This is a genomic window from Spirillospora sp. NPDC048823, from assembly GCF_043198445.1.
GTDB lineage: Bacteria > Actinomycetota > Actinomycetes > Streptosporangiales > Streptosporangiaceae > Spirillospora.
On sequence record NZ_JBICUT010000006.1, the window covers coordinates 373,584 to 425,736 of the forward strand.

Consider the following 52,153-nt stretch of genomic DNA (forward strand, 5'->3'; position numbering starts at 1 on the left):
GGCCGCCTCCGGCATCGGCGGCCTGATCGGCGCGTTCTCGGCCCGGTGGCTGATCACCGTCGACCGGAAACTCAGCGTCCTTGTGGCCTGCTCCGGAGCGTGGCTAGTCCTGACCGCCGTCATCGCCTTCACCCATCAACCCGTCGCCATGGTCACCGCCTGGGGCGGCATCGGCTTCGTCGGCGCAAACGTGAACGTCGCGCTGAACCTCTACCAGGCGAGTGAGATCGAGCAGCACCTTCTCGCCAGGGTCGCAAGCGCCAGCAATCTCATCAGCCGCAGCTCTGCCGCCGCCGGCGCCCTCTGCGCCGGATACATCGTCTCCGCCTGCGGCCCGACGCGGTCCGCCGAAGTCGTCTTCTGGCTGATGCTCGGGCTCACGGTCGGCGTATTCGCCTTGGCGATCGGCATCACCTGCCAGCGCCGAACCACCGCCCCTCACCCGGAGCCGACCATCGACGACCGAGCCCCCGAGCCGGCCTACGCCACAGACCGGCATGGCAGGGACAACGGGCAGGATGCCGCGATTGACCCCGAGCAGGATCGGCAATACGCGTTTCCAGGAGTACCGGCCTGAACTGAACGCGAGCGAGCCGGCCCCGAATGTTCCCGCCTGGTACCGCGGGTCCGACTGTGGCCATCGCCGACCTTGTCGGCCTGTTCCATGGCGGTGTCTTTGACCTCGCCTGATGCTGGGTCCATGTGGCGTTGGTCGAGGAGTCCGTGGACGTGGGTGGTGCCGGCGAGTGTGGGCGCGGGGGTGATCCCCTTGCTGGTGACGTCGGGACCGTTGGCCTCCGGTCAGGTGAGGGAGGTGTCGCCGAGCGACTGCAGCAGGGTGCGCAGCGCGTCGGCTAGACCGTCCGCCTGGTCGCGATCGAGGGCCTGGAGCAGGCGTGTCTCGTTAGCGATGTGCAGGGCGAACAGGTCGTCGATGGTCTGGCGGCCGTGGGGGGTGAGTCGGATCCGCACCGTGCGGCGGTCGACGGCGTCGGGGACCCGTTCGACGAGGTTCTTGGTCACCATGCGGTCGATGCGCTTGGTGATGGCGCCCGAGGTGACCATGGACGCCTTGACGAGCTGGCCGGGGGTCAGCTCGTAGGGTTCGCCCGAACGCCGGAGCGTGGTCAGAACGTCGGCCTCGCTGTTGTCCAGGCCGTGCCGGCGGAAGAAGCCCTGGATCTCCGCCTCCAGCAGCCGGGCAAGCCGTTGGATTCGGCCCACCACCCCGACCGGCCAGATGTCCACGTCGGGACGCTCCCGGCGCCAGGCGTCCATCACCGCGTCTACGGCGTCACCCATCTCACGCCCCCTCTTGCTAGTCTCTTATCGGTATCTTACCAAGAAGAGATATGAGGGAAGGTGTTCATGTCCCGCAACATGGAAGCGGCCCGGGCCGCTTACCAGACGTTCGCTGACGGCGACCTCGACCGGTTCGTCGAGTCACTCGACCCCGGCTTCGTCTCCCGGCAGTCGGCGGCAGTCCCCTGGCGCGGCACCTACCGGGGACATGAAGGCGTGCGGGAGATGTTCGGCAAGGTCGCCGAACATGCCGATGCCACCTACGAACCGGCCCAGTTCATCGAAGGCCGGGAGCACATCGTCGTCGTCGGCAACGCCCGCATCACCCCCCGCGGCACCGGGACGGCGACCACCGTCCGGGAACTGCACGTCTGGCACGTCAAGGAAGGCCGACTGCTCGGCCTGGACGTCTTCCTCAACGCCCCCGCACCGCTCCTGGCCGGGCTCGGGGCCTGAGCCGGTTTTGAACGCTCCAACGATCACCCCCGGGCACAAAGGAGATGACATTGTCCTGGCTGGACGGCGACTACCCACCCCCTCGCTATCACCAAGACCACGGTGAGATCAGCGGCCTTTCCGCTCCGCCGGCACACCGGCCGCCCCCATCACACCGTCCGGCGGACGGACCGACTATCTCGCCACCAAGGCATCGACCAGCGGCGAGTTCGGCCTCTACCGGGTCCGCATGAGCCCCGAAGCCGCCGACACGAGCACCCACTTCCACAAAACGATGACCGAATCGTTCTACGTCATAGCCGGCACCCTGCGGGTCTACGACGGCCGACGATGGGTCGACGCATCGGCGGGAGACTTCTTCCACGTGCCGCCGGGCGGCCTGCCCTCCTTTGGGAACCAGTCCGGCAAGCCGGTCGACTTCCTGAGGCTGTTCGCCCCCGGTGCGGCCCGGGAAGGCTACTTCGAAGGGGTCGGCCACCTCGCCGGCATGAGCGACGAGGAACGGATCGCCTTCTTCGTCCACCACGACAGCTACTTCACCGACATGGTCAAGGGCCCGGCGGCGCAGTCATGGCAGGCCCGCAGCGCACCGTGACACGAACCCGGTCCTGAGATGGGGCGGAGGCCGCTGCTGACACCGAGAAACCGGTGGCTGCTGCGGACGTGTTCGCACGCGTCATGGACGAGGTCGCCCAGACCCTGCTGTTAGCAAGCCTGGCAGCAAAGAAGCCCCTTCCAAGATCGGAAGGGGCTTCTGACGTGGGAGCCGCCTAACGGAATCGAACCGTTGACCTATTCATTACGAGTGAATCGCTCTGCCGACTGAGCTAAGGCGGCGTGCCGTGCGGGCACGGCGGGAAGCAGTCTACCGGGTCCGCGGGAGTGGGTGCGCACCGGTTATTCAGGGGCAGGTGGTGCCGTCCTTGGGTGGGTCGGTGGTGATCAGGTAGTTGTCGGTGGCCTTGGTGATGCAGGGGTTGCCTTGCAAGTAGGCGGTGTGGCCGTCGCCGTCGTAGGTGAGGAGGACGCCGCTGGAGAGCTGGTCTGCGAGGCTTTCGGCCCACTTGTAGGGCGTGGCCGGGTCGCGGGTGGTTCCGATGACGACGATGGGGGCGGCGCCCTTGGCGGCGATGGGTTTCGGCTCCTCCTTGGTCTGGACGGGCCAGTAGACGCATGGGAGGCCGCCCCAGACGACGAAGGGGCCGAAGAGGGGGGCGGCCTTCTCGGCTTCGGCGGCGGCCTTGCCGTAGGTGGCGAGGTCCGGGGGGTTGGGTTTGTCAACGCAGTTGACGGCCATGTTGGCGTCGGTCTGGTTGCTGTAGGTGCCGTTGGGTTCGCGCTCGACCATCTCGTCCGCGAGGGTGAGGAGGGTCGTGCCGTCGGCGTCCTGGATGGCCTGGGTGAGGGCTTGGCGGAGGACGGGCCAGTACTCCTTGACGTAGAGGGATCTGGCTATGCCCATCACGGCCAGGGACTCGGTGACCTTGCGGGAGTCCCGGGTGCTGCTGAGCGGCTTCTTGTCCGTCGCCGCAAGGAAGGAGGCGATTTTGGCTATGACCGCGTCGGCGGAATCGCCGAAGGGGCAGCCGCCTGTCTTGACGCAGTCGTCGGCGAACGCGCGCAGGGCCGTCTCGAAGCCCTTGGCCTGCTCGGTCAGTAGTTCGGTTGAGGACAGCTTGGGGTCGACGGCGCCGTCCAGAGCGAGGGCCCGGACGTTCTTGGGGAACTGTTCGGCGTAGAAGGCGCCCAGGTAGGTGCCGTAGGAGGCGCCGTAGTAGGTGAGCTTCCGGTCTCCCAGGGCGGCACGGAGGACGTCCATGTCGCGGGCGGCGTTGACGGTGCCCACGTGGGGGAGTTCGGCCGCGGCCTTGGTCTCGCAGTTCTGGGCGAACTCCTTGCCTTCGGCGCCTAGAGCGCTGGTCTCGCTCTCGCTGTCCGGGGAGGCGTCGGTGGCGAAGAAGTCGTCCAACTGGGGGCCTGTGTTGCAGCGGACGGGGGCGCTGTCGGCCACGCCGCGGGGGTCGAAGCCGACGATGTCGAAGCGGCCGCGCAGGTCGTCGCCGAAGGCGCGGGCCGCCTGGCGGACGAAGTCGACCCCGGAACCGCCGGGGCCACCGGGATTGGTGAACAGTGAGCCGATCCGGTTCGATCCGTCCTCGGCCGGGAGCCTGATGACGGCGATGCCGACCTTGTCACCGGACGGCTTGGCGTAGTCCAGAGGCACCTGGACGGTCGTGCATTCGAAACCGTCCTCGCAGCCCTTCCAGGACGGTTTCTGGCTGTAGAACGGTTCGAGCCCTGCGGGGGCGGCGGGCGGGGCCGTCTCCTCTTTCTCTGGGCTGTCGCTGCATCCGGTGGCCGTCGCGAACGCCAGCACGGTGGCCACGCTGATGAACCTTGCTGCCCGCACCTGGACCCCGTCTCGTCGTAGCGGCACGTACGCCGCCGCCTACGCTACGTCGGTGCGGTGGCCCGGGGCTACTTCCCTCCGTATTCGTGTTCGATGCCGTCGAGCAGCCAGTCGAGGCCCTGCTCGAAGTTCGGTCGGCGTGGCCGGATCTGGGCGTGTGCATCGAAATAGGGGTGGTGGCCGGGTGGTTGCCCAGGCATGAGCACATCGCGGAAGACCGGCGTCAGGATCGAGGAGAGCGGCAAGCGCGTCAGGGCCTATCTCGGCGGCCATCTGGTGGCCGATACGACGGGGGCGTCCCTCGTCTGGGAGATCCCCTACTACCCGACCTATTACTTCCCCGCCGCGGACGTGCGGGCCGAACTCGTCGAGGACGGGCCGGGCAAGCGTTCGCCGAGCCGGGGCGACGCGACCGCGTACACGGTGAAGGTGGACGGCGCCCAGGCCGAGGGCGCCGCGCTCCGGTACGTCGAGTCGCCCATCGAGGAGTTGCGCGGCCTGGTGCGTCTGGAGTGGGACGCGATGGACGGCTGGTTCGAGGAGGACGAGGAGGTCTTCGTCCATCCGCGCAGCCCGTACACGCGCGTCGACGTCCTGGCGTCGTCGCGGCATGTGCGGGTGGAGGTGGACGGGGTGACGGTCGCGGAGTCGTCCAGCCCGCGGCTGCTGTTCGAGACGGGCCTGCCGGTGCGGTACTACCTGCCGAAGACGCATGTCCGGATGGACCTGCTCGAACACACCGACACGGCGACGCACTGCCCGTACAAGGGCACCGCGGAGTACTGGTCGGTGCGTGCGGGGGGCGACGTTCACCGGGATCTCGCCTGGTCGTATCCGGTTCCGCTGGATGAGAGCCGCAAGGTCGCGGGGCTGGTCTGCTTCTACAGCGAGAAGGTCGACATCTACGTCGACGGCGTCCGGCAGGAGCGGCCGAAGACCCACTTCTAAGGACGGGCGTTCATCACCCGGGCGTGGAAGAACTAGCCGTATCCGACAATCCTCGTTCGCGTTCTTGTCAGCCAGGCATCACATCATCGAATGGAACATCACTCGATGGTGTGATGCCTGTCGCTTTGCCACCCGAAGTCTTGAAACAGCTCCCTACGCATCCGTAGCTTACGGAACCGTAAGTTAGCGCGTCTTCAGGGAGGCAACATGACCACCGCACCGCGCGCCGGGGAGACGACGCGGACCACCGCGCCGCAGGCCCGCCCCGCACCGGGCCGGGCACGCAAAGCGGCACGGATCGCCGGGGGTGTCCGGTACCTCACCACACCGCTGCTGCCGGAGGACTACCTCGGTCTGCTGAACCCGCTGTGGTCCACGGCCGAGCTCCGGGGCCGGGTCGAGGCCGTCCGGCATGAGGCTCCGGCCGCGGCGACCCTGGTGATCAAGCCGGGGCGGGCGTGGCAGGGGCATCGGCCGGGCCAGTGGGTCAAGGTCGGCGTGGACATCGGCGGTGTCCGGCACTGGCGGACGTTCTCCCTGTCGTCCCCGCCGCGACCGGACGGGCGCATCACCGTGACCGTCAAGGCCGCACCGGACGGGTTCGTGTCCGCGCATCTCGTCAACGAGATCCGGCCCGGCGCGATCGTGCGGCTGGCGCAGGCGGAGGGTGACTTCGTGCTGCCGTCGCCCGTTCCCGGCAAGCTGCTGTTCGTGACGGCGGGCAGCGGGATCACGCCGGTCATGGCCATGCTGCGGCACCTGGGCGGCGTGTCCGACGTCGTGCTCGTCCATTCGGACCGGACGGCGGGGGACGTCATCTTCGGCGCCGAACTCCGCGCGATGTCGGGTCTGCGCCTGCATGAACGCCACACGGCGTCGGACGGCAGGTTCGGGCCGTCGGAGCTGTCCGAGGTCTGTCCCGACTGGGCGGAGCGCGAGGCGTGGGCGTGCGGTCCCGGAGCGATGCTGGACGATCTCGGGGAGCACTGGCGCGCCTCCGGGGCCGGGGAGCGGCTGCGCGTCGAGCGTTTCCGGACCGTGCTGCAGGGGCCCGCGGGCGAAGGCGGGCACGTGACGTTCACCAGAAGCGGTGTCGAGGCCGACGCGGACGGGGCCACGCCGCTTCTGGTGGCCGGGGAGGACGCGGGGGCGCTGCTGCCGAGCGGCTGCCGGATGGGCATCTGCTACAGCTGCGTCGGCCGCCTGTGCTCCGGCAAGGTCCGTGACCTGCGCACCGGCGAGGTGCACGGCGAGGAGGGCGAGATCGTCCAGACCTGTGTCTCGGCCGCCGCCGGCCCCGTGGAAATCGAACTCTGAGGGGAGCACGACGATGACGATCACGATGACGACCGAGGGCCTGACGGCCGACGACCACGAGGCCATCGCCCGCGAGCTGGATGCGCTCCGCGACGAGATCACCGCCGGGCTCGGCGAACACGACGCGTCCTACATCCACCGGGTGATCCGCTGGCAGCGCGGCCTGGAGATCGGTGGCCGGGCACTGCTGATGGCGTCGTCGCTGCCGCCCGCCTGGGTCGCCGGGACAGCGACGCTCGCCGTCGCGAAGATCCTGGAGAACATGGAGATCGGGCACAACGTCATGCACGGCCAGTGGGACTGGATGCGCGACCCGAAGATCCACTCGACGACGTGGGAGTGGGACAACGTGTCCCCGGCCGAGCAGTGGAAACACTCGCACAACTTTATCCACCACACGTTCACCAACGTGATCGGCAAGGACAACGACGTCGGGTACGGCATCCTGCGCGTCGCGCCCGAGCAGCCTTGGAGCCCCGCCCAGATCGGGCAGCCGCTCTACAACCTGCTGCTCGCGATGTTCTTCGAGTACGGCGTCGCGGTGCACGACCTTGAGATCGACAAGATCCGGGCGGGCGAGCACGACGAGGAGGTGACCAAGGAGAAGCTGCGCGCGATCGGACGCAAGATCCGCCGCCAGTGGGGCAAGGACTACCTGGCGTTCCCGCTGCTCACCGGCCCGCAGTTCTTCTCCACGCTGACCGCGAACTTCACCGCGAACGTCGTCCGCAACATCTGGGCCCACATGATCATCTTCTGCGGGCACTTCCCCGGGGACGTCGAGGTGTTCGAGGAGGAGCTCCTGGACGGTGAGACGAGGGGCGAGTGGTACGTCCGGCAGCTCCGCGGTTCGGCCAACATCTCCGGCGGGGGCCTGTTCCACCTGATGACCGGCAACCTCAGCCACCAGATCGAACACCATCTCTTCCCGGACCTGCCGAGCAACCGCTACGCCGAGATCGCCCCGCGCATCCGGGCGCTGTGCGAGAAGTACGACCTGCCGTACCACACTGGTTCACTGTCCAGGCAGGTCACCGGCACCTGGAAGAAGATCTTCCGGTACGCGCTGCCCGGCGGGACGCCCGGTTCGAAGACCGCCTGAGCGGCCCGGACACCGGTCAGCCGAGGGCCTGGGCCACGGGGAGGAAGAGGCGCGACGGGTCGTTCGCGACGGGGTCGCCGTATTCCATGATCGTCGTGGTGAACGCGGGCCGGAGGCCGTGCTCCTCCGCCCAGGCGATCAGCTCGGGATGCCGGTGGTCGACGTCGAGCCGTACCGGTCCTTCTGGGACGACCTCCTCCACGAGCGTGAGCGCGGTCTCCGCGTCCTGCGCCATGACGGGGCCGACGATGACCCTGGCGTCGTTCCTCCATGCACCGCCGTAACCCAGGATGCCGGTCTCGCCTCGGACGACCCGTAGCGTCTCGCAGAACGAAGGCAGGCCGTCGACCAACTGCGAGCGGTCGGCACCGAACACCTCGGTATCGAGTGCGTGAACGGCGGCCATGTCGGCTGCCTCTACCGGCACGGTCACTCCACGCCCGGACGGGCCATCCGACACGCCCGTGTACGTGGTGCACAGGCCCACAGAACGGAAACCCAGGCGCTCATACAAGGGACGTCCGTACTCCGTGGCGGTGAGGCAGATGCTTGCCGTCCGGCAGTTGTCCATAGCGTGCCGCATCAGCCGCGCACCCAGGCCACGCCGTTCGAAACGCTTGGCGACCAGCACCATGCTGATGGCCGCGACGTCCTTCCCGTAGGACGTGCACACGACCGTCCCGGCGAGTTCACCGTCCCCGTCCTCGACGCCGTAGACGTCGCCGACCGAGAACAGGAACCGCCACTTGTGATCCTCCCGGCCCCACTCGCGGTCCTCGGCGAGCCGCTGGCAGGCGCCGAGGTCGTTGATGCCGAGCAACCGCACGTCCCCGTCCATGGGACGCGACGCTAGATCGCCCCCTGCCGCCCCACAAGCGGATTTCGCGCGGCGCAAGCGGACGCCCTCGGGGTCAGCCCGTCCAGCGGACGGTGGTGGCGGCCCAGGTGTAGCCGGTGCCGGCGGCCAGGAGGAGGGCGATGTCGCCGGGCTTGAGGCGGCCCGCGCGGGATGCCCGGTCCAGGGACAGGAGCGAGTCGACGCCGCTCATGTGGCCGGTGTCGTCCAGGTAGGGGGCGTGGTCCAGAGGGACGCCCAGAACCGAGAGCAGGCCCTCGTGCATGGAGCGCTTCATGTGCAGGACGCAGAGCTGGGCGATGTCGTGCAGCGCATACCCGGAGCGTTTGAGGGCACCCTCGGCGACCTGGAGGAAGTTGGGAAGGGAGACCCTGTCCAGGCCCTCCTTCATCGCCGCGGGGTCGGCGACGTCGAGCATGTGGCGGCCGGCGCGGACCGTCGCGTGGCTGGCGGGTTCGGCGCTGCCGCCGGCGGGGACGCGGACCTGCCCGGCGAACGAGCCGTCGGTGATCATCTCGGTCTCCAGGATGTCGGCGACGCCGCCGTCCCGGGTGAGCAGCACGGCGGCGGCGCCGTCGCCGAAGCCGAACGCGAAGCGGGAGCGTTCGTTGGCGTAGTCGAGCAGGGACGACTCGCGGGACGCGGCGACCGCCAGCACCTTCGCGAGGCGCGGCTCGGCGAGCATGAGGGCGCGGCAGACGCGCAGCGCGACCGGGGTACCGCAGGAGACGTAGTCCAGTTCCAGGGCGAACGCGCGGTTCGTCCCGAGGAGGTGGGCGATGCGGGGTGCGGCGTGCCAGACGGGATGGTCCTTCCAGGTGGAGCCGAAGTAGACGACCGCGTCGACGTCGGCGGGGTCGGTGCCGGTCTCCTCCAGGACGCGGGCGCCCACCGTGGCGGCCATGTCGCTGACATGCTCGCCGGGCGCCGCGATGTGCTTGCCGCGCAGCCCGAACCGTCCGGTGATCACCTCTTCCGGGATGGCGCTCGCGGCGGCGATCTCGGCCGCGGACATCCAGCGTTCGGGCAGGTAGCTCGCGGTGCCCGCGATGCCGATCGTCACGCTGCGCCCTTCTTACGGGTCAGGCGGGCCGGGACGGTGAGGGACGCCAGGCCGCCGGGGAGGAACAGGACCAGCACCACGAAGATGGTGCCGAGGACGAACATCGGTTCGCTCAGCGGCCCGCCGAGGCCCGTGGACAGTTCGCCGAGCCGGTGGTCGAGGTAGGTGTAGGCGAGGCCGCCGATGAGCGCGCCGTGCGGCCGTCCCGTGCCGCCCAGCACCACCATCACCAGCAGGCCGAGGGTGAAGGTGGCGTCGGTGACCTCGGCGTGGGCGCCACCGGAGATCAGCGCGTAGGCCATCCCGGCGAGGGTGGCGAAGAACGAGGCCAGCACGCACGCCATCAGCTTGTAGGTGTAGGGGCGCAGGCCCAGGACCGCCACCCGGTTCTCGTTGTCGCGGATCGCCTGCCAGACCTTCCCCGGACGGGACGCGAGCGCCCAGCGGAGGGCGGCGGCGGTCACGACGAGCAGGCCGAGGGCCATCCAGTACCGGTTGGGGGCGTTGACGACGCCGACGAGCGAGTCGGGGAGTGGGTCGTAGGCGAGGGCGAGACCCAGTTCGCCGCCGGTGACGTCCAGCGGGTCGCGTACGACGAAGATGGCGCCCGCCTGCGCGAACGCGAGTGTGGCCATCGCGAACGCGATTCCACCGACGCGCAGGCAGATCGCCGACAGGACGAGCGGCAGGACCAGGCCCGCGACGACCGTCCAGGCGAGGACGCCGGCGAGGCCCAGTTCGGTCTCGGCCAGCACGATCGCGGTGGTGTACATGCCGAGCGCGACGTACAGGCCGTGCCCGAAGGACAGCAGCCCGGTGTAGCCGAACAGCAGGTCGTAGGTGATCGCGACGGTGGCCATCACGAACATCAGCGAGAGCAGGTGCAGCACGCCGGGCGAGTTGAAGCCGCCGTCGAACAGGAAGGGGATCTCGATCCTGAGCCTCGGCAGGGAGGCCGCCAGCACGAGCACGGCGACGATGACCAGGGGCCGCCTGCCGCGGACGGGCCCGGGACCGGCCGTCGCCTGCGGGCGGACCCTGGTCATGAGTTCCTTCATACCTGTGTCGTTCATGCGGCGGCCCTCCCGAGCAGGCCCTGCGGGCGGATGAGGAGCACGCCGGCCAGCAGCAGCACCACGATCAGGTCGCCGGCGCCGACGAGGCCGTAGAAGTTGGCGTACTGCTGGAGCAGGCCCACCAGCACGGCGGCCAGCGCGCAGCCGCGGAACGAGCCGAGCCCGCCGATGATCACGACGATGAACGCGAAGATCAGCAGCTCGGTGCCCTGGCCCGGCGACACCACGTTGTTGATCGCGCCGGTGAACGCGCCCGCGAGCGCGGCGAGCGCGCCGCCGAACGCGAACACGAGGGTGAACGAGCGGCGGACGTCGATGCCGAGCGCGGTCACCATCGCGCGGTTCTCCACCCCGGCCCGGATCACCAGGCCGTAGCGGGTGCGGGCGAGGAACGCCGACATGCCGGCGTAGACGCCGACCGCGACGGCGATGATGAGGAACCGGTTGTTGGGGACGGGCGCGCCGAACACCTCGGTGACCTGGTTCATCCAGTGCGGCGTCGTCAGCTTGCGGGCGTCGGAGCCGAAGGCGGAGCGGACCAGTGCGGTGACGGCCAGCAGGATGCCGACGGTGAGCAGGACCTGCGGGACGTGCGAGCCGTACAGCCTGCGAAGCAGGGTGATCTCCATGACGGCGGCGAGCAGCGCGCAGAACACCATCGACACCAGCACACCGAGGGTGAAGCTTCCGGTGGCGTCCACGACGACCCAGGCCGCGTAGCCGCCGAGGGTGAGGAACGCGCCGTGCGCGAAGTTCAGCACGTCCATCAGGCCGAAGATCAGCGACAGCCCGGAGGCGACCAGGAAGTACAGCGCGGCCAGGCCGAGGCCGGTGATGGTCAGGAGCACGAACGTGGACATCAGTGGGCCACCCCCACACCCAGGTAGGCGCGCGTACGGTCGGGATCGCCCAGCAGTTCGGCCGCTTCCCCGGACCACACGACCCGGCCCTGGTCGAGGACGACGGCGTCGCGGGCGAGCCGCCGCACCAGCGTGAGGTTCTGCTCGACGAGCAGGATCGTGACCAGCTCGGCGGCCTTGGTGAGGGCCTCGGCCAGTTCGGTGACCAGGTGCGGGGCCAGCCCCTGGCTGGGCTCGTCGACCAGCAGCAGCCGGTTGTCGTTGAGCAGCGCGCGGGCCAGCGCGAGCATCTGCTGCTCGCCGCCCGACATCGTCCCGGCGCGCTGGGCGAGGCGTTCGCGCAGCCGCGGGAAGAGCTCGTACACCAGGTCGTAGTGGTGCGCGGAGCCGGATCGTGCGGCGAGGCGGAGGTTCTCGGCGACGGTGAGGCCGGCGAACACCTCGCGGTCCTCGGGGACGTAGCCGACGCCGCGCTGGACGACCTCGTGGGTCGGCAGCGCGACCGTCTCCACGCCTTCCAGCGACACCGAGCCCCGGCGCGGGACGAGGCCGAGGAGCCCGCGCATCGTGGTGGTCTTGCCGACGCCGTTGCGGCCCAGCAGCGCGGTGACGCCGCCTTCGCGGACGCCGAACGAGACGCCCTGCAGGACATGCGACTCGCCCAGGTGCACATCGAGGTCCTTCACCTGCAGCATCACAGCTCCTCCCCCAGGTAGGCGGACTGGACGAGGGGGTCGGCCATCACGGCGCCCGGCTCGTCGCAGGCCAGCAGGGTGCCGTGGTGCATCACGGCCATCCGGTCGGCGAGCCCGACGACGACGTCCATCCGGTGCTCGACCAGCACGATCGTGGTGCCGAGGGTGTCGCGGACCGAGCCGATGACGGCGGTCAGCTCGGGGACGTCCTCGGCGCTCATCCCGGCGGTCGGCTCGTCCAGCAGCAGCACCAGCGGCTTGCCGACGATGGCCAGCGCGACCTCCAGCTTGCGCTTGCCGCCGTGGGACAGGGACGCGGCGAGGTCACCGGCCCGGTCGGCGATGCCGACCAGCTCCAGCGCCTCGCGCGCCTCGTCCACCGCGGCGTCGGCGGCGGTGACGCGGCGCCACAGGGCGAGGCTGCCGCCGCGGTGCGCCTGGGCGGCGAGCCGCACGTTCTCCAGCACGGTCAGGGTGGGGAACAGGCTGGTGATCTGGAAGCTGCGGGCCAGGCCGAGCCGGGCCCGCCGGAAGACCGGGACGCCCGTGACGTCCCGGCCGTCCAGCTCGACCCGTCCCGCGGTGGGTTTGCGCAGGCCGGTGAGGAGGTTGAACAGGGTCGTCTTGCCGGCGCCGTTGGGCCCCAGGACGGCCATGATCTCCTTTGGCCTGACCTCCAGCGAGACGTCCCGCAGGATCTGGACGCCGCCGATCGCGACGCCCAGCCCATGAGTCCGCAGGACGCTCACTTGCCCTCCGAGACGGGCGGGGCCACCTTCTCCTGCGGCAGGACGCCGTTCAGCTTGGGCGTGGTGCCCTCCAGCCCCGCGAGGAACATCGGCTGGAGCAGTGCGTGGTCTTCGGGACGGACGGTCATCTCGCCCTTGGGCCCGGTGAACGACCAGCCCTCCAGACCCTTGATCATCTTCGCCGTGTCGCCGCCCTGCTCGACCGCGCGGACGACCATCTGCGCGGCGGTGAAGCCGTCGGTGTGGAAGATGTCGGGCGTGGTGCCGAGTTCCTTCGCCATCGCCTTGGCGGGCTCGTTGCCGGAGGCCTCGGCGAAGTAGTGCGCCAGGAAGTTGATCTTTCCGGCGGCGGGGCCGAAGGTGTCGAACGTGGCGCGGTCGGCCAGCCCGGTGACGACCTTGGTGGAGTCGAAGACCTTCTGCTGCGCGAGGGTGCGCCACATGTTGGCGGCGGTGTCACCGGCCCAGGCGACGAACAGCAGGTCCGGCTCGGCGTCGATGACCTGCCGGGCGAACGGGGTGAAGTCGGTGGTCTTCAGCGGCACCAGGACCGGCTTGACGGTCGCGCCGCCGGCCTTGCCGAGCACGGCCTCGACGGCGGCGACGTTGGCCTTGCCGAACGCGTAGTCCTGGGCGAAGACCATGACCGTCTTGCCCTTGACCGTGCCGAGGAAGGACTCGGCGGCCTTCACGTCCTGCCAGGTCTGCCGGCCGGACCGGAAGGTGTGGTCGTTGGCGCCGGTGATGGTGTCGGCGGCGGCCGCGCCGCTGATGAACAGGACCTTGTTCTGGTCGGCGAGCGGGGCGAGCTGGGTCGCGACACCGGACGACACCGACCCGGTGAGGATCTTGTATCCCTTGCCGATCAGGTCGGTGGCGGTGGCGGTCGCCTTCGCCGGGTCGCTCGCGTCGTCATGGTAGGTGACCTCGATCTTGGTGCCGCCGGCCTCGCCGGTGCCCTTCGTCGCGTAGCTCAGCCCGGCCTTGAAGCCCTCGGTGAACTGCTTGCCGTAGGCGGCGACCAGCCCGCTGGTGGAGGTCACCACCCCGACCTTGACCGCGCCGCCGGACTCGGCGGACGTACCGGAGGTGCCGCTCGCGCAGCCGGCCAGGGTTCCGGTCAACATCATCGCCGCCACGGCGGCAAGCGCTGTTCCACGCCTTCTCATGGGGGTGGGCTCCTTCGTGCCGGGATTCATTTCGGGGGGAATTGGCGGGCCATCACGAGCGCCTCGCCTTCGCACAGGACACGGCCGCCGGCGGTGGCGACGGTGCGGAGGTCGACCAGCGCCTTCTCAGGGCGGACGGCGCTGATCGTCACGGTGGCGCGGATCCGCTCGCCGGGCCTCGCCGGGGACGCGAAACGCAGATCCTGCTTGAGGTACATGGTTCCGTTGCCCGGCAGGTCGGTGCCGAGCAGCGTGGAGAACAGGCCCGCGATCAGCGGTTCGGGGACGGTGCCGGTCTCGGGCGTCCCGCCGGTCAGCTCGGTGTATCCGGCCAGGTCGGCCTCGGTGAAGACGCGGCTGATCTCGGCCCGGCGGCCGATGGCGGTGTCCCACCAGGTCGTCACGTCAGCTCTCCCTGGAACTTGCAGACGGTGGTGCCGTCGGTCCTGGTCACGCCGAGGGTGATCGCCCCGTCCAGCGCGGTGGCGGAGACGGTGACGCGCTCACCGGCCCGGGTGGGTGCGGGGAAGACGAGTGAGGTGGTGGCGAACGCGGCCTCCGGGTGGTGGCGCCGGATCGCCGTGCGGATCAGGGAGTACAGGTACATGCCGTGCGCGACCGTGCCGCCGAACGCGGTCGTCGCGGCGTAGACCGGGTCCACGTGGATCGGGTTGTCGTCGCCGCTCAGCTCGGCGAAGCGGGTGAAGTCGTCCTGGGTGACGGTGAACTCCTCGCGCCACGCCACCGGGCGCAGGCGGCTCTTGACGATCTTCCCGGTGGCGTTGCGCGGGAGTGCGGCCACGAACTCGACGTGCTTGGGGACCTTGTATCCGGCGAGGCGCTCACGGCAGTACGCGCGGATCTCGTCGGCGTCCGGGGCCGTTGCTCCGGCCGCGGCCACGTCACCGCCCGGGACGACGATGACGGCCTTGCCCACCTCGCCCCAGCGTTCGTCGGGGACGCCCACGACGGCTGCCTCGGAGACGGCCGGGTGCCCGTACAGGACCGCCTCGACCTCGGCCGGGTAGACGTTCTCGCCGCCGGAGATGTACATGTCCTTGACCCGGTCGACGATCGTGTAGTCGCCGTCGGCGTCGCGGCGGGCGACGTCGCCCGACCGCAGCCAGCCGTCCTCGGTGAAGGACCGGCGGGTCAGCTCCGGCTGGTTCCAGTAGCCGGGGGTGACGCCCGGGCCGCGAATCAGCAGCTCCCCCTCGTCCGCGCCGGCTCCGCGGTCCCCGCCGTCGAGAGCGACCTCGACGAACGCCTGCGGGCGGCCGACCGTCCCCGCCTTGCTGAGCGCGTTGCGTTCGTCGACCAGGAACACGGTCGGGCCCGTCTCCGTCATGCCCATGCCCTGCCGGACCGTGATGCCGCGTTCGGCGAGGGCGGTGAGCAGCGGCACCGGCATCGCGGCGCCGCCGCAGGCCCACGAGCGGACCCCGGACAGGTCGGTGCGTCCGAAGTCCTCGTGCTGATGAAGGAGCTGGTACATGGTGGGGACGCCGAAGAACGCCGTCACCCGTGTGGAGAGGGTCCGCAGCACCTGCCCGGGGTCGAACTCGTGCTGGATCATCGCGGTACCGCCGGCCAGCAGGGTGGGCAGGGTGTGGAGGTTGATGCCGCCGGTGTGGAAGAACGGCAGCGCGTTGAGCGTCGTGTCGGCGCCGGTGAGGCCGATCGCGGTGCCGATGTTGAGGTGGTTGACGACCGCCATCCCGAAGGTCTGGATCACGCCCTTGGGCCGTCCGGTGGTCCCGGACGTGTAGAGCAGGTACCAGGGGTCGGTCTCGTCGCGGAAGCCCTCGGGCCCTACCTCGCCGGGCGCGTCGGCGAAGGTGTCGATCGCGACCGCCCTGGGGTCGAGCTCCCGCGCGGCGGGCGCGTGCACATCGTCGCCGACGACGAGGGACGGCGAGCAGTCGGCGGCGATCCGGGCCAGTTCGGGAACCGGGAGCCGCCAGTTCAGCGGGACGAGCAGCGCACCGATCCGGCCGCACGCCAGCAGCAGCTCGATGATCTCGACCCGGTTGCCCGACAGCACCGCGACCCGGTCCCCGGCGCGCACACCGAGGTCGTCGCGCAACCGCCAGGCCGTCCGGGACACCCTGCCGGCCGCCTCGCCGTAGGAGAACTCGCGGGCGCTCAACGTGTCGACGAGGGCGATCGCGTCGGGGTCGAGACCGGCGCGGGCCGCGATCAGGTCGGGCACTCTCATGGTCGTTTCCGGTCCTCACTGGAGTCGCCTCCGCTGAGGAAGGCGATCATGCCTTCGCGGGCTTCGGGTGTGGTGACCTGGCGGACGAAGGCGCGGCGTTCGGCTTCCAGGCGGGCCGCCACCGTGTCCAGGTCGGGGGTGAGGAGGCGCTTGGCAACGGCGACGGCGCGGCGCCCGGTCAGTTCGGCGGCGGTGTCGCGGGCGGCCCGGCGGACGTCGTCGTGGAGGCCGTGGGCCAGGCCCCAGGCGACGGCGGTGGGGGCGTCGATCGTCTCGTTGAGGAGCTGGACGGCGGTGGCGCGGGCGCGTCCGATGCGTTCGGGAAGCAGGGCGGTCCAGCCGCCGTCCGGGCCGAAGCCGACCACCGTGTACCAGGGTGCGAAGGACGCCTCAGGGCCGGCCAGCACGATGTCGGCGGCCAGGACCAGGCCGAGGGAGCCGCCGGTCACGGGGCCGTGCACGGCCGCGACCGTGGGGACCTCCAGGCGCAGGAGCGCGAGGACGGCCCGGTTGAGGAGGCCGACGATCTCGTCGGCGTACTCGGCGAGGGCCTTGTCGCCCGCCTCATCGCCCGCGTTGTCGCCCGCCTCGTCGGAGCGAGGCGTTCCGAGGGGTGCGCGGGGACGCCCCTCCACGGGCAGCCCGGCGCGTTCGGCGAAGGCGCGGACGTCGCCGCCGGTGGAGAATGAGCGGCCCTCGGCCGCCAGCACCACCGCGCGCGTCTCGTCCGGGAGGCCCTCGACCGCCGTGAGGAGATCGGTCAGCAGCCGCGGGACGAGGCTGTTGTGGCGCCGCGGGCGGTCCAGGGTGAGGGTCGCCACGCCGGCGGCCGACTCCGTTCTGACCAGCATCGACCTGCCTTTCCGTGGCGAACATGAGACCTGAGTCACCTGGAAGGTACGCAGCCCCGGGTCAGCCCGTCAAGGGTGGAATGAGAGGTGATTCACCTGTTATCTTGACGTCATGAGCGCCGTCGAGACACCCACCAGCGCCCGGGGCACGCCGCTGTCCAGCCGGGGCGAGCGCACCCGCCGCAAGTTGCTCGACGCCGCCGAGCGGGTCTTCGCCGAGCTGGGCTACTACGACGCCTCGATCGTCAAGCTCACCGAGGCCGCCCAGGTCTCGCAGGGCACCTTCTACATCTACTTCGAGAGCAAGCAGGAGATCTTCGACGAGCTGGTCGGCGACCTGAACCGCCGGGTCCGGCACGCGATGCACGAGGCGTCCGCGCAGGGCACCACCCGGGCTGAGAGCGAACGGCTCGGCTTCGCGGCGTTCTTCCGGTTCACCGCCGAACATCCGGCCCTGTACCGGATCATCAGGCAGGCCGAGTTCGTCTCCCCCGCCGCGCTGCACGACCACTACGCCAAGATCGCCGAGGGCTACATCGCGGGGCTGCGCGAGGCCATGGACGCAGGCGACGTGGTCGAGGCCGATCCGGAGGTGCTCGCCTGGGCGCTGATGGGGGTCGGCGAGCTGATCGGGATGCGCTGGATCCTGTGGAACGGGCCGGAACCGCGCGAGGTCCCGCCCGAGGTGTTCGAGCAGATGTACGGGTTCATCACCCGGGGTCTGCTGCCTCGCTAGCTCCGCTCATTCCCCGCTCCTTCTCGGCGGGGCATCGCCGCCGCGTGCGGCGTTCGCCGCGTGCGGCGGCCGCGGCGGTTCAGCCGTCGTCGTCCGGGCCGTCGTTGTACAGGGCGTCGTGCTGGCGGCGGGGAGAGCAGACCGATGCGGACGGGCAGGAGCACCGGCCGCCGCCGTTGAGGCGGACGGTGACCTTGTCCGAGGGGACGTTGCGTCCCACGACCTGGCCGGGGCCGTTCGGGGTGTCCACGCGGGAGCCCAGGGCCGGCATCCTCTCGTGCGCCTTGACGTAGAGCGGGTGCTCGTACTTGAGGCAGCACATCAGGCGGCCGCAGGCGCCGGCGATGCGGAGCGGGTTGACGGGGAGGTCCTGGTCCTTCGCCATGCGGACGGAGACGGGCTCGAAGTCCTTGAGGAACGTGGCGCAGCACAGGTCGCGGCCGCACGGGCCGATGCCGCCCTGGAGGCGGGCCTCGTCGCGGGGCCCGACCTGGCGCAGTTCGACGCGCGCCTTGATGCCGCGGGCGAGGTCGCGGACGAGGGCACGGAAGTCGACCCGGTGCGGAGCCGTGAAGTAGATCTTGAAGACGTTGTCGGTGTCGAGGTAGTCGACGCCGATGACCTTCATCGGGAGTTCGTGCTTGCGGATGAGGCGCTTGGCGATCGAGCGGCCCTCGGCGCGGCGGCGGCGGTTGGCCTCGTCGCGGGCGAGGTGCTCGTCGGTGGCGGGGCCGGCGCATTCGGGAAGTCCGCCGATGTCGTCGGACACCCACTGGGGCGCCCACACGCACTCGGCGACTTCGGGCTCGGTGTCGGTGGGGACGAGGACCTTGTCGCCGACCTGCGGCGTGTGCGGACCTGGGTCGAGATAGTAGAGGCGGCCGTACCGGGTGAAGCTGACTGCCATCACCATGCCCACGGTTTCGCTCCGTTCGCCCGGTTTTGTACGGTCCACTCTAGGCCGTCCGGGTGGGGTGGCTCACCAGGCGGCGTCGGCGAGATCCTCTCCGGGGACGGTGGGACCGTCCTTCGCGTAGAGGTCGCCGGCGGTCGCCAGGAGTCCCTTGCCCGTGTGGGCGGCGTCGAGGCCGGTCAGTTCGCCCTTCACCTTCTGCCGCCACAGGACCTTGGTGGGCTTGCCCGCCAGGGTGTACGCCTGGAGGGACAGCTGGGAGTCCTTCACGACTCCGGCGACGATCGTCCTGCCGGTGAGGATCGCGGTGGTACTGCCCTTGGGAAGGGCCAGGACGGCCTTGCTCAGCTTCAGGTCGCCTGCGGCGCCGCCGGTGTCGAGCGTCCGGACCTGGTGACCGGTCTCCCTGACGTCGCCGCCCCCCGAGCGGACGGGGCTCCACACGAACCCGAGCGTGGCGCCGGACCACGAGAGGCTGCCGACACGGCCCGGCGACTTCGTCGTCCACACCTTGTGGGCCCCGGAGGCGGCGGAGACGACGTCCACGCGGCCGCGGTCGCCCTTGTAGGTGACGTAGGCGATCTGGTCGCCGTCCGGGCTCACGGCGAGCTCCGACCACGTGGTGGACACGCCCGGGACGGTGGCCTTCGGCAGGTCTTGAAGGTCCTTGGGACGTCCGTCGTCCTCCAGGAGGAGACGCTGGAACGTCACCTTGCGGTCGGCGTACGACGCGGCGATGTACGAGCCGTCCTTGACCGCCGCGACGCGGTGGAAGCGGCCGCCCTGCGGCGCGGCGACGGGAAGGCCGACGTCGGCGCCGGTCTCGATGTCGCGGACGATGAGCGCGCTGCCGGACGTGGTGACGCCCACGACGAACCGGGGCTCGGTCTTCTTCGCCTCCGCGGCGGCCTGGGCCTCGTGCGGCTTCTCGTCGGCGCGCTGCTGGCGGTGCACGACGTCCACGCCCCCGCCGATGAACAGCGCGGCGGCCGCGGCGACGCCGATGGGGACGAGGCCCCTCCAGGAGCCGAGACGTGTCCCGCGGGGTGGGTCATCGCGCCTGTCGTCCATGGGGTCGCCCTACACCTGCCTTCTGTTGTCCATGACCCGTGACCAGTCGTTTCTACCTCATCCACACCGCACAGACATCCCTGAATGCGAAGTTTCCGGCATCCGGCGGAGCCGCACGCGGCGAGCCGGGTCCGCGTCAGCCGAGCGCCGTCCGAGCGGCCTCCACCAGGGAAGCACGATACGACCCACCGAAGAGTGCCACATGGACGAGAAGCGGATGCAACTGGTGCAGGGCGACCCGCGTGCGCCACCCGTCCGCCAGCGGCGCGGCCTCGTCGTACGCGGCGAGGACACGTTCCAGAAGCGGCGTCCCGAACAGCGCCATCATCGCCAGGTCGGTCTCGCGGTGGCCGCCGTGCGCCGCCGGGTCGATGAGCATCGCCCGGCCGCCGGTCCACAGGACGTTGCCCGACCACAGGTCGCCGTGGATGCGGCTCGGCGGCTCCGGCGGGCCGGCGAGCGCCTCGGCGTCCGCCATCACCCGCTCGATCAGCCGGACGTCGCCGGACGACAGGTGGCGGGCGCCGAGGCGCAGGAACGGTTCGAGGCGGCGCTCGGCGTACCAGCGGGGCCAGTCCCGCTCGTCCGGCGTGTTGTCGAGCGGGAGGTCGGCGATGAAGCCGTCCCAGGACGCCCCGTAGGACGGCGGGCGGCCGCCGGTGTGCAGGGCGGCCAGCTCGCGTCCGAGACGTTCGGCGGCGGACGGGGTCGGCGACGCGGACGGCAGCCACGGCAGGACGAGCATGTCGTCGCCGGCCGCCACCACCTCGGGGACGGGCGTTCCGGGACCCGCCTCGGCCAGCCACCGCAGCCCCGCCGCCTCCGCCGCGAACACGCCCGCCTCGGCGGCGCTCACCCGGGGATCCGGGGCGCCGTCTCCCTGGGACGATCCGGCCGCCGCCTTCACGAACACCTCGCGGCCGTCGGCCAGAGACGCCCGGTGCAGCGTCCACGCATGGCTGGAACCGAGGTCGCTCACGCCGTCGACCCGCGTTCCGAGCAGCCGCTCAAGCCTGCCCCGCACGCGCTCAGCCGCCCTTGAGCGCGGTGCGGATCTCCTCCAGGAGGCCCGGCATGGCCGCCTCCACCTGCTCCAGGACGAAGTCGAAGCCGTCGAGGCCGCCGTAGTAGGGGTCGGGGACGTCCAGGTCGGGGCCCGCGTCCGGGTCGAACTCGCGCAGCAGCCTGATCTTGGCGTGGGCCTCCTCGTCCGGCGCCATCGACCGCAGCGCCCGCAGGTGCCCCCCGTCCAGCGCCAGGATCAGGTCGTAGCGGCCGAACCAGCCCTCCTCGAACTGCCGCGCGATGTGCGCGGACCGGTAGCCGGCCCGCCGCAGCGTCTCGACGGTCCGGGAGTCGGCGTCACCGCCCACATGCCAGCCTCCGGTACCCGAACTGTCCACCTCGACGTCCAGGCCCTCTTCCTCGACGTGGTGGCGCAGAACCCATTCGGCCATCGGTGAGCGGCAGATGTTGCCGGTGCAGACGAACGTGACTCGGTACGACATGCCTCCATGATGGCCGACCCCGCGACGGCACGGCCTTGATGGAAAGAACGCGGCCCCCGACCGTCGCCGGTCGGGAGCCGCGCCTGGGGTGGGTCAGCGCTGGACGGCGTTCAACGCGTCCACGATGCCGTTGCCGAAGAAGCCGTTCTGCCCCTTCGACCCTTCACAGGTCTGCGTCGAGGTCTGCTTCACCCACTCGCCGTCCACATTGCGGTACCAGACGTACTCGACGGTCCGGGGGCTCGGGCATTCCTTGGCGGTCGCGGTGCCGCGCAGGACGCCCTCCACGTGGCGCGGGCTCATGGTGAGGCCGCCGTGCCGCCGGTCCCGGTGCCCATACTTGCTGACGATGAGCGCGGCGACGCCGACGGCGTGCGGCGACGCCATCGAGGTGCCCTGGATCGACTGGTAGTAGGCGCAGTCGTCGCCCTCGCAGCTGCGGATGAGGTACGGCACCTTCGGCGTCCCATCGGCGTTCAGCTCGCCGCGGGCCTTCGCGAGACGCTCGGGGTAGGCGGCCCAGATGCCGGCGCGGTCGTCCGGACGCTGGTCCGGCGTGTCGACCTTGTCGCCGCCGGGCGCGGCCACCGCGACGTAACCGTCGCCGAAGCTGCTGTAGTACGACTTGCGGCCGCTCGGGCCCGTCGACGACACCGGGATGACGTGGTCGCCCTCGGACGGCATCGACACGCAGCTCGCCGGGATCGTCCGCTCGTACGGCTCCTCACCCGGCGTGGACGGGAAGTCGGGGCTGCCGGAGTCGGTGTTCGTCTTCGTGTAGTCGACGAAGTCGTTGCCCGCGGCGGAGATCAGCGTGACGCCCCGCTCGTGCGCGAAGTCCAGCGCGCGCTGCGTGGCCTTGATGATGGTGCGCTGCTCCAGCTGGGCCTCGGGGCTGTCGGCCGGGTTGTTGCCGCAGTTCCAGAGCCACGGGTCCACGTAGTACGACATGTTGACGACGTCGATGCCGTGCTTGGCCGCGTACGTGAGGCCGTCGACGGTCGGCTGCAGGAAGAAGTAGCCGGAGTCCTGCCCGACGCGCAGGTTGACGAGCGACACGTTCGGGGCGACGCCCGCCATGCCGATCCCGTTGCGGGGCGACGCGATCGTGGACGCGACGTGCGTGCCGTGGTCGTTGTCGTCCCAGTCGTTGGGGTCGACGCACGACGTGAACTCGCAGGGCCCGTCGACCTCGTTGCCGTTGGCGTCGGTCGGGATGTCCTTGGTGAAGTTGCGGCTGAGGCGTCGGTTGAAGTTCGCCTTGATGTCGGGGTGGTCGCCGTCCACGCCCGTGTCGAGGATGCCGACCAGCACGCGCTTGTCGCCGGGCTCCTTCTTGTACGAGCCGTCCGCCGTCGCGTGGATCTGCTTCATGTCCCACTGCAGGTCGGCGAGCGGCTCGGTGTCCTTGGACGGCTTCCCGGTGAGGGACACCTTCGCCTTGGTCCCGACGGTCTCCTCGACCTTCGCGGCCTTCTTCTTCGGCTTCTTCGGCGCCTTGCCGATGATCCGGTTGTGCGCGACGCCCTCCAGTGCCCTTTCGCGCATCGCGGCGCGGATGAACTCCGGATTGTCCGAACGGACGGTCGCGACGCCCACGTCACGGTTCTCGTGGACGACCTTGCCTCCGGCCTCTCTCACCGCGTGGTGAGCTCTGCCTGGTGAGACGCCCTCCTTGTAAAGGACGACGTACTCCGACACCTCACCCTTCGGTTGTTCGGGATTCGGTGCCGCTGACGCTGGGAACGCGAGGGCCGTCACTGTGGTGACGGCGCACGCGGCGGAAATCAAGGCTCGCCGCAAAGCAGACCTCCTGGCCGTTGGGGGGATAGCCCGGGTCGGTTGTTGATCAGCCACGCGACGTTACTCGCGTTGTTGTTGAGAGTCGTGTACGAGAATGTAACGAATGAGCAGAGCTCCTGTAAGGCCCCTTATCACCCGGTGCGCAACGCGAGGGTGAGCGCCTCCACGGCCAGCAGGGGGTTGACGTTCGCGTCCAGCCGCTCCCGGCACGCCATGATCGCGTCCAGCCGCCTGAGGGTGTCCTCGGGACGCCCGCCGCCCGCCGCCGTCCGCAGCTCGGGGCCCAGTTCGGTGTTCACGAGGTCGCTGCCCGCCCCCAGCTGAAGCGTCAGCACGTCCCGGTAGTAGGACGCCAGATCGAGGAGCGTCCGGTCGAGCGCATCGCGTTTGACGCGCGTCGCGCGCGACTTCTGCCGGTCCTCCAGCTCCTTGAGCGCACCCGCCGTCCCCCGCGGCATCCGTCCCTTGGCGCTCTCACCGAGGGCCTGCCGCAGCGCGGACGTCTCCGTCTCGTTCAGCTCCTCCGCCTGCGTCTTCGCCTCCGCCTCGGCCGCCTTGACCAGCGCCTCCGCCGCCATGACCGCCGGGCCCACCGACGTCAGCCGGCGCGGGACCGCCAGCACCTCCGCGCGGCGCCGCCGCGCCTCCGGGTCGGTCGCGAGGCGCCGCGCCCGGCTGATGTGCCCCTGCGCCGCCCGCGCCGCCACGTCCGCGGTCTCCCGGTCGACGCCGTCCCGCAGGACGAGGACGTCCGAGACCGCGGCGATCGGCGGTGTCCGCAGCGTCACCAGCCGGCACCGCGACCTGATCGTCACCAGCAGGTCGTCCGGCGACGGCGTGCACAGCAGCCACACCGTCCGCGCCGGGGGCTCCTCGATCGCCTTCAGCAGCGCGTTCGCCGCCTGCTCCGTGGCACGGTCGGCGTCCTCGAACAACACGACCTGCCAGCGGCCCATGCTCGGCGACGACGCCGCGCGCAGCACCAGCGCGCGGGTCTCCTTCACCCCGTACGACAGGCCGGCCGGGCGGACGACCTCCACGTCGGCGTGCGTGCCCTGGAAAACCTGGTGGCAGGACGCGCAGTGCCCGCAGCCGCGCGGCGTCTCCTCGCACTGCAGCGCCGCCGCGAACGCCCGCGCCGCCGCGGACCGCCCCACCCCGGGCGGTCCCGTGAACAGCCACGCGTGCGCCAGGCCGCCGCCCGTCCCGCCGGCGGCCGACGACAGCTCGGCCACGACGGGTTCCTGCCCGACCAGGTCATCCCACACGCTCATGGGAAAGAGGCTAGCCGGGTCAGAAGTCCCGGATGGCCGGGAAGGTGCTCGTGGCGTCCTCGGTGCCGGCGGGCACGGGGTCGGGGAGGATCTCGCGGATGCGGTACTGGATCTCGCGGCTCAGCTCGCCCTGCGCGCGGCTCGCGTCCAGGATCAGGTAGCGGTCCGGGTCGGCCTCGGCGAGGGCGTGGAAACCGGCGCGGACACGCTCGTGGAAGTCCTGCGACTCCGACTCGATGCGGTCGGCGGGGGCCGACAGCCGGTTCAGGCCCGTCTGCGGCGGCACCTCCAGCAGGACCGTCAGGTCGGGGACGAGACCGCCCGTGGCCCACGCGTTGACGCGGGCGATGTCCTCGACGGCCTGCTGCCGCCCGAAACCCTGGTAGGCGAGGGACGAGTCGACGTACCGGTCGCTGACCACGATCGCGCCGCGCTCCATCGCCGGCTTGATCACGTTGGCGACGTGGTCGGCGCGGTCGGCGGCGTACAGGAGGGTCTCGGCGCGGTTGGACAGGCCGGTGGTGTCGCGGTCCAGCAGCATCGCGCGCAGCCGCATACCGATCTTGGTGGCGCCGGGCTCGTGCGTGGTGACGACGTCGTAGCCGTGGTCGCGCAGCCAGATCGCGGCCAGCCGCGCCTGGGTGGTCTTCCCGGCGCCCTCACCGCCCTCGAACGCGATGAACACGCCGCGCTCGCGGTGGGCGGGCTGCTGCGGAAGCGCCGCGGCCTGCTCCGGCAGCGTGTAGATCTCGCCGTGCAGGGCGGCGCGCAGGTCGGGGACGAGGGGGATGCCGCGCCGGTCGTCCAGCCGCCGGTACGCGACGAGGCTCGTCAGCAGGGCGAGGACGGCCGCGCCGAGCAGCGCGATGCCCGGCCCGTCGATGTCGTAGACGCCGCCGCCGAGTTCGAGGCGGTGCGAGCCGGCCGCACCGGCGATCAGCGGGACGGCGGCGACCGTGACCACCGAGGTGACGAGGACGACCGACCGCAGGTAGGCGGACGGGCGGGTGTCGTCCGGCGCGTCCGGGTCGGTGACCGCGGCGACGCCGTTCGACCAGGCGGCCCCGGCGAACATCCCGAGGAACGCCGTCATGAACACGACGACGACGAGGTTCTGCACGAGCGCGATGACGATCAGCGTGAGCGCGGCGGCGATCACCGCGAGGCCGAGCAGCCGGCGGCGGCTGAACGGGACGAGGGCGCGCGGCCCGAGGAACATCCCGAAGCCGAGCCCCAGCGTGAGCCCGGCGAGGACACTGCCGTAGCCGGCGTCCCCGCCGCCCAGCCCGCCGGTGTGCACCCGGGCGACGGCGACGACCGCGCCCGCCGTCAGGGACACCGCGGCGACGGCGATGCCGAGACCGCGCGCGGCGGCCGTCCCCGGCCCCTGGAAGATCGACTTCAGCGGCGCGGGGACGGGGTTCGGCCACGTCGCCGGGATCTCGGGGATCATCGCGACGGCGGCGGCGGAGACGAGGAACACGGCGCCGGTCACGTACAGGGCGAGGTCGGCGCGGGAGCCGCGGCCGAGCGTCCCGTCCGCGATCAGCGCGAGGACGGCGAACAGCAGCGCCGCGACCGGCGCCGGGCCGAACAGGACACGGGTCGCGGACCGGCGCGCGGCGGCGCGCTGGTCCTCGTCCGGCGCCATCGCGGGCAGTGCCGCACGCGCCGCCGGCGTCCACAGCAGGCTCAGGCAGGCGACGAGGAACGCGGCGGCGAACGTCCACGGCAGCAGGTCCACGAGCGGCACCGTCACGACGACCACCAGCCGCAGCACATCGGCGATGATCAGCATGAGCCGGCGGTCGGCGCGGGCGGCCAGCATGCCGCCGAGCGGTGCGAGCAGCACCGCCGGCAGCAGGAGCAGCGCCAGCACGCCGCCGACCGCCTGCGCGCGCGTCGCGGCGTCGTCGTCGCTGGTCAGAGATACGGCCGTCGCGGTCAGTGCCGGGACGGCGAGCCACAGGCCGAGGCCGGACAGCGACAGTGCGAACCGGAGCCGCCGCAACGGCCCGATCGACGAATGTGACGAAACGCCCGGCGGCGGTGACGCTGCGGGGTGCGGCCGGGGTGCGCCCGTTCTGGTCATGTCGGTCAGGGTATCGGCGTGGATGTCCCTATGAGCCGGACTTTGCGGAGGTTCGGCGGCGCGTTGTGGTCTTCTTCGCCGGCTTCTTCTTCCCGCCACCCGCGGCCACCTTCTCCCGCCGCTCAGCGAGCAGCTCCGCCGCGCGCTGGATGGTGATCGACTCGACCTCGTCGCCCTTGCGCAGGCTCGCGTTCGTCTCGCCGTCGGTGACGTACGGGCCGAACCGGCCCTCCTTCACCACGACCGGCTCCCCGCTCGCCGGGTCCTTGCCCAGCTCCCGCAGCGGCGCGGCCGCCGCGGCGCGGCGCCCGCGCTGCTTCGGCTGCGCGAACAGCTCCTTCGCCTGCTCCAGCGTGACGGTGAACAGATCCTCCTCCGAGGCGAGCGAACGGCTGTCGGTGCCCCTCTTGATGTACGGGCCGAACCGCCCGTTCTGCGCGGTCACCGGCTCGCCGTCCAGCTCACCGAGCGTGCGCGGCAGCGACAGCAGCTTCAGCGCGTCGTCCAGCGTGATCGTGTCGAGCGACATCGACTTGAGGAGCGAACCGGTCCGCGGCTTGGCGGCGGCGGCCTTCTTCGTCCGCTTCTTCTCCCCCTCGGCGGGTGGGGCCGCCTCGGGAAGGAGTTCGGTGACGTAGGGGCCGAACCGTCCCGACTTGGCCACGATCGTGTGCCCGGTCTCCGGGTCGGTGCCGAGTTCCCGGTCGCCGGACGGCTGCGCGATCAGCTCCTCGGCCTTCTCGGCGGTCAGTTCGTCCGGCGCGATGTCGTCGGGGATGTTGACGCGCTCGCCGTCCCGGTCGAGGTAGGACCCGTACCGGCCGACCCGGACCATGATGTCGGAGCCCTTGATCGGGAAGGAGCTGACGCCCTTGGCGTCGATGTCGCCGATGTCGCCGACCAGCTCCTTCAGGCCCTCCTCGCCGTTGTCGCCGAAGTAGAACCTGGACAGCCAGGGGATGCGCTCCGCCTCGCCGCGGGCGATCTCGTCGAGACCGTCCTCCATGTGGGCGGTGAAGTCGTAGTCGACCAGGTTGCCGAAGTGCAGCTCCATCAGGTTGACCACGGCGAACGCCAGGAACGACGGGACGAGCGCCGTGCCCTTCTTGAACACGTACTCGCGGGCCAGGATCGTCCCGATGATCGACGCGTACGTCGACGGGCGCCCGATCTCCCGCTCCTCCAGCTCCTTGACCAGGCTGGCCTCGGTGTAGCGGGCCGGCGGGCGGGTCGAGTGGCCCTCCGCGTCCACGGCGTTCGCGGTCAGCGGGTCGCCCTCCGCCAGGTTCGGCAGCCGCCGCTCCTGGTCGTCGCGGTCCGTGGACGGGTCGTCCGCGGACTCCACGTACGCCTTCAGGAACCCGTAGAACGTGATCGTCTTACCGGTCGCGTTGAACTCGGCCCGCTCGTTCCGTGTCGACAGGCCCGTCACGCGGATCGACACCGACTGGCCGACCGCGTCCTTCATCTGGGACGCGATCGTCCGCTTCCAGATCAGCTCGTACAACCGGAACTGGTCACCGGACAGGCCCGTCTCCCCCGGCGTGCGGAACGTGTCGCCCGCAGGGCGGATCGCCTCGTGCGCCTCCTGCGCGTTCTTCACCTTGGACGCGTAGACGCGCGGCTTGTCCGGGACGTACTCGCCGCCGAACAGCGCCGCCGCCTGCCGCCGCGCCGCCGTGATCGCCGTCTCCGACAGCGTGATCGAGTCGGTTCGCATGTAGGTGATGAAGCCGTTCTCGTACAGCTTCTGCGCCACCGACATCGTGTACTTCGCGGAGAAGCTCAGCTTCCGGCTCGCCTCCTGCTGGAGGGTCGTCGTCCGGAACGGGGGATACGGCTTGCGCGTATAGGGCTTGCGCTCGACGGACTTGACCTCGTACGGCCGTCCCCGCAGCCGCTCCGCCAGGCCCCGCGCCGCCTCCTCGTCCAGGTGCAGCACGTCCCGCGACTTCAGGGTGCCGTCCGACGCGAAGTCACGGCCCTGCGCCACCCGCTTGCCGTCCACGGACAGGAGCCCGGCCTTGAAGACCTTCGGCTCCTCCGCCTTGCCCGTGTCGAACTGCGCGGCGATGTCCCAGTAGTGGGCCGGGACGAACGCGATCCGCTCCCGCTCCCGCTCCACGACCAGCCGCGTCGCCACCGACTGCACCCGGCCCGCCGACAGCTTCGGCATGACCTTCTTCCACAGGACGGGGCTGACCTCGTACCCGTAGAGCCGGTCCAGGATGCGGCGCGTCTCCTGCGCGTCCACCAGCCGCATGTTCAGCTCACGCGGGTTCGCGGCGGCACGCTGGATCGCGTCCTTGGTGATCTCGTTGAAGACCATCCGGTGCACGGGGACCTTCGGCCTCAGGACGTCCTGGAGATGCCAGGCGATCGCCTCGCCCTCCCGGTCCTCGTCCGTCGCGAGGTAGAGCTCGTCGGCCTCGGCGAGCAGCTTCTTGAGCTTCTGGACCTGCTGCCGCTTGTCGGCGTTGACCACGTAGAGCGGCTCGAACCCGTGCTCGACGTTCACGCCGAGCTTGGCCCATGACTCGCCCTTGTACTTGGCCGGTACCTCCGAGGCGCTGCCCGGGAGGTCCCGGATATGGCCGATACTGGACTCCACGATGTACCCACGACCCAGGTACCCCGCGATCGTCTTCGCCTTCGCGGGCGACTCGACGATCACCAGGCGGGTACCGGCGCCGTTGCCCCGGCCACTGTTCGCGGTGCCGTTCTTGGCTGGCACAGTCGCTCCAACCTCGCTGTCTTGGTCCTGTTGCCTTACACGGGCTCTTTCATACCGGCTTGCTACAACGTCAGATGAGGGCGCGTTCATGCCCGCGGGTCATTTCCGCCGCCTCACCGCCGTCGTTCCGCCCCGGGGGCGGGATTCTCACCGCCGCGCGCCCCAGACAGGATGACATGCCGCCGGGCGCCGCGCGGACCGGGTCGCCACCGTACGGTGCCGCACCCCCGGTAGACCAAGTAATAATGGTCGCAATGGCGGAGTACACCTACCTCGTCCTGTCACTGCCCCGCGGCACCACCCGTGATACCGCCCGGCAGATCTTGACCGAGCACGCGGAGCGCGGCGGCTGGGAAATCGATCGGTTGCGCCTCTACCCAGACGGCCGCCGCCGTATTCAGCTCCGCCGTAAGGTCATCCGCGCGGTCCGCACGTTCTGAAACGTTCTGACGCCGTCCCCGCCGCCCGGAGCGTAGCACTACGTACGTTCCAAATGACGCAACGTGAACGTATTGCCTGGTGACAGGCCAGGTGACAGGGCCGAACAACCTGGCCTGGATGACAGGGCTTCGCCCGTCCCGGGGGACCGCGCCGTCCGGGACGGGCGAAGCGTCTCGCTCACCGCCGCGCCGCCGGCGCACCACGCCGCGGCGGCCTCAGCCCTTCAGCGGCGCCCGAACCTGATCCCGCGGGCCGGCCGCGACACCCCGGCAGCGAAGGCCAGCAACGCGGCCAGGCCGAACGTCCACGTCGTCCCGGCCGTGGGCTCAGGGCCGATCGTCTCCTCCGCCGCGACCTGCCGCACCGGCCCGATCACACCCGCACCCGGCGTCGATGGCCGGGCGTTCCTCGCGGGCAGGCCGGTCACCGTGAACAGGCCGTCGGCCACGTTCAGGCCGCCGACTACCGGGGCGCCATCGGTGGCGGGGAGGGGCTCGCCGGTCGCCCGGTAGTAGGGGTGGTAGCCGCCGTGGCCCGATCCGTCCTGACAGAGGGCGAACGCGAGGCCGACCGCGGCGGCGGCGTTGCCGCACACCTCCGCGGGTGCCGTGACCGGCGCGTTGCCCTGGTTGCCGGCGAGAATCCCGGCCGTCCCGGACGTGTGCTGGTCGCCGCCCGAGCTGCTGCGGACGTGGGCGCCGCCCTCGCAGAACGCCCCCGCCTGCCCGACGAGCGCCGCGGCGTTGCCGCACGCGGTCAGCGGGACGCTGATCGGGGCGTTGGCCTGGTCGCCCGCGAGGACGCCGAAGTCGCCGCCGGTCGCCTGCCCGCCCGTCCGGTGGCCGCCGTTGCGGACGGACGCGCCGCCCGCGCAGGCAGCCGCCGCCGCGCCGCCGACCGCGTTCCCGCAGATGTCGACGGGAATGGAGATCGGCAGGTTCGCCTGGTTGCCGCCGCCGGCGCCGAACACGCCGGACGTCTCCTGTCCGGCCCCGGTGCTGCCGCCGTTCTTGACGCCGGCGCCGCCCTCGCAGCCGGCCACCGCGTCACCGGCGATCGCCACCGCGTTCCCGCACACGTTGACGGGAGCGGAGACCGGCGCGTTGACCTGGTTGCCCGCGATGACGCCACCCGTCCCGTCGGTGACCTGGCCGCTCTTGCCGCCGCCCTTGACCTTCGCGCCGCCGTCGCAGCCCGCGTCCGCGTACCCGAGCACGCCGGCGCCGTTGCCGCAGACGTTCACCGGCAGGGAGACGGGGGCGTCGACCTGGTTTCCGGAGGCGACGCCGTGTTCACCGGACGTCTCCTGCCCGGCACCGTCGCGCTCGCGGATCTCGGTGCCGCCGCGGGACGTGGCATACGTGGTACCGAGCAGGGAGGCGCCGTTGCCGCTCACGTCGACGGGAGCGGAGACCGGTGCGTTGACCTGGTTGCCGCTCAGGATGCCGCCGGCGCCGCTCGTGACGTCGGCGAAGGCGTTGGAGGGGACGGCGGTGACACCGAGGGCGACAAAGCCCGCGGCGAACACCGCTGCACGTGATGTGCCTTTTGCGCGCGTTCGCATGATGCTCCGTTCATTAAAGGGGGAGACGCACGGTTTCTCCGGTGCGTCGTGAGATCTGCCGTGCGGAGGGCACGGCGAGTGACCGGACGGGCGCGCCCGAGCCGCACGGGCGCGCGTCCGGAGCCTGTGATCAGGTGTTAGTCAGGCGCGAAGGACGGCTCGTCGGCGGCGGTGCGGACGGCCGGGGGAACGCCATCGAAGACATGCGCATCTGATGCGCGGGGCAGGGTCGGTGCCCACGCGACGACGTTCGGGAATCCCGCCGTCGAACCGTGCGGGGAGGAAGCGCCGGACGCCGAATTGCCGTCCGGCCGGTCGTGCGCCTGGAACGGCTGATGCCGATCGACCCGCTGCGACACGTGGCCGACGGCCGGAGCCGACTGAGCGACCTTGGAAACCGCCCGCGCGCGCTCATGCGCCACGGGCACCGGATCGGTCGCGGAAACCGCCGGAACACGGGCCGTGTGACGGGCCTTGTGCGCGATTTCTCGAACGTCCGGGACCTCCGGAGGGGGCGACGCGTCCGGCGTCGCCTTCTCGTCCTCCGGCGTCTTCACGTCTTCCGGCGTCTTCGCCGCCACGGCCCGCACGACCCGGCGCACCGGTTCGTGCCGGTGGACGGTCTCGACCGCGTCCCCGAGCACGGGCGTCGTCGCGACGACCCCCGCGACGGGCCTCTCCTCGGCATGTGCGGACTGCGCCGCACACCCGAGGAGCCAGCCCGCGATCAGCAACCCGCCGAGGACGAGCAGCCGCCGGCAGGCCCGTCCGGCGACGACGCGGCGCAGCCGGACGGAATCCCCCCGAAGCCGCGCCGCGCCACCCACCACCGGACACCCTCCGCTGCCGCCACACCATCTTCAACGAACGGTGACGATACCACCACGGAGCGCATTGGCAATGGCAAATTCAGGAGCGGTCGAGGAATTTGTCGAGGACCCTGACGCCGAAACGCAGACCGTCTACGGGAACGCGCTCGTCGACCCCATGGAACATTCCGGAAAAGTCCAACTCTGGGGGCAATTTCAGCGGCGCGAAGCCGAAGCACCGCATGCCCAGCCGCGCGAACGACTTGGCGTCCGTCCCACCGCTCAGGCAGTACGGAACCGGCAGGGCACCTGCGTCCTCCGAGGTCAGCGCCGCCTCCATCGCGGCGACGAGCGCACCCTCATAGTCCGTTTCCATCGCCTGGTCATGGTGAACGAAATCCCGCTGAACGTCCGGCCCGAGAAGTTCGTCCACTACCGCGAAGAACTCCTCCTCATATCCGGGAAGGAACCGTCCATCTACCTGTGCGGTGGCACTCTGCGGAATGACATTCGTCTTGTATCCGGCGTCCAGCCGTGTCGGGTTGAGCGTGTTCCTGAGCGTCGCCCCGATCATCCGCGCCAGCGGCCCGATCTCCTCCAGGCACTTCTCCGGCCGCTCCGGATCGAACTCCACCCCGTACGCCGTGCACGCCCGCTCCAGAAAGGCCCGCACCGACTTCGTCAGCCGCACCGGAAACTCGTGCGACCCCAGTCTCGCGACCGCCGCCGCCACGGCCGTCACCGCGTTGTCCGGATGCACCATCGACCCGTGCCCCGCGGTCCCCCTGGCGGTCAGGTTCATCCAGGCGATGCCCTTCTCCGCCGTCTCGATGAGGTACATCCGCCGGTCCCCGGGCACCGTCAAACTGAACCCGCCGACCTCTCCCACGGCCTCGGTGCACCCCTCGAACAACTCCGGATGCTCCCTCACCAGCCACTGCGCCCCCCACTTGCCCCCGGCCTCCTCATCGGCCAGGAAGGCCAGTACCACGTCCCGCGGCGGCCTGCGCCCCTCCCTGAGCCGCTGCCGCACAACGGCCAGGATCATCGCGTCCATGTCCTTCATGTCCACGGCCCCGCGACCCCAGACGCACCCGTCCGCGATCTCTCCCCCGAACGGGTCGTGCGTCCAGTCCTCCGCCCGCGCCGGCACCACGTCGAGATGCCCGTGCAGCAGCAACGCGTCCCGCCCGCGGTCCTCCCCCTCGATCCGCGCCACGAGACTGGCCCGCCCCGGATGCGACTCGAAGATCCGCGACTCCACCCCGACCTCGTCGAGCTTTCCCGCGACATACTCGGCCGCCGCCCGCTCCCCCGGCCCCGAGTGATCACCCGGGTTGCTCGTGTCGATCCGGATCAGCTCCTGGCAGAGCCGGACGACCTCGTCCTCAGCGGTCGGCTGCTGGCCCACAGTGATCACCTTCGCGCCTCGCGTCCTCACCTGTCGGCCCCCATGGTGCCCCGTCGATCGACTTCGCCGCGACTCGTCTCCTTTGGTATGGTGAACCGGCCGCAGCCACGCTGCGGCCTGCAACCGGTCCGGGTGGCGGAATAGGCAGACGCGCTAGCTTGAGGTGCTAGTGCCCTTTACGGGGCATGGGGGTTCAAGTCCCCCCTCGGACACAAACCATTAGCACATGTGGAAGTCGGGACCACCCTGGCTTCCACTAGTTGTTTCTGCGGGTAGTACATCATCTTCAGCCCGAGCTTCGCGTAGAGATCCGCCTTGTCGTCCGGGCAGGCGTGGACGACCGCGCGGGCGAGTTCGCCGGTCTGCTGCAGCAACTCCGCGAGTCCCTCGCTGGAGACCGCCTGGTCGGCGGGGATTGCGTTCAGCTCCCCCTTCAGCCGGGCGCGTTCCTGCTCGGTCTCGTTGATCCATGCCGCGACCTGGACGGCGTCCGCGCCCGCGTTGAGTGCGGCGCGGTACTGATTGAGGCGCTGGTCACAGCTGCCGAGCTGCTTGCGGAGCTGAGTGACGGCCGTGTTCTCCGTGACGTTGGCCTGCGCGGTCATCGCCTCGATCGTGGCCTTGATGCGGGTCGGTGAGAAGGCCGTGACGAGCCAGGTGTCGATGTCCTCAATGATCTCGGCCTCGCGCAGGTAGACGACCTTGGGGTGGACGACCTTGTTGGCGAGCGCGTACTCGGCCGGGAACCGGCACCGGTAGTACGCCTGGTCGTTGTTCCAGTTGCCCTGCATCTTCCGTTCGCAGTATCCGCACTGCAGGCACCCTCGGAACGCGTAGGGGCGCCGGGTCCGGTGCGGCTTGTGCGTCGCGGGCCCGTGCCCACGTGAGGCCAGGATGGCTTGGGCACGTTCGAAGTCCTCAACCGAGACGAGCGGTTCGTGGGCTTGCTGCTCAGACCAGACCCACTGGTCCCGGTCGTTCCAGCGCAGCTTGGTGGTGTGGCCGAGCGCGACATCGTTGACGTCGAGCAGGACCTCGTCCTTGCGCTGCTTGTTCCAGACCTGGCGGCCGGTGTAGCGCGGGTTGGTGATGATGACCCGCACGGCCGACTTCGACCAGGCCACCTGGATCCGGTGCTGGTTACGGGTCGGGTCGGCCGCCGACGGGGACGGGACGCCCTCACGGGTGAGTTCCTCGGCGATGTCGAAGATGCCCCGCCCGCCGATGAACTGGGCGAAGATCCACTTCACCACCAGCGAGTAGGCCGGATGCGGGATCAGACGGCGGAGGCGTTTGCCGTCAGCTGCCTTGGCCGGGTTGGGGTGGGGTCCGGCGTCGATCAGCTCGTATCCGTAGGGCGGGCGTCCGCCGAGGTAGCGGCCCTCGGTCGCGGTGATCGCGGCCATGGCCGAACGGACTCGGATCTTGATCCGGTTGCGCTCGCCCTTGGACAGGCCACCGAAGACGCCCATGATCATGTCGTGGGCTTCGTTGGCCGGGTCGATCGTGCCGCCGACCTCCGGTACCCACAGTGGCACCCGGAAGTGCTCGAACAGCGGGAACGTGAGCGAGTACTGGTTGCCGTAGAAGGCCCGGTGCGGCTCGCCCACAACGACCGCGTCGAAGTCACGGACAGGGTTCTTGAGCGCCTCGATCAGCGCGGAGGCTTGCGGGCGGCGGGCCCATGGGATCGAGCGGGACTTGTCGACGTCGAAGTACTCGGCGACGATCATTCCGCCCTTGGGCTCGACGAGGCCCGTCGCGCGGCGGAGCTGCCAGGCGCGTGATGCGGCTGGGTCCTGGTTGTCCTCGGTCGAGACCCGCCCGTAGAAGGCGAACCTCAACCCCTGCTGCTGGACGGCCGCCTGCGGCAGCGGCACATTCGACACTGTCATTCGTCGTTCTCCTGTTGGCGCTTGGGATCCGGGTCTGGGCGGGAGCGCGCGTCGAGCACAATCCGCAGCAGGACGCGAGCCGCGTCCGGTGTGAGCCGTAGTGGCTCATCCGGCGTCGAGACCCGGATCTGTCGTTTTCTCTTGTCCGGGGTGCTCATCGAGTGACCGCCCCGCCCGTTCCGGTGGCGCGGCCGAACCGGAATCGGCCGGTCGATCCAGCCCGACCTCGTTGGGCAAGGTCAAGCCACGTCAAGCCCGCGGGACTGCGCGGCGACCACATGCTCGGCGAGCAGTCCGGCTCCTCACCGGAACCACGCTGGAGCTTCACCAACCGCCTCCGGGACGCAGTTCGGTGCGTACCTGGAACAGCAGTAGGTCCTCATGGGCGGTGGCCATGGCAGGGATGCCGTGTTCGCGGAGGCGACGGGATTCGATCATCTGGAAGAACGAAGCGCGGGTGACGATCTGCCCGTCGCGGAGTCCGCACAGCAGGGCCGCGAACCGGTCGGCCAGAACCAAGCCGCTGCTTTCGGCAACGGTGATGACCTGGCCCGGCAGGTCAACAAGTTCGCCGGCGAGGCGGAAGGGGCGGACGGTGACGGCGATGACTCCGCCGGGGCGCAGCAGCGCCGCGCACCCGTTGAGGATCTGCCCGAATCCGGCGACGAGTTCGGCGGTCGGGCGGTGGGCGAGGTTGCGGCGGTCGGTGGAGTAGCGGTTGTGGGACTTGTCGATCTTTCCGCCGCCGTTGTCTCGGCTGGTGCATACCTGCCCGTGGGTGGTCGCCCCGTAGGGAGGCGAGGTCAGCACCAGCGCGGCGGTGCCGGCCTGCTCGGCGAGCGCGGTGGCGATGTTGCGGGCGTCGCCGTGGACGACATGCCCGCTGCCGATGGCACCTTGGGCGCGGGCGTGGCAGAGGTTGCCGGCGGCCATCTCCGCGAAGTGCGCCTCGTACTCCATCCCGATGGCGTGGCGTCCCTGGTGGACGGCTTCGACCAAAGTGGTTCCGATGCCGCACATGGGGTCGATCACCAGGTCGCCGGGCTCGGTGTAGGCGGCGATGACCTGGGCGGCGATCGCGGGAAGCATCTTGGCCGGGTGCGTCATCGACTCGGGCGTGTAGCGGCCCTTGCGCTGGAGGCGTGAGGGCTGCTGCCCGGTGAGCAGCACGGACGCGAGCCTGCGGGTCTCGGTGTGGGAGCTGGTGTTCATCGGTCACCTTCCTGGCCGCTGTTGCCCGGTCGCGTGAGGATGCAGATGTCAGCGTGGACGCGGGCCGCCGGTGGCAGGGCCCGGGAGCGTATGTCGCGGAGTTGCCCGAGGCTGCTCGGGCTGGCCTGGATAAGCAGGGTGTCGCCCTCGACCGGGACGCGGACGGCGATGATGTGCTGGCTGTAGCGGAACCCGGCCTTGCGGGCCTCGCGGATGATCGCCGGTGCGGGGTCGATGAGGTGCCCGTTGTGGTGTCGGGCGGTGGTCACGACGGCGAGGTGGCCACCGGGCCGCAGCACCCTGTAGGCGGCTGGCAGGAACGATCGAGCGTGGAAGGCACTGTTGGTCAAGACGTCCGACAAGCACGCCGGGCACGCACCCCGGGCCCGTGTCGCTTTCGCGTCGGTGGTGCGGCTGCCGACGGTGGGTGGTGCCGCGATGACCAGCGCAACTTGCCCGGAGTAGTCGGCCAGGCCGAGATGCATCTGGTCGGCGCGACAGGGCCGCATCACAACACGTACAAGGTGTTCGTGCGGAAGGTGGGCGCGTAGCTGCGCGCCGATGTGCTGGGCGAGCGGGAAGTGCGGGACGCAGGCGACGGCGCGCCGGTCGAGTTCGGCCGCCGCGCGCAGGGTGGCGGAGTTCGTGGTGAACGCCTCGGCGATGACGTCGCCTTCGCCGGTGGCGGTGGTGATGAGGTGGCGCGCGAGCCCGGAGCTGATGGTGCCCTGGTGCCGTTCGCAGGCGCGGGTGCGTGGTGCCCGGTGGGCGGGGCCCTGGCAGGGCTGCGCGTCGTGGGCGGGCTGGTCGGTGGTGTCGTCCGGGCAGAGCCAGACGGACAGCGGCAGAAGCTGCCGCGCGCTGCTGGCGGGTGTCGGGTTCGGCTTGTTGGTGCTGGTCATGTCGGGTGACCCGTGATGGTCGCCCGGTCCCCTGTCTCACCAAGTAACTGGACGGCGCCCTGCCTGATTTTGGACACGTCCAGCGCGATTTCCAGTCGGAGGTCACCACTCCGTCGCGCTGTCCAGCGGTGTTCGCCTGACTATGGAGTGTTCTGTGTACGCTCTGGAGCGTCGCGATCCCATCCCGCTAAGAGGTCCTAACGGAATGAGTCGCCAAGGACTCTGGACAGTGGATGGGCGTTGCCGGGACGATCATGGTCGTGGACCAGGGGGTGCATCTGCGGCTGGCTGAGCCGGATGATTACGGCCGCATCGTCGGTGTGGTGGATGACTGGTGGGGGCGGCCGATCAGGTCTATTCTGCCCCGGCTGTTCTTGGACCACTTCCATCGCACCAGCCTGGTAGTTGAAGACGGCGATGGCCTGGCGGGGTTCCTCGTCGGGCTCCTGTCCCATTCGATGCCTGACACCGCCTACATCCACGCCGTCGGCATCGCACCCCATCTTCGCGGTAACGGGCTGGCTCGTCGCCTTTACCAGCAGTTTTTCGATCTAGTTGCGGCCGAGCATCGCACGAAGGTCAAGGCAATCACCTCCCCGCAGAACTACGGTTCCATCGCCTTCCACACCGCGATGGGTTTCACGGTCATCGGCCCCGTCGCCGACTACGACGGACCCACGGTCGACCGCATCGTCTTTCAGCTCCAACTCTCCCCTGCGACAGGATGACGCACTGAACGCTTCGGGCGCACCTGCACAGTCCGGCAGGCAATCAGCGGGCGAGGCGTCGCCCGAGTCCCGCATTTCGGGAAGGAGCTGCTGTCAGGCGAACCACTGCTCGGGCAAGGTGGGCATCAGGGCATGGAGTGATTCCGAGGTGCGTCCGCGCAAGGTGAGGTTGGCGGCGGTTCCCGGACGTCGTCTCCCCCACGGATCGTTCTGCCACTCCTGCTCTGTCGTGACCATGGTGTGTTCGAGATGCACCAGGACCTCGGGGGCCAGGAACCAGCGATCAGGCGACATGGGGACGATCCAGTCGTAGCAGGGCACGACCGAGGACAGTGCCAGTTCCTCGAAACGGTCGGCCAGATCGGCGATCTGCTCCTGCCGGAGCTCGCCGTAAACGATCAGACGCTTGTCGTGCCACCAGTGTTCGCGCAGCACCAGATCTAAGAGTGCCACCGACAACCGATCGGTGAACGGTCGCAACTCAGAGTAGTCGTTCGTAGTCTGGAACGTCGGAGGGTCGTCCAGATGCATGTCTTCCAGGCGCACATAGCGCTCCCAGACCCCCTGATTCTCCGCCTGGTACATCAACGCCCGTAGGTCCGCATCGATGTCGAAGCGCTCGACCCCTATCAGGCGATGCATGAGGCTGCGGTCCGGATCGACGGATCCGACATACCGCCTGCTGAAGAGCAGCAACGCCTCCCTCAGCGACGCCGGAAGAGCGATCCCCAACCTCCGCTCAACCTCCTGTACCTCCCCCAGGGAGTACGCGTCCGGCCTGGCCAACGGAGTCGTCCACGCAGCGCAGTAGCGGGATATGAACCGAAACGCAGCATCGGCGTTCTCCAAGCCCGCAGCGAGTTCATCCACAAGATCAAACGGAGAGGACATGACCGGGATCCTAGGGACAGCGCATTTACCAGGAGCGGTATGGCCCGCTTCGGACACCTTAAGAAACGCGCTTCCTCCCCGTCTCTCCTCCTTGGTACGTAGTTGCCGGCCGCCGCCTCCACAGACAGGTCAACATGGCGGCGGCAGCACGGTGCTGGATCTGGCACGCCGAGCACTGCGGGGACTGTTGCTCCACGGGTGGCGCACCAGGACCGCACCGGCTCGCCTCGGAGTTTTGATCTTTCTTGATACAGCACCCTGCTCGGCGGTGTTCATGCAGGTCAGCGACGATCTCAACACATGTGTGCGTTTGACCTCAGGGCGCTGACAGCATGTGCACACGCTCAGCAGATCACGTTTTCGCAGGTCACAGCGATTTTGAGCAGATCATGAGCACATCGGGTCGAGGGTGCTTACTGATCATCTGCTCATGATCTGCACATGGGCTCTGCCGAGATGTCGGTGACCGCTTCACCGATCTCTCGGGGGTTTCCATGACCATGGCCAGCACCGTTACCGCCGTCCGTCCGGCCGACCGCTCCGACCGGCCGACCCGCCGTTCCGGTGCCGGGGTCGGGCACGTCTTGGACGTCGCGGAGGCGACGTTCGATCTGCTGACGCGCGGCCCGGCTCCGCTGTCGGTGGACGGCGCGGCGCTCGGGCACGGGCTGCCCGCCCGCGTGATCGCGCTGGACGAGGTCCGGGCGATCCTGCTGCACCCGTCCACCGGGCAGCAGGCCCGTGACGCCGTGTGGAGGGAGCTGGTGCTGCGCGCCCGCCACCAGGGCTCGTCCTGGGTCATGGGATGCGTCGGGGTCGCGCTGCCCGGACTGAAGGGGATCGTGCGCAACAGGCTGCGCGGCCTGGAGAGCGACCCGGGGGCCGGCACCTCACGGGTGGCCGGTGACCTGCTGTCGGCGTTCTGCGAGGCGCTGCACGATATCGACTTGGAGCAGCCCCGGATCTCGCAGCGGCTGGTGGGGCGGTCGGCCAAGGCCGTCCAGCGCGCCTACCACTGGCACGCGCAGGTGATCCCGGTGGACCCGTCCACGCTGGCGCGGGTCAACCCCGCCGACTCGTCGGAGGGGCACGTGGATCTGCTCCTGGAGTCGGCTGTCCGGCAGGACGTCATCACCTCGTTCGAGGCCGAGATCATCACTTTGACCCGGCTGGAGGGCGTGAACCTGGGCGACCTCGGCGAACGGCTCGGGATGTCTTACGCGGCGCTGGTGAAGCGCCGCAGCCGCGCGGAGAAGCGTCTGGTCGCCGCGATGCGCGACGGGGGTCTGCGGGACGACTTCGCATCGCTGATGTCCAAAACCGGGGTGTGAACGGTCCAGTTACTTAGTGAAAGAAACCCGGGGTTGGAGACGGGTTCGGGCCGGATGGTCACCCGGTCCCCATCCGTCAGACCGTTCGCCGAGTGCCCTTGCCGAAGGAGGACACCCGCAAGGCCTGGCCCGTCTTCGCCCCGTGGTTTCTCACCTTCTGACCGGTGTCTATCGCCGCCATTTCTGCTCGCTGCCTCGTCACATGCCTGGAGGGCTGCCCGTTGAGCATCCGTCCGTTGTCCGATCTTCTTCCGTCTCGTCGGCCTGAAGTGAGCCGGGGTCGTCTCGCTGCCGCGGTTGTGCTGTGGTGCGTGGGCATTCTGGTGTGCGGCCTGGTGATCGCCGCGACGCTGGCTTCAGCGGCCGAGGCAAACGTTACTTCCGCCCCGCCGGACAATGCCCGTCTTCAGGAGGTCATCTCCAACCTGCGCAATGTCATTGTCGGTCTGCTGGTCGCGCTGGCCACACTGTTCGCCACGATCGGCGGAGTCCGCTATCTGCTGGCCGGTGGCGATCCCGGCGAGGCCGAGGCGGGGAAACGCACGCTGCGCAATGCCGCCATCGGTTACGGCATCGCCGCGCTTGCTCCGATCCTGGTGCAGATCCTCAAGTACATCGTCGGGTCCTGAAGATGCGGGTCTGGATTCGCAGGGTTCGGCGGAGACGTGCTTTGATCGCGCTCGCTCTTTTGGCGGGCACGACGGTGTCGAGCCTGCTCTTGCACGCCACCGCTGACGCGCCTTCCTCCGTTCAGCACGCGAGCGCCGTGTCCGCCGTCGCCCCTTTCGATCCTGAGGACGACGGCGACTCCGGCGACGGTCAGGAGGACGAGGACGACTGCGGCTGGGTGGACATGGGCTGCCACACCAAGGAGGCGATCACCGGCTGGTTCCGGTCGCTGGCCAAGAGCGCCCTGACGCCGGTGCTGGGGTTTCTGGCCAGTACCCAGCTCGGTACGCCGGAGATCGGGTCGCCGCCGATGAATCAGGCCGAGCAGATCTGGGCGACGTCCCGCGTGATCGCCAACACCTGCTTCGTGCTCCTGGTGCTGGTCTCCGGCGTGCTGTTGATGGCCGGTCAGACCTTCTCCGGCGTCGCCGGCCCCGGACAGGCGATCGTGCGGCTGGTGGCCGCGTTCGCCGCGATGAACCTCAGCCTGGTCGTGATCGGGTACGGCATCCAGCTCGCCAACGGGCTCGCCCGCTCGATCCTCATGAGCGGCGGCGACGAGATCAACCCGGATGAGGCCGGGCGGATCTTCGCCGAGGGCATTGGCGCCTCGGTCAACACCGGAGGGGCCTTCCTCGTCCTCGTCACGCTCGTTGTCGTCGTCCTGGCCTGCGTCCTGGCGTTCATCTACGTGATGCGGCTGGCGATCATCATGATCTTGATTGGTGTCGCGCCGATCGCGTTGATGTTCCACGCGCTGGCGCTCACCGACGGCCTCGCCCGGCTGTGGTGGCGCGGGATTACCGGCGCACTGGCGATCCAGGTCTGCCAGTCGTTCGTGTTCATTAACGCGCTGCGGCTGCTGCTGTCGCAGCACAGCGACAACAACCATGCCTTCTTCGGGGTCCCGACCGAGCAGGCCGAACTGGTCGACCTGCTGCTGGTGATCGCGCTGCTGTACATCTTGATCTGTATCCCTCGTTGGGTCGCGCGCACTGTCTGGCAGCCCGCTCAGCCGCGGATACTCAGCCAGCTCGTGCGGACGTTCGTGGTCTACAAGGGCGTCGGCGCCGTGCTGGGTGTCTTTGGGAAGGCGACGCGGGGTGGCCGTGGCGCGCGCGCCGCGCGTACCGCGTCCGCCGGGGCTGCCCGGCCCGGACCCGGCGGCGGGTCCCGCGGGCGCGGCGGTCCGAACGGTCCCCGTGGTGGGCCGTCCGGTGGCCCGCATGGCGGTCCGGCACCGCGCCCCAATCGCGGGCCCGGTCACGGCGCCCAATGCCACCAGCCGCGTGGCGCTGACCGGCGCCACCGTCCCCGCCCCGGTCCGGCAAACGGGGCCCGTAGCGGCGCCCACAGCGCCGCGCACGGCGGCACCGGAACCCATCACCGGGCCGGACACGGCGCAGCGCCCAGGGGGACGCCGCACCGGCCGCATGTCCCTGGTCGGACGGGTGCGGGCGGACCGGCCCGGCCGCACCCGCGCATCCCGACGCAGCCGCCGACACGCCCCTACCGGCGTGCCGAGGCCCCGCGTCGCCCGGCACCGCGCAGGTTCGTGCGGCTCGACCCGCCCCGCTACCGGCGCCATGGCAGGAGGAACCGTTGAACGACGATCACGAGCCGCTGTCGGCGCGTATCCCGGCCGACGTGGAGCAGCCAGACAAGATCATGTACGGGCTCACCACGCGTCAGCTCACCATCCTCGCCGCGACCGCGGTGATCGCGACGTCGGTGTTCGTCGGGGTCTCGCCGTTGCTGCCGGTCGCGGTCACGGCGGGGCTGTGCTTCCCGCTGGTGACGGCCGGATGCGCGATGGCTCTCGGCCGCCGGGACGGCATGGGCCTGGACCGGTTCGTCCTGGCCGCCCTGGACCACCTTCGCCGGCGACGCACGCTCGTCGCCGCGCCCGAGCCGATACCCCGGGCCCCGGCCTGGTGCAGGGTGCGAGGCCAGTTGCCGGGCACCCTGCGGTTCCCGGTCCGCGCCGTCCGCCAAGACGGCGTCATGGACCTGGGCAGCGAGGGGACGGCCCTGCTGGTGCGGGCGGGAACGATCTCGTTCGGGCTGCGCACATCCGCCGAGCAGGCCGCGCTGGTCGGGTTCTTCGGACGGTGGCTGAACTCGCTTGAGGCCCCGGTGCAGATCTTGATCCGGGCCCGTCCGATCGATCTGTCCGACCTCGCCGAACGAGTGGCTGAGGCCGCGCCCGATCTTCCGCATCCGGCGTTGTGGCGCGCGGCCGAGGACCATGCCGCCTATCTCGATGAACTCGGCGACTCGCGGACGCTGCTGGTGCGCGAGGTGCTCATCGTCGTGCGTGACCAGCCCGTCCCTGGTGCGGGACGTCGAGGACGTGCACGTCAGGCGAGCGCCGTCGTCGTCTCCCGCCGCGCAGTTGAAGCCGTCCGGGCCTTGACCGGGTTCGGGGTCACGGCCGAAGTCCTGGACGCCGATGCCTGCGTGCGCGTGCTGTCGGACACGTTCTCACCCGGCTACCAGCGGCCTGCTCCACCTGCCGATCTGGACCAACCCATCACCGCCTACATCACCGAAGGAGCCCCGGAATGACAAACACCCATCGGCGTTCGCAGCGACCGACCGCCAATGAGCTGGCCGAGGGGCTTCGCCGCTACGCGCGAGGCGCTTGCGGTGAGTTCGCGGCGGTCGAGCTGCTGATCGTTCACCGGTTCTGGCTGACCCGTGCCGATTTCCGTTCGCAGTTCATCGAGCGTGACGTCGCCACGGCCGCCGGCGATGACGTGCTCGCCTGGGTGAAGTGGGACCGGGCCGCCGCGGCACTGGCCGGTGGGCGTCTGGTGTGCTCGGCGGGTGAGGCCGCCGTCCTGCAGATCGCGGCCGCGCTGGCCACCGGCGGCGCGTTCCCCGCCGCATCGCTGAGCAGCCTCGACCGAGAGAACTTCGCCCACGTCCTGACCGCGACCGTGCAGGCCAGCGGCCACTCGGCCGTCCAGGTGGTGATCCGGTGAAACTGTCCTCACTCGTCCGCGCCGCCGTGGCCCCGGCCGCGTCCACCGAGGACGATGACCGGAACCAGCGGGTCGGGCTTGGCGATCTGCTCGCGCCCGCCGCGCTCCGCGTGAACGCATCGTCGCTGCAGATGCCGGACGGCTGCTGCGCGTCATTCGCCATCACCGGATATCCGCGCGAGGTCGGCGCGGGCTGGCTGGAGCCGCTGCTCACCTACCCCGGGCGCCTGGATGTCTCCCTGCACGTCGAGCCGATCCCGCCGATGGTCGCCGCGCAGCGGCTCCGGCGACAGCTCGCCCGCTTGGAGTCCAGTGCCCGCGCCAACGTCGAGGCGGGCCGGCTGGCCGACTTCAGTGTCGAGGCCGCCGCCGATGATGCCGCCGATCTGGCTTCGTCGCTGGCGCGCGGAGACGGCCGCCTGTTCCGCGTCGGCCTCTATCTCACCGTGCACGCCTGGACCACCGAGGAACTGGATGGCGAGGTTCAGCAGGTGCGGGCCTTGGCCGCGTCCCTTCTGCTGGACGCGCAGCCGACCACGTTCCGTGCCATGCAGGGCTGGGTGTCGACGCTCCCGCTCGGAACGGACGCGACCCGGCAGCGCCGCACCTTCGACACCAGCGCTCTGGCCGCGTCGTTCCCGTTCGCGTCCCCGGACCTGAACGCGCCGACCGGTTCCAACGAGGTGCTGTACGGGGTGAATGTCGCCAGTTCCGGTGTCGTGGTGTGGGATCGGTTCGCCCAGGACAACCACAACTCCGTCGTCCTGGCGCGGTCCGGTGCGGGCAAGAGCTACTTCACCAAGCTCGAAGCGCTGCGCCTGCTGTATCACGGCGTCGAGGTGTCGGTTATCGATCCGGAGGACGAGTACCGGGCCTTGGCCGAGACGACGGGCGGCACCCATCTGGGCCTCGGTGCGAAGGGCGTGGCGTTTAACCCGTTCGACCTGCCCACCGACCAGGGCGACGACACGTTGATCCGCCGTGCCCTGTTCACCCAGACGCTCGTCGCCGCGATGCTCGGCGAAGCTTTGACGCCCGCCGCGCGTCCCGTTCTCGACCGCGCTGTCCTGGCCGCTTACGCCGCGAGGGGCATCAACTCCGCGCCCGCAACGTGGACGCGTCCGGCGCCGCTGCTGGCCGACCTGGTCGAACAACTGGCGATCAGTTCCCATCCCGAGGGCGAGGCGATCGCCGAACGTCTCGCGCCGTACGTCGTCGGGTCCTACAAGGAGCTGTTCGCGCAGGCCACGACGACCCGTCCGGCCGGGCATCTGGTGGTGTTCTCGCTGCGGGACCTGCCCGAGGAGGTCAAGTCCGTCGGGGTACTGCTCGCACTGGACGCCATCTGGCGCAAGGTCGCCAACCCCGTCGACCGCCGCCCGCGCCTCGTGATCGTCGACGAGGCGTGGATGTTGATGAAGGAGGCCGAGGGCGCCCGCTTCCTGTACCGGCTCGCCAAGTCCGCCCGAAAGCACTGGGCCGGGCTGACGGTCGTCACCCAGGACGCCGCCGACCTGCTGGCCTCCGACCTCGGCCGCGCCGTAGTCGCCAACTCCGCGACCCAGATCCTGCTCCGTCAGGCACCTCAAGCCATCGCCGCCGTCGGTGACGCGTTCGGCCTGTCCGAAGGCGAGCGCGCGTTCTTGCTGTCGGCTGAAAGGGGCGAGGGCCTCTTGTGCGGCGGAAACGCCGGCGATCGGGCAGCCTTCGGCGCCATCTCCTCACCCGCGGAACACAAAGTGATCACTACCGACCCTGCCGAGCTGCTGGGCAACGACGGTCAGGAGACCGACCCGCTATGACTTCGACCAGTGATGTTCCCGAGTGGACGCACATCTTCGACCAAGCCGAGCGCATCCCCGTGCTGGTCGCCCAGTACGGGCCGGCAATCGCCCTCGCGTCCGGAGTCGCCGCTCTCGTCATCAAGTTCGCACGCGCCACGGTGCGGCGCTGGCAGACACAACGGTTCGCGCGCGACGCCCGCCTGATCACCGTGTCCGTACCGCCCCAAGTCGATCCGGCCAGTGCACCGGCATGGTGGGCCCACCAGACCGGCCTGCTCCCCCCGGCCTGGAAGCGCTGGATCTTCGGGCAGCCGTACGTGGCGTTTGAGTACGTCGCCAGCGCCGCTGGGGTGCGTGTACAGATCTGGGTGCCCGGGACGGTGCCGCCCGGGATGGTCGAGGAGACGATTCGGGCTGCGTGGCCGGGCGCCACCACCACGACCCGTGCTTCCGCGCCGCCCATCCCGCCGTCCATCCCGGCGGCCGGAGGCCGTCTGGTCCTGTCGCGCGAGGACTCCTATCCGCTGAAGACAGATCACCACGCCGACCCGATCCGCTCCCTCCTCGGCGCGGTTTCCGGACTCGACCAGGGCCAATGCGCCGCCGTGCAGATCCTCGCCCGCCCCGCCACCGGCCGGCGTCTGGCGCGCGCCCACCGCGTCGCGTCCAGGCTCAAGGGCGGGAACCCGGCCACGTCACGAGGCTTCTTCTTCGACCTGCTCACACCAGGGACACGCACCGGTCACCTCGGCTATCCGTCCCATACCGCTGATGCGAGCGTGCACCCGGAACGGGCTGAGCAGGTCCGCGCGATCCTGGCCAAGGCGACGCAACCGCGGTTCGAGGTCGACATCCGTTACGCCGTCGCCACACCCGACGCCGACAGCGCCGAGAAGTGGCTGCGCGGGCGAGCCCACGCCCTGGCATCGGTCGCCGCGCTGTTCGCCTCCGGCCATCAGCACCTACGCCGACGCAGGCTCCGAGACCCGGCCCTCGCCTTGGCCGAGCGCCGTTTGGGGCGCGGCTATCTGCTGGGTGCCGCCGAGCTGGCCGCCCTCGCGCACCTGCCGCTCGATCCGGACGCGCCCGCGATCACGCGCGCCGGAGCGCGACCGGTCGCGCCGTCCCCGGACGTGCCCACTGGCCCCGGCACCGCGCACGGGGCCGCGCGGGTGTTGGGCGATGCCGACGCGGGCCACGCCCGCCTCGTGGCGATGCCGGTCGTCGGGGCACGCCAACACGTTCACGTCCTGGGACAGACCGGCGTCGGCAAATCCACCCTGCTCGCCTCGCTCATCCTGGGCGACGCCCGCGAGGGCCGCGGCGCGCTGGTCATCGACCCCAAGGGCGACTTGATCGCCGACGTCCTGGACCGGCTGCCGAGCCGCATGGCAGGGCGGACGGTGGTGTTCGACCCGTCCGACCCGGCACCGCCGCCCTCGGTCGGGATCCTGTCCGGCCCCGACCCGGCGTTCGCGGTGGACTCAGTCGTGTCGATCTTCCACCGCTGCTTCCGATCGTCTTGGGGCCCGCGCCTGGACGATCTGTTGCGGTCGGCCTGCCTGAGCCTCATGCGCGCCCACGGGTCCCGCGCCACCCTCGCCCAGGTCCCGCAACTCCTCACCGATTCGGCGTTCCGTGCCCGCGTGGTCGGAAGGCTGTCGGATGATCTTCTACGGGGCTTCTGGGCTGGTTACGACGAGTTGTCACCTGCCGGACGGGCGGCCGCGATCGGGCCCGTGATGAACAAGCTCCGCGCCGTCCTGCTCCGCCCGTTCGTCCATCAAGCCCTGTCGGCGACCGGATCCACCGTCGACCTGGCCCGACACGTCGACCACGGCGGCCTCGTCCTGGCCCGCCTCCCCAAAGGTGTACTCGGTGAGGATGCCGCCCGGCTCATGGGGTCGCTCCTGCTCGCGCACACCTGGCAGGGCGTCACCCGCCGCGCCGACCTTCCCGAAGACGAGCGCCCGGACTCGGCCGCCTACATCGACGAGTGCCACAACTTCCTCAACCTGCCCGGATCGGTGTCCGACATCTTGGCCGAGGCCCGCGGGTACCGGCTCTCGCTTGTCCTGGCCCACCAGCACCTGTCCCAGCTGCCCAAGGACCTGCGCGATGCGGTCTCGGCCGACGCCCGCAACAAGATCTACTTCGCCGCCTCGCCCGAGGACGCGAGCGACCTCGCCCGGCACGCCGGCCCCGTCCTGTCCGCGCACGACCTCGCTCACCTGGGCGCCTACCAAGCCGCCGGACGCCTGGTCACCGCCGGCCAGCCGACCCAGGCGTTCACCTTCCGCACCCGTCCACTCCGCGACCCGATCCTCGGCCGCGCCGACCACATCCGCGCGGCCTCCCGCCAGCACTTCACACCACGCGCGACGACGACCAAACCAACCAGAAAGGGACCATCGTCCGACCCGCGCGCCGAGACCCCAGCCACCGAGGGGAACCAGTCACCGTGAAGAAGACGATCCGTCAACGTTGGACGGCCACAACGCCCAGACGAGCGACACCCGAACTGTTCCTCGAACTCCGCGGACGGCTCACCGACCGCGACCAGGCAATCCTGGAACTGGTCTGGGAACACCGCGTCCTCACCACGCACCAATTCGCCGCCATCTTCTTCACCACGCGCGGCAAGGCCCGCGACCGGCTCCTGCAACTGTTCCGCCTCAAAGCCCTGGAACGCTTCCAGCCCTGGGTTCCCGTCGGGGCAGCGCCCTATCACTGGGTCCTCGGTCCTCTCGGGGCCCAGCACCTGGCCGCCCATCGCGACACCACCCTGTCCGGACTCGGCTACCGCCGCACCACCGCGCTCCAGATCAGCCATTCCCGGCACCTGGCCCACCAGGTCGGCGTCAATGAGTTCTTCACCCAACTCCACGCCCACGCCCGCCGCACATCCGGCGCGCACCTCGACAAGTGGTGGCCCGAGCGCCGCTGCACCCAGCTATGGGGAGACCTCGCCCGCCCCGACGCCTACGGCCGATGGACCGAAACCACCCCCGGAGCCAAGAGGCCAGCAACGGTCGACTTCTTCCTCGAACACGACACCGGCAGCGTCATCCTCGCCAAAGTCGCCGCCAAACTCAACGGCTACGAGGCCCTCGCCGAGGCGACCGGCATCACCACCCCAGTCCTGTTCTGGCTGCCCAGCACGCGCCGCGAAACGCACCTGCGCGCCCTGCTGGGGACACCACCGGTCCCGGTCGCCACAGCCGTCCACACACCCGCCGACACCGCCACCGGCGGCCCCGCCGGGCCCGTATGGCTACCCGCGGGGCAGGACGGCCCCCGCCGCCGATTGACCGACCTGACCACCGCAGCGCCGCCAACGTCCGCCACCGGCCCCGACAGGACGGAGGACACCGCTTGCCGGTAATCGCGCTCCTGGTCGCCCTTGTCGTCCTGGCGGTCGTCCTCATCGGCGCCGTCACCGGCTCAACGCCCCCACCCGACGCATGCCGACAGCAGCCCACCGGACCACCAATCGCCGGAATCCCCGCCACCTACCTCGCCCTTTACCGCAAAGCCGCCGCCGAGTACGGCATCCCCTGGGAGATCCTCGCCGCCGTCGGCTCCATCGAGTCCGACCACGGACGCTCCAAAGCACCAGGCGTCCAGTCCGGCGAGAACCACGCCGGAGCCGGCGGCCCCATGCAGTTCCTATCCGGCACCTGGGCCAGTTACGGCGTCGACGGCAACCACGACGGCAAGAAGGACCGCTACGACCCGGCCGACGCCATCCCCGCCGCCGCCAACTACCTCCGCCACAACGGCGCACCACCCAAGATGCGCGCCGCACTGTTCGCCTACAACCACAGCAATACCTACGTCGACGACGTCCTCAACCGCGCCCGCAACTACAAGAAGACGCCCACCACCCCGAGGGCATCGACCGAGGTAACGCCTCCAGCCGAGTGCGCCGAAGCCGCGGCCGTCACCGCTCCCAACGAGACCATCGCGAAAATCATCGCCTTCGCCATGGCCCAACGCGGCAAGCCCTACGTCTTCGGCGCCACCGGCCCCGACGCCTGGGACTGCTCAAGCCTCGTCCAAGCCGCCTACGCCGCCGCCGGCCTCGCCATCCCACGCACAACCTTCACCCAATGGCCCTTCGGCGTCCGCGTACCCAACGACCAAGCCCAACCCGGCGACCTCGTCTTCTTCAACTCCGGCCCCGGCACCTCCAACGACCACCCCGGCCACGTCGGCCTGGTCATCGGTCACGGCCAAATGATCGCCGCCCGCTGCTCCACCTGCCACCCAGCCATCGGCGTAGAGACCTACCACCGCCCCGACTGGCTCGGCACCACCCGCCCTTACCTAAAGCTCAGAGGCCAGATACGGGGTTGATCGACGGCTCCGTCCACATGCGGCCACTCCCGTACCCGAAAGGCCAAGTCATGGATATAACTTATCATTCCTTCGGAATCCAAATTGAACCTAATACCTCGCCTCACATTCGCTCACTGGAAGCTTAAAGTAATGCACCTAGCGCCATCACCCACTTCAAACTTGTGCGATCTCCAAGGCTGGAGCCCCGTTACCGGCGAGTGGGTTGCCCTTTCCGGCGGACTTGCTGGCTTCGTATTTACGGGAATAGTCTTCATACTTAGTTCTTCGAAAAAGAAGGCGCGGACAGAGAACAGTAGCTATGTCCTCAAGTTGCTTATCACGTCATTTTTCAGCCTAACAATAATAGCTTACCTGTTTTCAACACTTTCCGGAGAGAAGATCTGCGCGCGCGCCGCCACTGCGCATGAATTTCTTGGAAGCGTACTAGCCAGCGCCACGATATCTATGATCGTCGCACTATCATGGATGATCGAAGAACTATACAAAACAAGAGATTTTGGCGTACTGAATTTCCTTCATGCCATAATCTACTTCACGCTGCTCCTGACGGTCGCCATGCTCCTCCTTTCGGCAATCTCTTACGTTAACGGGATGCGGCCAAATGAACGTCACTACATAGCAACACTGCTAATGATCACATTCACTGCAATTTGCCTAATTGCATATGCGATACTCATGTTCGTCAAGCATCGTAAAACTTCATGGCCCTACGGCAGTTTCGTGAGCTTGCTGACCTGGGGAACTCTTGCACAATTGACTGTAGCCTCGATTGCGACGATCGCGACCCTCTCTTTTCCTCCAAGCTCCTGGGCCCCTCAGCCCTCTTCGGGGGTCGTTTACCTAGCCGCGTCGGCAGCATTGGTCATACCGACCATTGTGCTAGGAATATCAATTGGAGCCGTAGCGCGCCGTTAATACTCGGATGAGTTTGCCCGGCCACCGGACGGCGCGCACGGGCCCCGGCCACCGATAGCTCGAGTCCGGGCGGGACGGCCGTCACCTCCCCACCGGCCTCCTCATGAGCAGGGCCCTTGCCCAGGGCGATCTCGCCGCCGCACGGAGAAGGTCCCCCTGCCGCGGGGATACAGCGGCGAGCTCACGCCGACCTTGCCCTTGACACGCGAGGTGGCGGTCTATGACGCCCCGGTTCCGTCCGGACCCGGACCACCGGCACGAGGGGACACCCGTCCCCGCACCGTCTAGCCGAAAGAGCACAACGCCATGGCGTACACCGACCGCCCCCACGACATCCAGAAGACACCAACCGCGCCCGACCACCTCGCCCGGGAAGTCGCACGGCTGGTCGAACCGCTGGCCCAGGCCAGCCTCATCAGCCCCGAGGACGCCGAGGTCACCCTCGACCTGCACCTCGGACAGGTCGGCGTCCTGCCCTTCCGCCCCGGCCTGACGCCTGACCACCGAGCCTGGGCCGGAAGCCTCGCCTGGACCGCGCTCATCCTCTACCCCCACACCCCGCCCTCCGTGGGGTTCCCGATTGCTGAGGAGCGCCTCGCCCGCGACGCCGCCGACGCCAAGGCGTACGCCTTCCACGCGACGCTCTTCACCACCCAGGCATGGCGCGAAGGCGGCACGTTCCAACTCGTCGACCACATTGGCCCAGACGACCCGGGCGTCTTCTGGATCAACCTTGCTGACGCGTCCGTACACGGAGACCTCGAGCCCTACCGCATCCCTCTCACCGACATGACCAACTGAACAAGAAGGAAACAGCACCCGGAACACGGGGCGGGGACCTACCAGGTCTCCGCCCCCTTGCTCTTCGCGCCGTCTGACAGCGCTTTGTGCCTTGCCAGGCACCTCGACCCTCCAGACCATGCCCGGCCACCGGACGGCGCGCACGGGCCCCCGCCACCGGACGGCGCGCACGGGCCCCCGCCACCGGACGGCGCGCACGGGCCCCCGCCACCGGACGGCGCGCACGGGCCCCCGCCACCGGACGGCGC

The 52,153-nt window shown here is 69.9% G+C and carries 47 protein-coding genes and 2 tRNA genes (1 of these 49 running past the window's edge); 21 read left to right on the forward strand and 28 right to left on the reverse strand.

What is annotated here, in order from left to right; all coding sequences use genetic code 11:
• Positions 1 to 577: the 3' portion of an MFS transporter gene (locus ACGFK0_RS17460; RefSeq protein ID WP_392905902.1), read on the forward strand. Its footprint begins 806 nt before the window's first position; 577 of the gene's 1,383 nt are visible here — the last part of the coding sequence; the start codon falls outside the window, past its left edge; its stop codon occupies positions 575 to 577.
• Between the two features lie 224 nt (positions 578 to 801).
• On the opposite strand, the gene ACGFK0_RS17465 is transcribed toward ACGFK0_RS17460, so the two are convergent.
• On the reverse strand, positions 802 to 1,302 hold the full coding sequence (locus ACGFK0_RS17465) for a MarR family winged helix-turn-helix transcriptional regulator (protein WP_392905903.1): 501 nt from the start codon (positions 1,300 to 1,302) through the stop codon (positions 802 to 804).
• Positions 1,303 to 1,368: 66 nt separating this feature from the next.
• Between ACGFK0_RS17465 and ACGFK0_RS17470 the strand changes: the two genes are divergently transcribed.
• On the forward strand, positions 1,369 to 1,758 hold the full coding sequence (locus ACGFK0_RS17470) for a nuclear transport factor 2 family protein (protein ID WP_392905904.1): 390 nt from the start codon (positions 1,369 to 1,371) through the stop codon (positions 1,756 to 1,758).
• Between the two features lie 229 nt (positions 1,759 to 1,987).
• Positions 1,988 to 2,353, forward strand: coding sequence for a cupin domain-containing protein (locus ACGFK0_RS17475; protein WP_392905905.1), 366 nt, complete (start codon positions 1,988 to 1,990; stop codon positions 2,351 to 2,353).
• 169 nt (positions 2,354 to 2,522) lie between these two features.
• Here the strand turns inward: ACGFK0_RS17475 and ACGFK0_RS17480 are convergent.
• Positions 2,523 to 2,595, reverse strand: a tRNA-Thr gene (locus tag ACGFK0_RS17480).
• Between the two features lie 64 nt (positions 2,596 to 2,659).
• Positions 2,660 to 4,144, reverse strand: coding sequence for an alpha/beta hydrolase (locus ACGFK0_RS17485; protein WP_392905906.1), 1,485 nt, complete (start codon positions 4,142 to 4,144; stop codon positions 2,660 to 2,662).
• Between the two features lie 222 nt (positions 4,145 to 4,366).
• Between ACGFK0_RS17485 and ACGFK0_RS17490 the strand changes: the two genes are divergently transcribed.
• The 3 genes from ACGFK0_RS17490 (at position 4,367) to ACGFK0_RS17500 (ending at position 7,535) form a co-directional block, all read left to right on the forward strand.
• Positions 4,367 to 5,116 carry a DUF427 domain-containing protein gene (locus ACGFK0_RS17490; protein WP_392905907.1) on the forward strand — a complete coding sequence of 250 codons (750 nt, stop codon included), beginning with the start codon at positions 4,367 to 4,369 and terminating at the stop codon, positions 5,114 to 5,116.
• Positions 5,117 to 5,323: 207 nt separating this feature from the next.
• Entirely contained in the window at positions 5,324 to 6,433 is a 1,110-nt protein-coding gene (locus tag ACGFK0_RS17495) for a ferredoxin reductase (RefSeq protein WP_392905908.1), read from the forward strand.
• Positions 6,434 to 6,446: 13 nt separating this feature from the next.
• Positions 6,447 to 7,535: a fatty acid desaturase family protein gene (locus ACGFK0_RS17500; RefSeq protein ID WP_392905909.1), complete on the forward strand. Its 1,089-nt coding sequence runs from the start codon at positions 6,447 to 6,449 to the stop codon at positions 7,533 to 7,535.
• Positions 7,536 to 7,551: 16 nt separating this feature from the next.
• Here ACGFK0_RS17500 and ACGFK0_RS17505 read toward each other — a convergent pair whose 3' ends face one another.
• The 10 genes from ACGFK0_RS17505 to ACGFK0_RS17550 form a co-directional block, all read right to left on the reverse strand.
• The gene (locus ACGFK0_RS17505) at positions 7,552 to 8,373 is read right to left on the reverse strand and encodes a GNAT family N-acetyltransferase (protein ID WP_392905910.1); all 822 of its coding nucleotides are present in this window, start codon (positions 8,371 to 8,373) and stop codon (positions 7,552 to 7,554) included.
• Positions 8,374 to 8,446: 73 nt separating this feature from the next.
• Entirely contained in the window at positions 8,447 to 9,454 is a 1,008-nt protein-coding gene (locus tag ACGFK0_RS17510; protein ID WP_392905911.1) for a 3-oxoacyl-ACP synthase, read from the reverse strand.
• The gene (locus ACGFK0_RS17515) at positions 9,451 to 10,527 is read right to left on the reverse strand and encodes a branched-chain amino acid ABC transporter permease (protein WP_392905913.1); all 1,077 of its coding nucleotides are present in this window, start codon (positions 10,525 to 10,527) and stop codon (positions 9,451 to 9,453) included. The genes ACGFK0_RS17510 and ACGFK0_RS17515 overlap by 4 nt, the downstream gene beginning before the upstream one ends.
• Positions 10,524 to 11,390, reverse strand: coding sequence for a branched-chain amino acid ABC transporter permease (locus tag ACGFK0_RS17520; RefSeq protein ID WP_392905914.1), 867 nt, complete (start codon positions 11,388 to 11,390; stop codon positions 10,524 to 10,526). The genes ACGFK0_RS17515 and ACGFK0_RS17520 overlap by 4 nt, the downstream gene beginning before the upstream one ends.
• Entirely contained in the window at positions 11,390 to 12,085 is a 696-nt protein-coding gene (locus ACGFK0_RS17525) for an ABC transporter ATP-binding protein (RefSeq protein ID WP_392905915.1), read from the reverse strand. The genes ACGFK0_RS17520 and ACGFK0_RS17525 overlap by 1 nt, the downstream gene beginning before the upstream one ends.
• Positions 12,085 to 12,834, reverse strand: coding sequence for an ABC transporter ATP-binding protein (locus tag ACGFK0_RS17530; protein WP_358449407.1), 750 nt, complete (start codon positions 12,832 to 12,834; stop codon positions 12,085 to 12,087). The genes ACGFK0_RS17525 and ACGFK0_RS17530 overlap by 1 nt, the downstream gene beginning before the upstream one ends.
• Entirely contained in the window at positions 12,831 to 14,003 is a 1,173-nt protein-coding gene (locus ACGFK0_RS17535; RefSeq protein ID WP_392905916.1) for a substrate-binding domain-containing protein, read from the reverse strand. Before ACGFK0_RS17535 ends, ACGFK0_RS17530 begins: the two co-directional genes overlap by 4 nt.
• Positions 14,004 to 14,029: 26 nt before the next feature.
• Positions 14,030 to 14,407: a hypothetical protein gene (locus ACGFK0_RS17540; protein ID WP_392905917.1), complete on the reverse strand. Its 378-nt coding sequence runs from the start codon at positions 14,405 to 14,407 to the stop codon at positions 14,030 to 14,032.
• Complete coding sequence (locus tag ACGFK0_RS17545) at positions 14,404 to 16,221, reverse strand: AMP-binding protein (RefSeq protein WP_392905918.1); 1,818 nt, start codon at positions 16,219 to 16,221, stop codon at positions 14,404 to 14,406. The genes ACGFK0_RS17540 and ACGFK0_RS17545 overlap by 4 nt, the downstream gene beginning before the upstream one ends.
• Positions 16,218 to 17,072, reverse strand: coding sequence for an enoyl-CoA hydratase/isomerase family protein (locus ACGFK0_RS17550; RefSeq protein ID WP_392905920.1), 855 nt, complete (start codon positions 17,070 to 17,072; stop codon positions 16,218 to 16,220). The genes ACGFK0_RS17545 and ACGFK0_RS17550 overlap by 4 nt, the downstream gene beginning before the upstream one ends.
• A 112-nt stretch (positions 17,073 to 17,184) precedes the next feature.
• Between ACGFK0_RS17550 and ACGFK0_RS17555 the strand changes: the two genes are divergently transcribed.
• On the forward strand, positions 17,185 to 17,808 hold the full coding sequence (locus tag ACGFK0_RS17555) for a TetR/AcrR family transcriptional regulator (protein ID WP_392905921.1): 624 nt from the start codon (positions 17,185 to 17,187) through the stop codon (positions 17,806 to 17,808).
• 79 nt (positions 17,809 to 17,887) lie between these two features.
• Here ACGFK0_RS17555 and ACGFK0_RS17560 read toward each other — a convergent pair whose 3' ends face one another.
• The 8 genes from ACGFK0_RS17560 to topA all read right to left on the reverse strand — a co-directional run bounded on the left by ACGFK0_RS17560 (position 17,888) and on the right by topA (position 29,203).
• A complete protein-coding gene (locus ACGFK0_RS17560) occupies positions 17,888 to 18,721 on the reverse strand; it encodes a stage 0 sporulation family protein (protein ID WP_392905923.1) in 834 nt (277 codons plus the stop codon).
• A 66-nt stretch (positions 18,722 to 18,787) separates the two neighbouring features.
• Positions 18,788 to 19,792 carry a hypothetical protein gene (locus ACGFK0_RS17565; RefSeq protein ID WP_392905924.1) on the reverse strand — a complete coding sequence of 335 codons (1,005 nt, stop codon included), beginning with the start codon at positions 19,790 to 19,792 and terminating at the stop codon, positions 18,788 to 18,790.
• 136 nt (positions 19,793 to 19,928) lie between these two features.
• Positions 19,929 to 20,816: a fructosamine kinase family protein gene (locus tag ACGFK0_RS17570; protein WP_392905925.1), complete on the reverse strand. Its 888-nt coding sequence runs from the start codon at positions 20,814 to 20,816 to the stop codon at positions 19,929 to 19,931.
• A gap of 4 nt (positions 20,817 to 20,820) precedes the next feature.
• Positions 20,821 to 21,300 (reverse strand): low molecular weight protein-tyrosine-phosphatase, encoded by a 480-nt coding sequence (locus ACGFK0_RS17575; RefSeq protein WP_392905926.1) that lies wholly within the window; start codon positions 21,298 to 21,300, stop codon positions 20,821 to 20,823.
• Between the two features lie 93 nt (positions 21,301 to 21,393).
• Positions 21,394 to 23,001 carry a S8 family serine peptidase gene (locus ACGFK0_RS17580; protein ID WP_392905928.1) on the reverse strand — a complete coding sequence of 536 codons (1,608 nt, stop codon included), beginning with the start codon at positions 22,999 to 23,001 and terminating at the stop codon, positions 21,394 to 21,396.
• Positions 23,002 to 23,234: 233 nt separating this feature from the next.
• A complete protein-coding gene (locus ACGFK0_RS17585) occupies positions 23,235 to 24,377 on the reverse strand; it encodes a DNA polymerase III subunit delta' (protein ID WP_392905929.1) in 1,143 nt (380 codons plus the stop codon).
• 19 nt (positions 24,378 to 24,396) lie between these two features.
• Positions 24,397 to 26,469, reverse strand: coding sequence for a dTMP kinase (tmk, locus tag ACGFK0_RS17590; protein ID WP_392905930.1), 2,073 nt, complete (start codon positions 26,467 to 26,469; stop codon positions 24,397 to 24,399).
• Positions 26,470 to 26,497: 28 nt separating this feature from the next.
• The gene (gene topA / locus ACGFK0_RS17595; RefSeq protein ID WP_392905931.1) at positions 26,498 to 29,203 is read right to left on the reverse strand and encodes a type I DNA topoisomerase; all 2,706 of its coding nucleotides are present in this window, start codon (positions 29,201 to 29,203) and stop codon (positions 26,498 to 26,500) included.
• Between the two features lie 254 nt (positions 29,204 to 29,457).
• On the opposite strand from topA, the gene ACGFK0_RS17600 reads away from it, so the two are divergent.
• The gene (locus ACGFK0_RS17600) at positions 29,458 to 29,643 is read left to right on the forward strand and encodes a DUF5703 family protein (RefSeq protein WP_021596264.1); all 186 of its coding nucleotides are present in this window, start codon (positions 29,458 to 29,460) and stop codon (positions 29,641 to 29,643) included.
• Between the two features lie 224 nt (positions 29,644 to 29,867).
• Here ACGFK0_RS17600 and ACGFK0_RS17605 read toward each other — a convergent pair whose 3' ends face one another.
• From ACGFK0_RS17605 to ACGFK0_RS17615, 3 genes are all read right to left on the reverse strand, one after another.
• Entirely contained in the window at positions 29,868 to 31,172 is a 1,305-nt protein-coding gene (locus ACGFK0_RS17605) for a chaplin family protein (RefSeq protein ID WP_392905932.1), read from the reverse strand.
• A 173-nt stretch (positions 31,173 to 31,345) separates the two neighbouring features.
• The gene (locus tag ACGFK0_RS17610) at positions 31,346 to 31,942 is read right to left on the reverse strand and encodes a hypothetical protein (RefSeq protein ID WP_392905933.1); all 597 of its coding nucleotides are present in this window, start codon (positions 31,940 to 31,942) and stop codon (positions 31,346 to 31,348) included.
• A 175-nt stretch (positions 31,943 to 32,117) separates the two neighbouring features.
• On the reverse strand, positions 32,118 to 33,437 hold the full coding sequence (locus tag ACGFK0_RS17615; protein ID WP_392905935.1) for a M20/M25/M40 family metallo-hydrolase: 1,320 nt from the start codon (positions 33,435 to 33,437) through the stop codon (positions 32,118 to 32,120).
• Between the two features lie 117 nt (positions 33,438 to 33,554).
• Between ACGFK0_RS17615 and ACGFK0_RS17620 the strand changes: the two genes are divergently transcribed.
• Positions 33,555 to 33,640 (forward strand) — tRNA-Leu (locus ACGFK0_RS17620).
• Here the strand turns inward: ACGFK0_RS17620 and ACGFK0_RS17625 are convergent.
• From ACGFK0_RS17625 to ACGFK0_RS17635, 3 genes are all read right to left on the reverse strand, one after another.
• Positions 33,605 to 35,323, reverse strand: a complete 1,719-nt coding sequence (locus ACGFK0_RS17625; RefSeq protein WP_392905937.1) for a recombinase family protein — start codon at positions 35,321 to 35,323, stop codon at positions 33,605 to 33,607. The two genes, ACGFK0_RS17620 and ACGFK0_RS17625, sit on opposite strands and share 36 nt — an antisense overlap.
• A gap of 324 nt (positions 35,324 to 35,647) precedes the next feature.
• Positions 35,648 to 36,535 carry a TRM11 family SAM-dependent methyltransferase gene (locus ACGFK0_RS17630; RefSeq protein WP_392905938.1) on the reverse strand — a complete coding sequence of 296 codons (888 nt, stop codon included), beginning with the start codon at positions 36,533 to 36,535 and terminating at the stop codon, positions 35,648 to 35,650.
• Positions 36,532 to 37,437, reverse strand: coding sequence for a hypothetical protein (locus ACGFK0_RS17635; protein ID WP_392905940.1), 906 nt, complete (start codon positions 37,435 to 37,437; stop codon positions 36,532 to 36,534). Before ACGFK0_RS17635 ends, ACGFK0_RS17630 begins: the two co-directional genes overlap by 4 nt.
• A 233-nt stretch (positions 37,438 to 37,670) precedes the next feature.
• Between ACGFK0_RS17635 and ACGFK0_RS17640 the strand changes: the two genes are divergently transcribed.
• Positions 37,671 to 38,165: a GNAT family N-acetyltransferase gene (locus ACGFK0_RS17640; protein ID WP_392905942.1), complete on the forward strand. Its 495-nt coding sequence runs from the start codon at positions 37,671 to 37,673 to the stop codon at positions 38,163 to 38,165.
• A 93-nt stretch (positions 38,166 to 38,258) separates the two neighbouring features.
• Here the strand turns inward: ACGFK0_RS17640 and ACGFK0_RS17645 are convergent, their stop codons facing one another.
• The gene (locus ACGFK0_RS17645) at positions 38,259 to 39,056 is read right to left on the reverse strand and encodes a hypothetical protein (protein WP_392905943.1); all 798 of its coding nucleotides are present in this window, start codon (positions 39,054 to 39,056) and stop codon (positions 38,259 to 38,261) included.
• Between the two features lie 494 nt (positions 39,057 to 39,550).
• Between ACGFK0_RS17645 and ACGFK0_RS17650 the strand changes: the two genes are divergently transcribed.
• The 11 genes from ACGFK0_RS17650 (at position 39,551) to ACGFK0_RS17700 (ending at position 51,905) form a co-directional block, all read left to right on the forward strand.
• The gene (locus ACGFK0_RS17650) at positions 39,551 to 40,387 is read left to right on the forward strand and encodes a hypothetical protein (RefSeq protein WP_392905944.1); all 837 of its coding nucleotides are present in this window, start codon (positions 39,551 to 39,553) and stop codon (positions 40,385 to 40,387) included.
• Positions 40,388 to 40,698: 311 nt separating this feature from the next.
• The gene (locus ACGFK0_RS17655; RefSeq protein ID WP_392905946.1) at positions 40,699 to 41,016 is read left to right on the forward strand and encodes a pilin; all 318 of its coding nucleotides are present in this window, start codon (positions 40,699 to 40,701) and stop codon (positions 41,014 to 41,016) included.
• A 41-nt stretch (positions 41,017 to 41,057) separates the two neighbouring features.
• Positions 41,058 to 42,662: a hypothetical protein gene (locus tag ACGFK0_RS17660; protein WP_392905947.1), complete on the forward strand. Its 1,605-nt coding sequence runs from the start codon at positions 41,058 to 41,060 to the stop codon at positions 42,660 to 42,662.
• On the forward strand, positions 42,659 to 43,624 hold the full coding sequence (locus ACGFK0_RS17665; RefSeq protein WP_392905948.1) for a PrgI family protein: 966 nt from the start codon (positions 42,659 to 42,661) through the stop codon (positions 43,622 to 43,624). The genes ACGFK0_RS17660 and ACGFK0_RS17665 overlap by 4 nt, the downstream gene beginning before the upstream one ends.
• A complete protein-coding gene (locus ACGFK0_RS17670; RefSeq protein ID WP_392905950.1) occupies positions 43,621 to 44,043 on the forward strand; it encodes a hypothetical protein in 423 nt (140 codons plus the stop codon). Before ACGFK0_RS17665 ends, ACGFK0_RS17670 begins: the two co-directional genes overlap by 4 nt.
• Positions 44,040 to 45,845 carry a VirB4 family type IV secretion system protein gene (locus ACGFK0_RS17675; RefSeq protein ID WP_392905951.1) on the forward strand — a complete coding sequence of 602 codons (1,806 nt, stop codon included), beginning with the start codon at positions 44,040 to 44,042 and terminating at the stop codon, positions 45,843 to 45,845. Before ACGFK0_RS17670 ends, ACGFK0_RS17675 begins: the two co-directional genes overlap by 4 nt.
• Positions 45,842 to 48,292, forward strand: a complete 2,451-nt coding sequence (locus tag ACGFK0_RS17680; protein ID WP_392905952.1) for a type IV secretory system conjugative DNA transfer family protein — start codon at positions 45,842 to 45,844, stop codon at positions 48,290 to 48,292. The genes ACGFK0_RS17675 and ACGFK0_RS17680 overlap by 4 nt, the downstream gene beginning before the upstream one ends.
• The gene (locus ACGFK0_RS17685; protein ID WP_392905953.1) at positions 48,289 to 49,212 is read left to right on the forward strand and encodes a replication-relaxation family protein; all 924 of its coding nucleotides are present in this window, start codon (positions 48,289 to 48,291) and stop codon (positions 49,210 to 49,212) included. The genes ACGFK0_RS17680 and ACGFK0_RS17685 overlap by 4 nt, the downstream gene beginning before the upstream one ends.
• The gene (locus ACGFK0_RS17690; protein ID WP_392905954.1) at positions 49,203 to 50,186 is read left to right on the forward strand and encodes an NlpC/P60 family protein; all 984 of its coding nucleotides are present in this window, start codon (positions 49,203 to 49,205) and stop codon (positions 50,184 to 50,186) included. The genes ACGFK0_RS17685 and ACGFK0_RS17690 overlap by 10 nt, the downstream gene beginning before the upstream one ends.
• A gap of 132 nt (positions 50,187 to 50,318) precedes the next feature.
• The gene (locus tag ACGFK0_RS17695) at positions 50,319 to 51,104 is read left to right on the forward strand and encodes a hypothetical protein (RefSeq protein ID WP_392905955.1); all 786 of its coding nucleotides are present in this window, start codon (positions 50,319 to 50,321) and stop codon (positions 51,102 to 51,104) included.
• Positions 51,105 to 51,410: 306 nt separating this feature from the next.
• Positions 51,411 to 51,905, forward strand: a complete 495-nt coding sequence (locus ACGFK0_RS17700) for a hypothetical protein (RefSeq protein ID WP_392905956.1) — start codon at positions 51,411 to 51,413, stop codon at positions 51,903 to 51,905.
• The last annotated feature ends 248 nt before the right edge of the window (positions 51,906 to 52,153 follow it).

Excerpts from the sequence above, each read along its gene's own strand:
- ACGFK0_RS17550 (WP_392905920.1), bottom strand. The coding sequence starts at position 17,072 with ATGCTGGTCAGAACGGAGTCGGCCGCCGGCGTGGCGACCCTCACCCTG.
- ACGFK0_RS17700 (WP_392905956.1), top strand. The coding sequence starts at position 51,411 with ATGGCGTACACCGACCGCCCCCACGACATCCAGAAGACACCAACCGCG.
- ACGFK0_RS17625 (WP_392905937.1), bottom strand. The coding sequence starts at position 35,323 with ATGACAGTGTCGAATGTGCCGCTGCCGCAGGCGGCCGTCCAGCAGCAG.
- ACGFK0_RS17515 (WP_392905913.1), bottom strand. The coding sequence starts at position 10,527 with ATGAACGACACAGGTATGAAGGAACTCATGACCAGGGTCCGCCCGCAG.
- ACGFK0_RS17635 (WP_392905940.1), bottom strand. The coding sequence starts at position 37,437 with ATGACCAGCACCAACAAGCCGAACCCGACACCCGCCAGCAGCGCGCGG.
- ACGFK0_RS17575 (WP_392905926.1), bottom strand. The coding sequence starts at position 21,300 with ATGTCGTACCGAGTCACGTTCGTCTGCACCGGCAACATCTGCCGCTCA.
- ACGFK0_RS17555 (WP_392905921.1), top strand. The coding sequence starts at position 17,185 with ATGAGCGCCGTCGAGACACCCACCAGCGCCCGGGGCACGCCGCTGTCC.
- ACGFK0_RS17585 (WP_392905929.1), bottom strand. The coding sequence starts at position 24,377 with ATGAGCGTGTGGGATGACCTGGTCGGGCAGGAACCCGTCGTGGCCGAG.
- ACGFK0_RS17500 (WP_392905909.1), top strand. The coding sequence starts at position 6,447 with ATGACGATCACGATGACGACCGAGGGCCTGACGGCCGACGACCACGAG.
- ACGFK0_RS17465 (WP_392905903.1), bottom strand. The coding sequence starts at position 1,302 with ATGGGTGACGCCGTAGACGCGGTGATGGACGCCTGGCGCCGGGAGCGT.
- ACGFK0_RS17680 (WP_392905952.1), top strand. The coding sequence starts at position 45,842 with ATGACTTCGACCAGTGATGTTCCCGAGTGGACGCACATCTTCGACCAA.
- ACGFK0_RS17600 (WP_021596264.1), top strand. The coding sequence starts at position 29,458 with ATGGCGGAGTACACCTACCTCGTCCTGTCACTGCCCCGCGGCACCACC.
- ACGFK0_RS17560 (WP_392905923.1), bottom strand. The coding sequence starts at position 18,721 with ATGGTGATGGCAGTCAGCTTCACCCGGTACGGCCGCCTCTACTATCTC.
- ACGFK0_RS17535 (WP_392905916.1), bottom strand. The coding sequence starts at position 14,003 with ATGAGAAGGCGTGGAACAGCGCTTGCCGCCGTGGCGGCGATGATGTTG.
- ACGFK0_RS17695 (WP_392905955.1), top strand. The coding sequence starts at position 50,319 with ATGCACCTAGCGCCATCACCCACTTCAAACTTGTGCGATCTCCAAGGC.
- ACGFK0_RS17520 (WP_392905914.1), bottom strand. The coding sequence starts at position 11,390 with ATGTCCACGTTCGTGCTCCTGACCATCACCGGCCTCGGCCTGGCCGCG.
- ACGFK0_RS17470 (WP_392905904.1), top strand. The coding sequence starts at position 1,369 with ATGTCCCGCAACATGGAAGCGGCCCGGGCCGCTTACCAGACGTTCGCT.
- ACGFK0_RS17475 (WP_392905905.1), top strand. The coding sequence starts at position 1,988 with ATGAGCCCCGAAGCCGCCGACACGAGCACCCACTTCCACAAAACGATG.
- ACGFK0_RS17495 (WP_392905908.1), top strand. The coding sequence starts at position 5,324 with ATGACCACCGCACCGCGCGCCGGGGAGACGACGCGGACCACCGCGCCG.
- ACGFK0_RS17490 (WP_392905907.1), top strand. The coding sequence starts at position 4,367 with ATGAGCACATCGCGGAAGACCGGCGTCAGGATCGAGGAGAGCGGCAAG.
- ACGFK0_RS17670 (WP_392905950.1), top strand. The coding sequence starts at position 43,621 with ATGACAAACACCCATCGGCGTTCGCAGCGACCGACCGCCAATGAGCTG.
- tmk (WP_392905930.1), bottom strand. The coding sequence starts at position 26,469 with ATGACCAGAACGGGCGCACCCCGGCCGCACCCCGCAGCGTCACCGCCG.
- ACGFK0_RS17565 (WP_392905924.1), bottom strand. The coding sequence starts at position 19,792 with ATGGACGACAGGCGCGATGACCCACCCCGCGGGACACGTCTCGGCTCC.
- ACGFK0_RS17545 (WP_392905918.1), bottom strand. The coding sequence starts at position 16,221 with ATGAGAGTGCCCGACCTGATCGCGGCCCGCGCCGGTCTCGACCCCGAC.
- ACGFK0_RS17650 (WP_392905944.1), top strand. The coding sequence starts at position 39,551 with ATGACCATGGCCAGCACCGTTACCGCCGTCCGTCCGGCCGACCGCTCC.
- ACGFK0_RS17505 (WP_392905910.1), bottom strand. The coding sequence starts at position 8,373 with ATGGACGGGGACGTGCGGTTGCTCGGCATCAACGACCTCGGCGCCTGC.
- ACGFK0_RS17630 (WP_392905938.1), bottom strand. The coding sequence starts at position 36,535 with ATGAACACCAGCTCCCACACCGAGACCCGCAGGCTCGCGTCCGTGCTG.
- ACGFK0_RS17640 (WP_392905942.1), top strand. The coding sequence starts at position 37,671 with ATGGGCGTTGCCGGGACGATCATGGTCGTGGACCAGGGGGTGCATCTG.
- ACGFK0_RS17645 (WP_392905943.1), bottom strand. The coding sequence starts at position 39,056 with ATGTCCTCTCCGTTTGATCTTGTGGATGAACTCGCTGCGGGCTTGGAG.
- ACGFK0_RS17525 (WP_392905915.1), bottom strand. The coding sequence starts at position 12,085 with ATGCTGCAGGTGAAGGACCTCGATGTGCACCTGGGCGAGTCGCATGTC.